This is a genomic window from Micromonospora globbae (genome assembly GCF_036184225.1).
In the GTDB taxonomy this organism is placed as follows: Bacteria; Actinomycetota; Actinomycetes; order Mycobacteriales; family Micromonosporaceae; genus Micromonospora; species Micromonospora globbae.
The window spans coordinates 6173316-6229336 of record NZ_CP108084.1 but is presented as its reverse complement, the minus strand read 5'-3'; the positions used below and the strand labels follow the sequence as shown (position 1 = coordinate 6229336).

The following is a 56021-nucleotide window of genomic DNA, read 5'->3' as shown; positions in this document are numbered from 1 at the left end:
ACGGAGGACGGCTCGCTGGACATCCGGCTCATCGTGGTCGGCGCGGTCGCCGACAACACCGACCTGCTCTACGTGCTCGACCCGAAGACCGGCGAGATCCTCCAGTTCGACCTGGAGGAGCAGGACATCCAGGCGGTGAACAGCAACTTCCGCACGTTCGTCGAGTTCCTCTACCAGTTCGCGCTCTTCGTGGAGGCCGACGAGGGCAAGGCCGGGCGGGCCGAACGCGCGGAGAGCCTGCGTACGGTGCTGGAGAGCATCGACCCGCCCGCGTTCGCGCCGGACGCCTGGTGGCCGCTGGTGATCAACCAGCTGCGCTGACGGGCGCCCCGGGCCCGTCCGTCGTCGGGGGCGGGACCACGACGGCCGGCGGTGGCGGGGGCGCCACGGCGGCCGGCGGGGGCGCCACGGCAGCCGGCGGAGGCACCACGGCGGCCGGCGGCGCCACCCGCGTGGGAAGGCAGGCGCGCAGCGCCCGCAGCGTCGTGTGCACGTCGAACTGGTGCCCGTCGTCGCTGTCCCAGCCGCCGTCGCTGCGCTGCGTCTCGGCGAGCCGGCGGCGGGCCGCGACCAGCAGCCACTGTTCCTCGCCCACCTCCGCCCGGTGCAGCGTCGCGGCGAGCCACGCCGCGTCGGCCGCGGACAGCCGCGGGATCCGCTCCGCCAGCACCGCCTGGATCCGGGCCGACTCGTCGTACATGCCCTGGCGGTGCAGCACGGCCGCGGCCAGCCAGCCGGCCGGCAGGAACGAGGGCCAGCTGCCGTCCGCGCCGATCCGCTCCGCGACGGCCTGCGCCGCCGCGTGCACGACCCCGGCGTACGCCCCGCCCACGCGGTGGTCGAGCGGGCCGGCGGCCCGGGCGTCGAGACCCGCGACGGTCAGCCAGAAGCCGGCGTTCGCGGTGAGGTAGAAGCGGGCTTCCGGGTCACCCGGACGGGCCCACTCCGGCGCGAGGTCGGCCAGCGCCGGGTCCTCGTCCCAGCCGCCGTCGGGCAGTTGCCGGGCGGCGAGCCAGTCGAGTGCCCGCCGGGCGGCCGGACGGCCCAGCGCGGCGAGGTCGTCCAGCTCGGCCAGGCGGAAGCAGGTGGCGTCGACGGAGCCAACGGCGCCGTCGAGAGTGGCCGGCCAGCCGCCGTCGGGCGCCTGCCCGGCCTCGGCCCGCTCCATCAGCTCGGGCGGCACGGCGGCGCCGGTGCGCAACCGGGACAGGCGGGCACGCTCCACCGCGTCCCCGTGAGCCACGACGAAGCCGATCGCGGCGTCCAAATCGACCACGGCGGTCACGCTACCTGCGCAAAGGCGATTCCGCCTCGGAGAATCGGCCGAGGCCGGGGCGGGCTGCACGCCCGTCCCGGCCCCGCCCGGTCGGTCAGTACGCCGGCAGCGACGGATCGATCTGCTTGATCCAGGAGAGCACGCCGCCCTGCACGTGCACCGCGTCGCGGAACCCGGCGGCCTTCAGCGCGGCGAGCGCCTCGGCCGAGCGGACGCCGGACTTGCAGTGCAGCACGATCTGCTTGTCCTGCGGGAACTGGGCGAGCGCCTCGCCGGAGAGGATCTCGCCCTTGGGGATCAGCGTGGCGCCGGGGATGCGGACGATCTCGTACTCGGCCGGCTCCCGGACGTCGACCAGGAAGATGTCCTTGCCGGCGTCCTGCCACTCCTTGAGCTCCAGCGCCGTGATGGTCGAGTCGACCACCGCCTCCTGCGCCTCCACCGAGACCGCGCCGCAGAAGTCCTCGTAGTCCTCCAGCAGGTCGGTGACCGTGGGGTTCTCGCCGCAGAGCGCGCAGTTCGGGTCCTTCCGGACCTTGATCTTGCGGTACGACATCTCCAGGGCGTCGTAGACCATCAGACCGCCGACCAGCGGCTCCCCGACGCCCGTGATGAGCTTGATCGCCTCGGTGACCTGGATCGAGCCGACCGACGCGCAGAGGACGCCGAGCACGCCGCCCTCGGCGCAGGACGGGACCATGCCGGGCGGCGGGGGCTCCGGGTAGAGGCAGCGGTAGCAGGGGCCGTGCTCGGCCCAGAACACCGACGCCTGGCCGTCGAACCGGTAGATCGACCCCCAGACGTACGGCTTGCCGAGCAGCACGGCGGCGTCGTTGACCATGTAGCGGGTCGCGAAGTTGTCGGTCCCGTCGACGATCAGGTCGTACTGGGCGAAGATCTCGCGGACGTTGTCGCGGTCGAGCGCGGTGTCGTGGATCTCGACGTTGACCAGCGGGTTGATCTCGCGGATGGTCGCCGCGGCGGACTCGGCCTTCGACCGGCCGACGTCGGAGACGCCGTGGATGACCTGGCGCTGGAGGTTCGACTCGTCGACGGTGTCGAAGTCGATGATGCCGAGCGTGCCGACGCCGGCGGCGGCGAGGTACATGAGGGCCGGCGAGCCGAGGCCGCCGGCGCCCACGCAGAGCACCCGGGCGTTCTTCAGCCGCTTCTGCCCCTCGACCCCGACGTCGGGGATGATCAGGTGGCGCGAGTAGCGGCGGATCTCGTCAACGGACAGCTCGGCGGCGGGCTCGACGAGCGGGGGCAACGACACGGTGGACTCCCCGGGATCGGCGGTGCGAACCGGGCCATTGTCGCTCGGCGGAGGGCCGATCAGCCATGAGGCAGGACACGCCGCCCGGCATTCGGGAACGGGAATAAAGCCGACCTCCGATGCGACGGCGGGCGGGACGACGGCGTCGCGGCGTCGGGCCGGCCGCCCGGCGCGGCCCGTCGTCAGGGGATGACGTCGCCGGCGTACCGGCGGCCGTCGAGGTAGGGCCAGGCGTTCGCGAGGCAGCCCTCCAGGCCGTACGTCTGCTGCTGCATGACCGGTGCCGGCTGGCCCGGGCCCGGGCACGCCTCGTGCAGTTCGCCGAACTCGTGCCCGACCTCGTGGTTGATGACGTACGTGCGGTACACGTCGAGCGGAGCGCCGTAGTCGGGCACGGCCTCCGTCCAGCGGGCCAGGTTGATGATCACCTGACCGGGCAGCCGGCAGGAGGTGTAGCCCTCGGTCCGGAGCCCGCCCTCGGCGCACATCCGCTCCGAGGTGACCGGGGTGGCGAGGTAGATGGTGAAGTCGGCCGCCGCCGCCTCGGCCACCCGCTGCACCCGCAGCTCGCCCGAGGCGATCCAGCTGCGCGGGTCGCCGAGCGTCCCGTCCACGCTCGCGGCGAACTCGTCCGGGTCCTGTCCGGTGCCCTGCTCGACCACGACCCGGTAGCGGTGCAGCGGGCCGTCCACCCCCTGGACGGGGGTACCGCCGGAGGCGGCCACGAACCGGCCGGCACCGACGGACGGGACCGGACGCGGCTTGTCCGGCACGGGCGCGTGCGCCCCGACCCCGCCGCCCTCGGGAAGCTGACCGGCCACCGACCGTGGCGTCGCCGGGTCGTCCGGGCGGGCCAGGACGAACCCGACCCCGGCCGCGACGACCAGGGTCAACCCGAGCAGGACGGCGGCCCGGCGACGGCGGTACACCCGGGGCGGGACGGGGCGGCGACGCCCGGACGACCGGGGAGCGGGAGCAGGCGGGTCGTAAGGGGACGACTGCGTCATGCCTCCCAGAGTGCCAGAGCAAGGCCGCATTCTTCCCGATTAACGCTAATGCCGCTATAGATCCATCCAGGGCTTTATTCGCAATTCGCCCTAATTCCCCACAAAATGGAATTTCCGCCGCTCATCCCGTCACAGTGGCGGCCCGGCGTATCGGCGGCCGTCGAGGTACGGCCACGGATTGGCCACGCAGCCGTTCAGGAAGAGCGTCTGCTGCATCATGACCGGCGCTGGCCGGCCCTTCCCCGGGCAGCGCTCGTGGCGGTGCCCCAACTGGTGTCCCACCTCGTGGTTGACCACGTACGTCCGGTAGACCGACAGCGGCACCTTCGCGCTCACGAAGTGCGGCACCGACAGGCGCCACCGGTCCAGGTTGATGATGACCTTGCCGGGCGCCCGGCACGACGTGTAGGGCCGCCCGTCGATCCGGATGTCGACGCCGCCCTGAGCGCACATCCGCCCCGCCGTGCGGGCCGTCGCCAGGTAGACGGTGAAGTGCGCGTCGGCCTGGCCGGGCACCTGCCGCAACCGCAGCCGGCCGCTGTCCACCCAGCTGCCCGGCCCGGTGAGCGCGACCTGCACGAGCCGGGCGAACTCGCCCGCGTCCTCACCGCTGCCCGACTCGACGGCGACGCGGTAACGCTGCACCGTGCCGGCCCGACCCAGCACCGGCCCGGTGCGGTCGTCGTGCGCGAACCGTCCGGAGCCGGTCGAGGGCACCGGCCCGGGCAGCCGGAGCACGACCGGCGGCGGCGACGAGGGCGACGGTGACACGCTGGGCGGCGACGACGGGGTGGGCGGCGGCTCCGCCACCACGGGCGAGGCCGCGGCCGCCGCCGACCCGGCGGACCCGGGCGCGGGATCCTGGTGCCGCGCGATCACGGTGACCGCCGCACCGATCGCCAGCAGCACCGCCGACAGCTGGGCGACCGCCTGCGACCGGCGGCCGAGCCGGAGTCGCGGCCCACCGGACGGATGCGGCCCGCCGGACGGGCGCGACGCCCCCGGCCCGCCGGACGCCGGGCGGGGCGCGGGCACCGACGGACCGACCGGGCGCCGAGCCGCCACCACGGGCGGATCGTGCGGGCGGTACGGCGCTGAGCTGGGCATCCGGCTCAGCCTGCCAGATCGTGCCGGCGCGCACCCTCCCCCGTTTCGGCGAGCAGCCCGAACACCGCCCGGGCCACGAGGCGGGGCACCTCGAGCTGCGCCACGTGGCCGACACCGTCCAGCATGAGCAGCCGGCTGTCCGGGATCACCCGGGCGGCCTGCGGCGCCACCCGCACGTCCACCAGCCGGTCCTGACGGCCGCCGATCACGAGGGTGGGCGCCCGCACCTTCCGCGCCAGCCGCCACAGCGAGTCGGAACCCGGCAGGTACGACCGCAGGAAGCTGGACACCAGTCCGCGGAACGTCCGGACGTACGCGGAGGCGTAGTGCTCGGCCTGGTAGCGGACCCGGATCTCCTCCAGCGCCTCGCGGCGCCGTTGCTCGCAGATCCGGGTCAGGTCGGCGACGCACGCCTCCATCACCTGCTGGGCCATCACCTCGGGCGCGATCCGGGCCAGTTGCCGGGCGGCCAGCCGCTCGGCGCGGGGCAGGGCGAGCAGCGGCAGCATCCTGCCCTGCACCGAGCGCCGGAAGTCGAGGAAGGGCAACGCCGGCGAGATCAGCGTCAGCGTCCGTACGAGGTCGGGGCGGAGCGCCGCGACCCGTACGGAGATCGCGCCGCCCAGCGAGTTGCCGAACAGGTGCACGGGCCCCCGCCCGGAGTGCTCGATCCACCGCACCACCCGGTCGGCGAAGGCCGGCACGGTGTAGCGGGCGCCGGGCTCGCTGCGGCCGAAGCCGGGCAGGTCGATCGCCTGCCCGTCGAGCCGGGCGGCGAGCAGGCCGGCCAGGTCGGTCCAGTTCTGCGACGAGCCGCCCAGGCCGTGCACGTACAGGGCCGGCTCCGCGCCGGGCGCCGTGGCCGGGGTCTCCCGGACGTACGTGACGGTGCCGTCGAGGCGTACCTCCCGGCCCGGCCAGGGCGGCGGCACCCCGTGCTCGGGAAGCCGGTCCTCCGGCCAGAGGGTGACGCGCTTCATCGCTCCAGTCTGCCCCGGACCGCGCCGCCCGGCAGGGTGTCGGGCGTCCGTCGCGGGGTCAGGCCAGCAGCGCTTCGAGCCGGCGGTTCACCGCGGCCAGGGTGGCCCGGACGACGGCCTGCCGCGGGTCGCCCGCGACCAGGGCCGACCCGGCGAGCTGCTCGACCCAGCCGTCACACACCAGCAGCACCACCACGGTGGCCACCTCGCAGTTGCCGAACGGCACCACGGCGGCGTGCTCGACGAAGCAGCGTCCGCGCTCGGCGTGGTCGGGGCGGCGCAGCAGCTCGTCCACGGCCGCGGCGGCGGCCACCGCGCAGAGCCGCAGGACGTACCCGTCGACGGCGGGCCCGGTGGCGTAGCCGGTGGCGGTCTCGTCGGCGGCGATGAGGCGGACCTCCACGGTGGCGTCGAGGCCGAACGTGCTCACCTGGACGTGGTCGATCACCACCCGGGGGCCGGGGACGCCGCCGGTGTCCAGCGGGCGCGACGGGGCGCTCTCCGTCGTGGTGAGCTGGGCACCGGAGTACGACGCCCCGAGGGTCGCCGGGCTGCCGGTGGCACCCGCCGGGGTGGCCTCGTCCACACTGGCGCGTCCCCGCTGCGGCGCGGCCTGCCGGCGCCGGCGCGGCGGCTCCGTCTGGGGCTGCGGCGGCCGGGCGGGCTCGGTGCGGCTCCCACCGGCGGCGCGTGTCTCGGCGCCGGCTGTGCGCGCCTCGGGCACGCGGGCGGTGCCCCGGCGGCGTACGGGCGGCGGGGGCGCGGCCGGCACGTCGGGCACGTTCTGGGGCGCGGCGGCGAGACCCATCCGCTCCTGGAGCAGGCGGGCGACCTGGCGGCTCACCTCGGCGGGATCGGCGCCGTCGGCCAGGTCGAGGCGGAGGCTGTGCGCTCCGGCGGGCGTACGCCGCAGCGACGCGTCACGGACCCCCGGCACCTCGCGTACCGCGCCGAGGATCGCGTTGACGTCGAACCCCTCGGGCCGCTCCTGGGGCGGCGCGGGCTCGTCGTCGCGGCGCAGGTGGGTGGCGATGCGGGCGAGTTCCGGGGTTTCGGCGGGTGGCTCCACGGCTGGCGGCTCCGGCACGACGGGCACGTCCGGCTCGGCGGGGACGCGCTGCGGCAGCACCGCCGCCGGCGCGTCCGGCCGTCGGCCGGCGGCCTGGTCGGCCGCGGGTGCCGGGTCGTGGGCGGATCGGCGGGCCGCGTAGGAGGAAGCGCTCGTCGGTGCGGGCGCGGCGGGGGTGCGGTCGTGGCGACCGGCTCCGCTCGTGACGGAGGCCGGGGCGGGACCCGTCGGGGTGGTTGGCTCGTCGGTGGTGTCCGCGCCCGGGACGGCGGCCCGACGACCACCGGCGGTCGGCCGGCTCTCGGCCTCCCGCTCCGGCGTCTCGGGGCGGAGGCGGAACGGCTGGGCCGTGGGGCGGGCCGCGACGTCCGGGTCGTCGGTCGTCGCGTCCGGCAGGGCGGACGGGGCGCCCGTCGGGCCAGCGGAGGCCCAGGACGGGCGGTCGGAGGCGGTGGGACGGGACCCGTCCGGGTCGCCGGCCGTCGGGTCCGGGACGCCGGAGGCCCAGGACGGGCGGTCCGACGCGGCCGGACGAGGGTGGCCGGCCGCCGCGCCCGGGTCACCGGAGGCCCAGGAGGGACGGTCCGGTCCGGCGGACTGGCCCCGGCTCGGGCCCCCGGCCCAGGACGGACGGTCCCCGCCGGGAACCGGCACGGGTCGACCGCCGCCCGGCGTGGACGCACCGCCTGGTGCGGTCGGCTCGGCGCCGGTCGCGCCACGGTTCGCCCAGGAGGGCCGCTCGGGTTGGCCCGCGGCGTCCGGCGTTCCCGGAGCCCGAAAGGGCCGCTCGGCCTGCCCCGGGCCGTCCGACGCGCCCGACGCCGCCCAGGACGGTCGCTCGGGCTGCGCTCCGGTGCCCTCGGACGTGCGCCGCTCGGCGGCCCAGGACGGCCGCTCGACGGGGACGGGCGAGGGGGTCGGCTCCGGCCCGCCGGCTGGCAGGAGCGGCGGGCCGCCGGCCGCCCAGGCGTGTCGATCACCCGTCGCCGGGCCCTCCGCCTCGGCGGCTGGCTCCGGCTCGGCGCGCCGGACCTCGTAGGCCCGGCCCGGCTCGGCGCGGACCGGCTCGTACGGGTGGCTCGGCTCCGCGCGGACCGGCTCGTACGGCCGCTGCGGCTCGGCAGCCCAGGCGGGCGTGCCCTCGCCTCGCGCGCGGCGCCCGGCCGGCTCCTCCGTCTCGCGCGACCGGCGGCCCACCGGCTCGTCGGCCTCGTCGGCGTGCGGCGGCTCCTCGCCGTCCCGGAAGCGGCGGCCGGGGGGTGGGTCACTCTCGCGGGACCGGCGACCGGCCGGCTCCTCGCCGGGCCGGGACCAGGGCGGCGCCCACGCGTTGCCCCAGCTCGGCCGGTTCCAGCTCGGCCCGGACCAGTCGGGCTCGGACGGCGGCTCGCCGGACGCGGCCGGCTCGGCGGGCCCCCACGGCTGCGCGGGCCCGGGTTCGCCGGCCGGCGGGGACGCCTCGGCCCAGCCGCGCGGCTCGGCCGGCTGCTCTCCCGGGCCGGACCGGTCGACGATCGGCGCGTGGAAACCCGGCGGCACCTCGAACCCGGACGGCGACGTGCCGACCGGCGGGATCTGGACGGCGGGCGGCGCGGAGGTCGGCGGGCGCGGGTCGGACCAGCTGGGCGCCCCGGCCGGTGGCTCGTCGGACGCGTGCCGGGCGGGGTCGGGCTCGGCCCCGCCGCGCGTCTGCTCGACGGCCGGGGCGGGCCGCTGCGCGGGAACCGCCAACCGCTCGCCGCCGCGCTCGCGGCGCTCGTCGCCGGAGAGGTCGGGTGGGGCGCTCACGGGCGACAACCGGCCGGCGGACGGCTCCTCCGCGGGGTGGTTCACACCGTTGGCGTGGTGCCCGTTGACCCGGGCCGGGGGCTCCGGATCGCCGGTCAGGCCGGGGACGGGCGCGGGCAGGTCTCCGTGGCGGGGAGAGGAGGCGGCCCAGCCGGAGGCCGGGTCGGGCGGCCAGTGCGTCGCCGGCTGCCTGCCGGCCGGATCGCCGGGGCGGGGCCAGCCGGCCGCCGGGGGCGCCCACTCGTCGGCGGGGCGGCTCAGGTCGTCCTGCTGACCCGGCCCGTCGCCGTGCTCTCCCGGGGTGGCGGCACCGGGTTGCCCTGCTTCACTCACCGCGCGCTCCTTGGTCGCCCCCCGCTGAGGCTACCGTGTGGTGGCAGTGGCGATAAGTTACAGCGGCGGGCCAATTCCGCGACGGGTCATCGCGCCCCGACCGGTTCGGGCTGAAAGTGCCGGCTCGTACGACGAAATTCGGAGGTTCCCATGACCGCTGTGGGGAACGGGGCGCAGACCGCCGGTCGGCCGACACGCCTGCCGCGTTCCGCGCGCCGCAAGCAACTGCTCGCCGCGGCGCAGGAGGTGTTCGTCGCCCACGGGTACCACGCCGCGGCGATGGACGACATCGCCGAGCGGGCCGGGGTCTCCAAGCCGGTGCTCTACCAGCACTTCCCCGGCAAGATGGAGCTCTACCTCGCCCTGCTCGACACCCACTGCGACGCGATCGTCGCGAAGGTCCAGGACGCGATGCGCGGCACGAGCGACAACAAGGAGCGGGTCAGCGCCTCGGTGCGCGCGTACTTCGACTTCGTGGACCACGAGAGCGAGGCGTTCCGCCTGGTCTTCGAGTCGGACCTGCGCAACGACCCGGCGGTGCGGCAACGCGTCGAGCGGGTCGAGCAGGGCTGCATAGCGGCCATCACCGACACGATCATCTCGGACACCGGCGTGAGCCGGGAGCACGCCGAGCTGCTCGCCTCGGGTCTCGTCGGCGCGGCCGAGACCGCGGCGCAGTTCTGGCTGGCCGGCGGCCGGCAGGTGCCGAAGGCCGAGGCCGAGGCGCTCGTGGCGGCGCTGTCGTGGCGCGGGATCGCCAGCTTCCCGCTGCAAGGTGAGTCAGCCTGACCGTGCCGGCCGTGATCGGATAGCCTTCCCACGGCGGCTCTTTCGCCCCAGTTGAGGAGGCACCGTGGAGGTCAAGATCGGCGTGCAGTACGCGCCGCGCGAGCTGGTTCTGGAGAGCGCGCAGACGCCGGCCGAGATCGAGCAGATCGTGACCGACGCCATCGCGAAGAACAGCGGCACGCTGTCCCTGACCGACGAGAAGGGCCGGCGGGTCGTCGTCCCGGTGGACAAGGTCGCCTACGTCGAGATCGCGGAGGCGTCCCCCCGCGCGGTCGGCTTCACCGTCCGCTAGTCGTCCACGGCGTCCGCGCCGGGCCCTCCGTCGCGGACGCCGGGCTCGCGGGTCCGCCCGTCGGCGAGACGGGATCCGCCCCCGACGTCGGGCCCGCGGGCCCCGTCGTGGACACCGTCACGAGCCCCGGACCGATTGGTCCGGGGCTCAGTTGTTCAGTCCGGCGGCGAGCATCCGCTGCGTGTGCGCGGCGGTCAACTGCCGGAACAGCGCCTGCACGTCCACCCGCTCCCCCTGCGCGATCAACGCCGTCAGCGCACCCCGGTCGGCGGCCGCCACACGGTTGGCCTGGGACAGCGCCTCACCCACGAGCCGCCGGGCCCACATCGACAGCCGGTGCGCCACCCGCGGATCGGCGTCGACGGCCGACCGGATCTCGGCGGCGGCGAACTCGGCGTACCGGGACTCGTGCAGCACGTCGAGGACGAGGCACCGGTCCGGCTCGTCCAGGGCGGTCGTGATCGCCCGCAGGAAGTCGTCGGTGATCGCGTCCCCGACGTACGCCTTCGTCACGGCCTCCGCCCAGTCCCGTGGCTGGGTCGAGTCGTGGTACGCCTGCAACGCCTCGACGTACGGGGCCATGGCGTCCTCGGGGCGTACGCCGAGCGCGGTGAGCCGGTCCGCGAGGCGCCGGTAGCTGGCGATCTCGGCGGCGGCCATCTCGCCGAGCGCGGCCCGGCGGCGCAGGTCGGGCGCGAGCCGGGCGTCGGCGGCCATCCGCTCGAAGGCCAGCAGCTCACCGAGCGCGACCAGCCCGAGCAGGTCGGCGACGGCGGAGCCGGGGGTGGTCGGGGCGGACACGAGCGCAGGCTACCGCTCCGGGGCACACGCGCGGGGCCCCCGCCGGGCGGTACGGGAACGCCCCGCCCGGCGGGGCAACGGCCGCGGCCCGCGCCGTCAGAGCCGTACGAAGTCCTCGCCCAGCCCGGGCATGCCCTCGACGCGGGCCGCGGTCGGACTCGTACCTGACACGACCGGTTGGACCACCGGTTCGGTGACACGTACGAACGGATCGCGCATGTGGGAGGCCCCGCCGACGTGTGACCCGGCGCACAGATCATCCGGGCGGTCGACCGGCCCCGATCCGGAATCAGGACGCCATGCTGCCGGTTCAGGTAGTATGGAACAGTTGCCGTGGGCGCCGATCTGATCGAAGTTCTGATCGAAGTCAGGCCCCCGGCGCGCGTGCGGCCCGGTCCGGCTCGGCGATCCGCCCCCGACCGTGTGGCCCGCGCCATACCGAACGCGCCCTGCGGACATGATGGGGCGCACCCACGAGAGGGCACCCCCACATCCAGATGACCGAGTTGACGCAAGGCAACACGGGGGGCCGCGACCAGGCCCCCACCACACCCGTACGAACGGGCGCACCGACCTTCGCCGAGCTGGGCGCGCGTCAGGAGACCGTCGACGCGCTGGCCGCGGCCGGCATCACGCACGCCTTCGCCATCCAGGAGTACGCGCTCCCGATCGCGATGCGCGGCACCGACCTGATCGGCCAGGCGCCCACCGGCACCGGCAAGACCCTCGGCTTCGGCGTACCGCTGCTCGAACGGGTCTTCGCACCGGCCGAGGGCGGCGACGGCCTGCCGCAGGCGCTGATCGTCGTCCCCACCCGTGAGCTGGGCCTCCAGGTCGCGAAGGACCTGGCCACCGCCGGCAGCACCCGGGGCGTCCGGGTCCTGCCGATCTACGGCGGCGTGGCGTACGAGCCGCAGATCGAGGCGCTCCGCAAGGGCGTCGAGATCCTCGTCGGCACGCCGGGCCGCCTGCTGGACCTCGCCAAGCAGAAGCACCTGCGGCTCGACCGGGTGCACGCGCTCGTCCTCGACGAGGCCGACCGCATGCTCGACCTGGGCTTCCTCGACGACGTCGAGAAGATCCTGTCGATGCTCCCCGAGGACCGGCAGACGATGCTCTTCTCGGCCACGATGCCGGACCCGATCGTCACGCTGTCCCGGCGCTTCCTGCGCCACCCCGTGACGATCCACGCCGGGCACACCGCCGAGACGGGCCCGTCGCCGCAGACCGAGCAGCTGGTCTACCGCACCCACTCCCTCAACAAGATCGAGATTGTGGCGCGGATCCTCCAGGCGGAGGGGCGTGGGCTCACCATGATCTTCACCCGGACCAAGCGGGCCGCCGACCGGGTGGCCGAGGAACTCGACTTCCGCGGCTTCGCGGTGGCCGCCGTGCACGGCGACCTCGGGCAGGGCGCGCGCGAGCGGGCACTGCGCGCGTTCCGGGCCGGCAAGATCGACACGCTGGTCGCCACCGACGTGGCGGCGCGGGGCATCGACGTCAGCGGCGTCACCCACGTCATCAACTACGACTGCCCGGAAGACCAGGACACCTACACCCACCGGATCGGCCGTACCGGCCGGGCCGGGGCCAGCGGCGTCGCGGTGACCTTCGTCGACTGGGACGACATGCCCCGCTGGCGGATCATCGACAAGACGCTCGGGCTGGAGATGCCCGAGCCGCCGGAGACGTACCACACCTCTCCGCACCTCTACACCGACCTGCACATCTCGCCCGACGTGAGCGGCACGCTGCCGACCGCCGAGCGGACCCGGGCGGGGCTCTCGGCCGAGGTCGAGGAGGACCTCGGCGGTGGCCGCCGCCGCGGTGACGGCGGAGGCCGTCGCAGCGGGGGCCGGCGACGCGGCCGGGGCGAGCCCGCCCCGGACACCGCCGCGCCCGCCGAGGGCAGCGGCGGGGAGGAAACGGGCACTCCGCGCCGCCGGCGTCGCCGCCGGGCCGGTGAGGTGGTCGCGGGCGGCGAGACCGGGGTGACCGCCGAGGGCGGCACCTCCGCCCCGGTCGCCGCGAGCGCCACCGCCGAGGGTGAGGCGGCTCCGAAGCCTCGCCGCCGTCGGCGCCGCCGTGGCGGCGGTGCCGGGGGCGCCGCGGCGCCCGCCGAGGCGAGCGCCGCGAGCGACTGACCCGAGAAGACGCCCACAGGTCCCCCGCGCCCACCCGGGCCGGGGGACCTGCGCTGTCCACGCCCCACCACGCGGCCGGGTCTCGGGCGGTGGTCGCGGGCGAGGGAGGATGAGGACATGCCGGAACCGCTGGACGCCGCGCTGAACGAGGTGCGGAACCTGCTGCTCGACCCCGCGCTGACCCGCGCGGTCGCCGCCGGGCGACGCCGTGGGCAGCGCCCCTCGGTCGTACGCGCCGAGCTGCGCCCGGTCACGCTCAAGGCCGGGCCCCGGCTGCAGATCGCCACCTCCGACGGCGCCCGCCCGTACACCCGCAACGTCGCACCCGGCCCCGAGGCGGACGCCGCGGTGGACGCGCTGCTGGCCGAGCCGTTCGGCAACTGGCACGTGGAGACCGCCGACACGACGCTCCAACTGCGGGTGACCAAGTCCGGGGAGGCCCAGGTGCACCGGGCGGCGACCGCCCGCCCCGCCACGGCCCCGGCCGGCCACGACCGGGAGAAGGAGTACCTGCTGGACCCGGGCGACCCGCTGTTCGCCGAGATCGGCGGATCGGCGGCGAAGCGCCGGCAGGTCGACGCCTTCCTCCGGGCGCTCGCCGCGACCCTGCCCGAGGACCTCACCGGCCCGCTGCGGGTGGTGGACCTGGGCTGCGGCAACGCGTACCTGACGTTCGCGGCGTACCGGTACCTCTCCGGGCGGGGACTCGACGTGCGGCTCACCGGCGTGGACGTCCGGGAGGACCAGCGGCACCGCAACACCGAGCTGGCCGAGCGGCTGGGCTGGGGCGACCGGGTCCGTTTCGTGGCCGGCACGATCGCCGACGCCGTGGTCGAACCGGCGCCGGACCTGGTGCTGGCCCTGCACGCGTGCGACACCGCCACGGACGAGGCGCTGGCGCGGGCCGTCCGGTGGGACGCCCGGTGGGTGCTCGCCGCGCCCTGCTGCCACCACGACATCGCGGCCCAGTTGCGCTCGCGTCCGGCGCCCGCGCCGTACGAGCTGCTGACCCGCCAGGGCATCCTGCGGGAGCGGTTCGCGGACGTGCTCACCGACGCGCTGCGTGCCGGGCTGCTCCGGCTGCACGGCTACCGCGCGGAGGTCGTCGAGTTCGTCGACTCCCGGCACACCCCGCGCAACCTGCTCGTCCGCGCCCGGCGCACCGGTGCGCCACCGACCGCCGAGCAGCGCCGGGACTACCGCGAACTGGTCGACCAGTGGCAGGTCACCCCGCGACTGGAGACGCTCCTGGGGGCCGACACCACGGCCGCGGGGCCGCTGACCGCGCGGATTGATTGAGCGACGACAACCATTGCCGTCAAAGGTCCACTTTGCCCGGGTACCGCCACGAAACTGGTCCCGTACACGGGACCTTTTGTGCGGTCAGTCAATTGTTTCCGGCCGGTCCGGTACTACGCTCGGAGGCGACATCGTCCCGGTGTTCGCCTCGAGGGGGAAGAGCCGCAGGGATGCGTTCGGCAGAGGTTTCGCCACAGATGGCGTTCGCGCGGTTCGTCCGGCGCGCCATCGACGACGCCCGCGAGGAGCGGGGCTGGACGGTCACCGACCTGGCGGCCCACACCGGCGTCGGCCGGTCCACCGTCTTCCGCTGGCTCGCCGGCGACTGGCAGGACTACCCCGAACTCGCCAAGGTCCGTGGCTTCTGCTCCGCTCTGGACCTTCCGGTCGCCGCGGCGTTCCGCGCGCTCGGCCTGCCGGACGCCGGGCCCGCACCCCGGCGTCGCAGCGAGGAGGGACCCGTCGAGGCAGACGTCCGCGTGATCCTCGACCGGCTCGCCGACCCGACCGTGCCGCTGGAGGAGAAGCACCACATCCGCGACCTGCTGCGCTACCTCGCCCGGCGGCCCATCCGGCGCGCCGGCTGAGGGCCGCGCGACGCGGACGTCACGGCACCGTGACGGTGAACTCCGCCGTGCGCACCTCACCCGCCACCTGGAAGTCCAGGTAGAGCCGGTACCGGCCCGGCCCCGGCGTGGTCAGCCAGAACCGCACCGCGCCGTCGACCAGTTGCGGCTCCGGGTGCACGTGCAGGTAGCCGAGATCCCCCTCACGGAGGGCCACCAGGTGGCCGTACGCCCCGAGGTAGCGCTCCAGCGTCGCGGTGGTCCCGCCGGTGGCGATCCGGAAGGTCAGGGGCACCGTGGCGCCCACCTGCGGCGTGCCCTCGTACGCCACCGTGAATCCGTCGACCGCGGTCGAGGTGGTCGCGGCCGGCAGGGGACGCGGGTCGTAGCGGCCCGGCACGGTCAGGTCGACGCCGAGGGTCAGGGCCGTCTGGCTGCCGTCGTCCGCCACCACCGTGAAGTCGGCGTACGCCCGCCAGGTGCCGCCCTGCGACAGGGTGAGCGGCACCGACCAGGTGCCGTCCGGAGCCATCGTGGGGTGCAGGTGCTGGTAGCCGGTGAGGTCCCGGCGCACCACGATGAGGTGCATCGGCTTGTCGTGGACGACGGCGAAGCGGGTCACCGGACGGCGCCGCGCGTCGTGGATCTGGAACCGGAACTCGCCGGCCTTCCCGGGCGTGAACGCCGCGGCCAGCGGGGCGAGCGTGTAACCGGCCTGGCTGACCGAGAGCCCACCGGCGGTCTCCGCCGGCTGGTCCGTACCCGTGCCGTGGTCGTGCTGCGCGGTGCCCGGCGGATGGGTGTGGTCGGCGGTCTCCAGCCCCACAGCGGCGGGATCGCCGCCGGCGTTCATCCGGCCCAGACCGAAGCCGAGCAGCACGGCGAGCACCAGCCCGCCGACCGACAGGGCCAGCCGGAGCGTGCCGCGGTCGGGGGCGGCGGACACCTGCTCAGGCACCGCCGGGGCCCAGCTCGTAGCCGGCCTCGTCGACGGCCGCCCGCACCGCCTCGTCGGGCAGCGGCGCGTCGCTGGTCACCGTGGCCGTGCCGGCGGCCAGGTCGACCCGGACGTCCCGGACGCCGGGCAGCGCGACCAGCTCGTCGGTGACCGCCCGGACGCAGTGCTGGCAGGTCATGCCGGTTACGGCGTACGTGCGGGTGACGGCCTGCTGATCCATGCCGCCCACGGTACCGCCGCGCCCGGCCCCGGCCTGTCCGTGTCACGACGGCGTGGCAACGGTCGCACCTCGACGGGGCCGGGAACTTTTCCCGCCGCGCGGGCGACGCGGCTCAGCCGGCCAGCGCGAGCGCGAGGGGCAGCACGTCGGGGGCGCCCGCGCGGCGCAGGGCCCGGGCGAGCAGCGTCATCGTCCAACCCGAGTCCACCAGGTCGTCGACGAGGAGCACCGGCCCGTCCAGCCCGGCCAGCGTCGCGGCCAGCCCGTCCGGCACGGTGAACGCGTCGTGCAGCGCGCGGACCCGCTGGGCGCTGTTGCCCCGGGCGCCGCCACCCGCCACGGCGGGCGGAAGCTGGCCGAGCAGCGGCAACCGGCCGACCGCGGCGATCCGCTCGGCCAGCGAGCCGACCAGCCGGGGATGCCGCCGCGACCCGGCCGCCACCACGGCCACCGGCCGGCGCGGCCACGGGTCGTCGCCGTGCGCCCACGCCTTCAGCACCTCGACCACGGCGGCCGTCACGTCCTCCGGCACCGCGACGTCCGGCGCGTCGGGGCCGACCAGCTCACGCAGCCGGCCGCCCCAGCCCAGGTCGGAGAGGCGCCCCACGGCCCGGCCGGGCAGCGCCTGCTCCGCGGGGACGATGCGCCCCTTCAGCGGTACGCCGACCGCCTCCATCCCCGTGGGCCAGAGCTTCTTCGGCGGGATCTCCACACCCGGCCGGCCGAGGAAGGTCTGCGCGGCGGTCAGCGCCGCGGCCGACACGTCCGCGGTGAACAGCGGCCCGGCGCACCGGTCGCACCGGCCGCAGTCCGTCGCACCGGCGTCGTCCAGGCACTCCCGCAGGTAGCGCATCCGGCAGCCGGACGTGGCCGCGTACTCCCGCATGGCCTGCTGCTCGGCGGTGCGGGCGGCGGCGACGCGCCGCAACCGGGCCTCGTCGTAGGTCCAGGGCTCGCCCGTGGCGAGCCAGCCGCCGCGGACCCGGCGCACCGCCCCGTCCACGTCGAGCACCTTGAGCATCAGCTCCAGCCGGGCCCGCCGCAGGTCGACCAGGGGTTCCAGGGCCTGGGTGGAGAGGGGGCGGTCGGTGTGCAGGGCGGCCAGCACGGCGCGCACCTGCTCCTCCGGCGGGAAGGCCAGCGAGGCGAAGTAGCGCCAGATGGCGGCGTCCTCCGCGCCGGGAAGCAGCAGCACCTCGGCGTGCTCCACGGCGCGGCCGGCGCGCCCGACCTGCTGGTAGTACGCGATCGGCGAGGGCGGCGCCCCGAGGTGCACCACGAACCCGAGATCCGGCTTGTCGAAGCCCATGCCCAACGCGCTCGTGGCCACCAGCGCCTTGATCTTGTTGTCCAGCAGGTCCTGCTCGGCGGCCCGGCGGTCGGCGTCGTCGGCCTGCCCCGTGTACGCGGCCACCGCGTACCCGCGGGACCGCAGGAACTCGGCGGTCTCCCCCGCCGCCGCCACGGTGAGCGTGTAGACGATCCCGGAGCCGGGCAGCCGGTCGAGATGGTCGGCGAGCCAGGCCAGCCGGTGCGCGGGGCTCGGCAGGTCGAGGACGCCGAGGCGCAGCGACTCCCGGTCGAGGGAGCCCCGCAGCACGAGGACGTCGGCGCGCCGCCCGTGGCCGGTCCGGGCATGCTCTCCCTCGCCGAGGTCGGTGGGACCGGCCAGGGCGTGCTCTCCCCCGCCCAGGCCGGTGGGACGGGCCAGGGCGTGCTCTCCCTCGCCCAGGCCGGCGGGACCGGCCAGCTCGGTGCCGAGCTGCTCGGCGACGTCCTCGGTCACCCGGGCGTTGGCCGTGGCGGTCGTGGCGAGCACGGGCGTACCCGCCGGCAGGTTGCCAAGGAACGTCCGCAGCCGCCGGTAGTCCGGCCGGAAATCGTGCCCCCAGTCGGAGACGCAGTGCGCCTCGTCCACCACCAGCAGGCCGGTGGTGGCGGCCAACTTCGGCAGCACCCCGTCCCGGAAGTCGGGGTTGTTGAGCCGCTCCGGGCTGATGAGGAGCACGTCGACCGCGCCGGCGTGGATTTCGGCGGTGATCGCGTCCCACTCCTCCAGGTTGGCGGAGTTGATGGTGCGGGCGCGGATGCCGGCCCGCGCGGCGGACTCCACCTGGTTGCGCATGAGCGCCAGCAGCGGCGAGACGATGACGGTGGGGCCGACGGAGTCGCCCGGAAGGGCGTCGTCGGTGCCGGCGGTGGTGCTGCCAGCCAGGGTGCCGGCGGCGGGGGCGCCGGTGGCCGCGGTGCCGGTGGCCGGGATGCCTGCGGCGGGGGTGCTCGCGGCCGACGGGGCGCCGGTGGCGGGGATGCTGCGAGCGGGGCCGGTGCCGGCGGTCGGGGTGCTCGCCGTGGGGGTGCTCTCGGCCGACGGGGCGTCGTCCACCGTCGTGGTCGCCCCGAGCGGGCGGTCACGGTCGCGCAGGAGCGCCGTGGCCACGAAGTAGACGGCCGACTTGCCCCACCCGGTGCGCTGCACGCACAGCACCCGGCGCCGGTCGACCACCAGGGCCTCGATGGCCCGCCACTGGTCCTCACGCAGCCGGGCGTGCTCGCCGGCCAACCGCCGCAGCACCGCCTCGGCCCGCTCCCGTACCGCCGCCCGATCCTGGCTCATCCGGCATTTCTACCAGCCCGCAGCGACACCCCCGCGAGTCACGCCACCGCCCCCTCCCCGCCGATCTTGCAGTTTGTGCCCCCAAGTTGCGGAGCTTGTCCACATTTGTCGGGGCACAAAGTGCAAGATCGCGGAGGAAGGGCGGGGGCGGGGAGGGAGGGAGGGCGGGGGCGGGGAGGGAGGGCGGGCGGGGGCGGTCAGCGGCCTAGTACGGAGCCGCCGTTGACGCCCAGGATCTGGCCGGTGACGTAGCCGGCCGCGGGGCTCGCCAGGTAGCGGACCGCCTCGGCGATCTCGGCCGGCTCGCCGGCCCGCCCCACGAGCGTGGCCGCGACCCGTCGGGCGTGGCCCTCGGGCGTCATCCTGTCGCCGAAGAACTCGGTGTCCGTGACGTAGCCGGGGCTCACCACGTTGACCGTGATCTGTTCCGGGCCGAGTTCCGCCGCCAGGTCGTACGCCCAGCCGTGCAGCGCCGCCTTCGCCGCCGAGTACGGCCCTCCGCCGCCCCGCTGGGCCGCGATCGAGCTGACGAGGATGACCCGCCGCCGGGCCGGCGCAGGGACGGACGCAGTGCCTCGGTGAGCAGCACGGCGGTGAGCACGTTGGCGTCCAGGTTGGCCCGCCAGCACGCGGCGGTGCCGGCGAGCGTGCCGGTGTCCCCGGCGAGGTACCCGCCGGCGTTGTTGACCACCACGTCGACGGGGCGGCCGTCGAGGGCGTCGAGGACCCGGTCGAGCTGGTCCGGGTCGGTGAGGTCGGCGCCGACCGCGCGGACCGCGCCGGTCCGCCCGCACTCGGCGTCCACCCGGGCGGCGGTGGCGTCGAGGACGTCCGTCCGCCGCCCCACGATCACCACGTCGTACCCGTCGACGGCGAACGTCCGGGCGATCGCCGCTCCGATTCCCGTCCCGCCGCCGCTGACCACCGCAAGCCGCTCGCCCATCGTGCGCTCCCTCCCCGCGGATCTCCTGTCGATCATGAAGTTATCGCCTGCCACCACGGCGTGTCGCGGCAATAACCTCATGATCGACAGGAAGCCGGGCAGGAAGCGGGGCAGGAAGCGGCGCGGGAAGCGGCACGGGCGGGGGTCAGGGGCGGGAGGAGGGGAGGCGGAGGGCTCGGCGGAGGGGAGTCAGGCGGGAGGTCAGGCTGGCCAGGCCGCCCGGGAAGAAGTAGACGGCCAGGATGAAGATCGTCCCGAGGACGAAGAGCGGCTGGGACAGTGGGCGGCTGAGCACCGCGGGCAGCGCGTCGACCGCGTCGGAGGTGCCGAACGCGGTGAGCCGGTGGTCCAGGTACATGTAGAGGATGCCGCCGAGCACCGGCCCCCACCGCGTGCCCGGCCCGCCGAGCACCACCATGACCAGCAGCGACAGGGTCAGCTCCGACGAGGTGATGTGCGGCGACGCGCCGCCGACGATCAGGCAGTAGACCACCCCGCCCGCCGAGGCGAGCCCGCCGGCCAGCGTGAACGCCACCAGCTTGTAGCGGTACGGGTCGAGCCCGAGCACGCCGATCCGCCGCTCGTCGTCGCGCAGCCCCGCGAGCACCCGCCCGGTCGGCGAGCCGCTCACCCGGTGCACCACGAGGACGACGAGGGCCAGGTACGCCAGCGCCAGCCAGTAGAGGTTCACCGTGTTGGCGACGCCCACCAGCGCGTCCGGCAGGCCGGAGACGTCCAGCGGCAGACCCTCCTCACCGCCGGTGAGGCCGCCGAAGTCGCGGGCCACGAGAATCGCCGCGACCTGCGCGAACGCCAGCGTCACCATGGCGAACGCGATGCCGACCGTCCGCAGCGCCACCGCGCCGAGCAGCGCGGCGAGGACGGTCCCGCCGGTGACCGTGAGCAGCGCGGCCTGCCACAGCGGCAGCCCCGCCTTCGTGACGAGGATGTCGGTGCCGTACACGCCCGCGGCGAAGTAGAGCGCGTGCCCGAACGAGAGCATCCCGGTCCGCCCGAAGAGCAGGTCGTAACCGGCGGCCAGCCCGCCGAAGATCAGGCAGACGGCGAGCAGTTGCAGGGTGCCGGGCGAGTTCAGCGGTCCCTCGAAGACCCCGGGCAGCTGCACCGTCGAGTACGGCAGGATCGCCGCGACGACCAGCGCGACCAGCGGCAGGAACGGGCGTACGCGCTGCCACCCGCCCCGCTCCGGCGCCAGCTCGGCGGGCACCGCGGCGGGCGGCGCGGGTACCTCCGGGCTCTTCACCTCGGTCATGCCGTTGCCACCTTTCCGGCGATGCCCTGCGGGCGGAGCAGCAGCACCACGGCCAGCAGCCCGACCACGCAGATGTCGCCCAGGCCGGACGTGCCGTAGTAGTTGACGAACTGTTGCAGCAGGCCGACCGCGACCGCCGCGTACGCGGACCCGAGCACCGAGCCCATCCCGCCGATCACCACCACGATGAACGCGAAGATCAGCAGGGAGCTGCCCTGCCCGGGCGAGACGGTGCCGAAGTAGACCCCGCCGAGCGCCCCGGCCAGCGCGGCGGCGGCCCCGCCGATCGCGAAGACGAGCGTGAACGACTTCCGGACGTCGATGCCGAGCGCGGTCACCATCTCCCGGTTCTCCACCCCGGCGCGGATCACCAGGCCGTAGCGGGTCCACTGGAGGAACGCGAGCAGCGCGCCGAGCACCAGCACCGCCGCGACGATCAGCAGCAGCCCACCGTTGGGTACCTGCGCGCCGAGGATCCCGGTCACCCCGCGTGTCCACTCCGGACGCGGGAACGGCCGGGCGTCCGCGCCCCAGGTGGCCTGGAGCAGCGCCACCCCGGCCAGCGACAGGCCGACCGTGACGAGCACCTGCTCGATGGTCCGGGAGTAGAGCGGGCGGATCAGCACCAGCTCGACGAGCACGGCCACCAGCGTGCCGGCGGCGACACCGAAGGCCACCGCGAGCACGAAGCCGAACCCGTCCGGTCCGGCGCCGGGCAGGTTCCCGGCCGCCCACCAGGTCGCGTACGCGCCCACGCCGAGGAACAGCCCGTGCGCGAAGTTGAGCACGTCGGCCAGACCGAACACGAGGGAGAGCCCGGAGGCCACCAGGAAGTAGAGCGCCGCCAGGCCCAGCCCGGTCAGCGCCAACAGGATCACGGTGCCCATCAGTGCGCGTCCTTCCCCGCCGCGGCGGCCCGGCCCGGCCCGTGGTGCGAATCGCCGCTGCCCACGCCGAGCAGGGACTTCGTGAGCGCCGTCTCCAGCAGCAGTTCCTGCGCGTCACCGGTCCAGGCGACCTGCCCGGCGGCCAGCACCACCGCGTCCCGGGCGAGCCGCCGGACCACCGCGAGGTTCTGCTCGACCAGCAGCACCGGCACGGATTCCGCGACCCGTTCCAGCACCTCGGTCACCTCGGTGACCACCTTCGGCGCCAGTCCCTTGGTCGGCTCGTCGACGAGCAGCAGCCGGTTGTCGTTGAGCAGCACCCGGCCGATGGCGAGCATCTGCTGCTGCCCGCCGGACAGCGAGCCGGCGCGCTGCCGCGCCCGCCGCTGCAGCTCCGGGAAGAGCGCGAAGACCTTGTCGTACGCCGGGGTGGCGCCCCGCCGTTCGGCGAGCCGCAGGTTCTCCGCGACGGTGAGGCCGGCGAACACGCACCGGTCCTCCGGCACGTAGCCGAGCCCGCCGCGGACCAGCCGGTAGGTGGGGCGGGCGAGCAGGCTCTGCGCGCCCATACGGATCGTCCCGCGCACCTCGCCGCCCCGCGGCGTCAGCCCGACGATCGCGCGCAGCGTGGTCGTCTTGCCGACGCCGTTGCGCCCGAGCAGCACGGTCACGCCCGTCGGGGCGACGGTGAACGACACCCCCTGGAGGATGTGCAGACCGGCGATCCGGACCGACAGACCCTCGACGCTGAGAACGGGTTCCAACAGCGAGCCGCCTTCCGTTCGCGACCGCGGGACTCGCGAACCCGGCTCGTTCCCCGCGCTCACAGCGACTCCCCCAGGTATGCCTCCTGCACGGTGGCGTTGGCCATCACCGTCTCCGGGGTGTCGCAGGCGAGCAGCGCGCCGTGGTGCATCACGGCGATGCGGTCGGCCAGCTCCAGGATCACGTCCATGTGGTGCTCCACCATGAGCACCGTCCGCCCGCTCTCCCCGGTCAGCGAGCGGATCACCGTCACCAGTTCCGGCACGTCCTCGGCGCTGACCCCGGCCATCGGCTCGTCGAGCAGCATCACCCGCGGTTCGCCGGCGAGCAGCAGGGCGATCTCCAGCTTGCGCTTCTCGCCGTGGGCCAGGGTGCCGGCGAGCGCCGTACCCCGGTGGGAGAGGCCGACCCGGTCGAGCGCCGCGTCGGCGGCGGCGGCCACCTCCCGGTCGGCCGCCGCCCGCCGCCACAGCTTCATCGAGCCCCCGCGGTGCGCCTGTACGGCCAGCCGGACGTTCTCCCGCACGCTGAGCGAGCCGAAGACCGACGACGCCTGGAAGGTGCGGCCGAGCCCGAGCCGGGCCCGCCGGTGCGGCGGCAGGGAGGTGATGTCCTCCCCGTCGAGGAGGATCCGGCCCTCCGTGGCCCGGCGCAGGCCGGTGATCAGGTTGAACAGCGAGGTCTTGCCGGCGCCGTTCGGCCCGATCACGCCGAGGAACTCCCCGGGCTCCAGGTCGAGGTAGACGCCGTCGACGATGGCGACCTCACCGATCCGCCAGGTCAGACCGCGGGTGGCGAGCACGGGTCAGCCCTTCATCGCCACGACCGGCGGCGCGGTCTCGTCGCCGGTGAGGCTCTTCTGGGCGGTGGCCGTGAAGTCGGTGCCGCTGCCGCTCAGCTTGGCCTGGTACATCGGCTGGAGCAGGGCGTGGTCCTCCGCGCGGACGGTCATCGGGCCCTTGACCCCGTCGAAGCTCCAGCCCTCCAGGGCAGTGACCATCTTGTCGACGTCGTCCCCGCCCTCCTGCGCGGCCCGGACCACCATCTGGGCGGCCGCGAAACCGTCCGGGTGGAACAGGTCGACGGTGCCGACCTTCGCCTTCAGCGCCTTGGCGGCCTCGGTGTCGCTGGCCCCGTCGAAGTAGTGCGACAGGAACGAGATCTTGTTGCCGGCCGCGCCGAAGGTGGGCCAGGAGGCGCGGATGTCCAGGCCGGTGACGACCGTGGTGGACGAGAGCACGCCCTGCTGGTCGAGCGTCTGCCACATGGCCGGGGCGGTGGTGCCGGCCCAGGCGACGAAGAGCAGGTCCGGCTTCGCGGCCTTGATCTGGCTCGCGAACGGCGTGAACTCGGTGGCGCTGGCCGGGGCACGGACGCTGCTGACGGTCGCGCCGGCGCCGCCGATGACGGTCTTCACGGCCGCCTCGTTGGCGTCGCCGAAGGCGCCGTCCTGGGCGAACACCACGACCTTCTTGCCGGACGGGTCGCCGATGAACGACCGAGCGGTCACCACGTCCTGGTACGACTGCCGGCCGGACCGGAACGTGTACTTGTTCGCGCCGGTCACCGCGTCGGTCGCGGCGGGCCCGGAGATGAAGAGGACCTTGTTCTGCGCCGCGATCGGGGCGACCTGGAGCGCCACACCAGAGGCCGTGGAGCCCGCGAGGATCTTGACGCCCTTGCCGATGAGGTCCTTGGCCGCGGAGACCGCCTTCGCCGGGTCGCCGGCGTCGTCGACCTCGGTGATCTCGATCGTCCGGTCGCCGACCTTGTTGGTGCCCTTGGTCGCGTACTCGAGACCGGCCCTGAAGCCCTCGATGTACTGCTTCCCGTAGCTGGCGAGGGCACCCGACTGGGAGTACACCAGGCCAACCTTGACCGGGGCGGCGCTGTCGCCGCCACCGGAGGCGGTGTCCTGCGGGCTGCCACAGGCCATGGCGGCCAGGGCCGCGGCCATCATCGTGGCGGCGGAGAGGAACACCCGCCGCGTCGTCCGGACCGTCATTGCGACTCCACGTGAGGACTCGGAGGGAGGGAACTCATTGTCGGCTCACGCTAGAAGTGACGTCACCCACGGGCTATGTGGCCGAAACACACAAGTAACCGAGGTGGGGTGGCCTGCCCGTACAGCGACCTGCCCATAGCCGCCGGTGCGTCGCGCCGCGATAGGCGAGATCGACACAACTTCGGCGAAGTTGTGGCATCAGACCACCCGGGAGGCCACTACTACCTGGGAACTGCGCGACTACTTCCTGGAAGTTGCGCGACTCCCCCACGCGCCGCCCGGACACGGCACCGTCCGGATTGGCCGTTCAGCCGCCCGGGAAGCACCGGAAAAGGAAGATTGTCTGGTGCGCCGGTTTCTCCGTCACCCCGTACGCCTGGTGCCACTGGGCTTCCTGGCGGCGATCCTGCTGGGGACCGGCCTGCTGATGCTGCCCTGGGCGACCAGCGAACACCGGATCACCCCGTTCGTCACGGCGCTGTTCACGGCGACCTCCGCCGTGTCGGTGACCGGCATGGCGGTGGTCGACACGCCGAACTACTGGAACACGTTCGGACTCGTCATGATCACCGTGCTGACCCAGATCGGCGGGATTGGCATCGTCACCGGGGCCACCCTGGTCATCCTGCTGGTGGCCCGGCAGCTCGGGCTGCGCAACCGGCTGCTCGTGCAGGCGGAGACCCAGGAGTTCGGCATCGGGGACGTACGCCGGCTGCTGCTGCGGATCGCCGCCACCGCGCTGGTGTGCGAGGCGGTGATCACCGCGATCCTCGCCGTCCGGCTGGCGGTCTCGTACGACTATCCGCCGGGCCGGGCGCTCTGGCACGGCGTCTTCCACGCGGTGCAGGGCTTCAACAACGGCGGCTTCGCCCTCTACTCCGACAACCTGGCCGGCTTCGCCCGCGACGGCTGGGTGACCCTGCCGCTGGCCTTCGGCGCGATCATCGGCGGCATCGGGTTCCCCGCCCTGTTCGAGGCCGTCCGGGAGTGGCGCCAACCCGGCCACTGGGCGGTCGCCACCAAGCTCACCGTCTGGGGCAGCCTGGCGCTGCTGCTCGCCGGATTCCTCGTCCTGCTGACGGCCGAGTGGTCCAACCCCCGCACCCTCGGCTCCTTCGGCTGGCCGGGCAAGGTGCTCGCCGCGTTCACGCAGGACGCGTTCATCCGCACCGGCGGGTTCAACGTGATCGACATCGAGGCCCTCGACGAGGAGACCTACCCCGTGATGATCGCGCTGATGTTCATCGGTGGGGGGAGCGCGAGCACCGCCGGTGGCATCAAGGTCGCCACGTTCTTCCTGCTGGCGTTCGTCATCTGGGCCGAGCTGCGGGGCCAGCCGGACGTGACGATCGGCCGACGCCGGGTGGCCAACGCGAGCCAGCGGCAGGCCATCACCCTGGCGCTCCTGAGCGTCGCGCTGGTCGTCGTCGGCACGGTGGCGCTGATCCTCATGACCGAGGGCACCCGCTACTTCCAGGCGCTGTTCGAGGTCACCTCGGCGTTCAGCACCACGGGCCTCTCCGTCGGCGTCGCGCCCACGCTGCCGGAGAGCGGCCAGCTCGCGCTCATCCTGCTCATGTACATCGGCCGGGTCGGGCCGCTCACCCTCGGGTCGGCGATCGCCCTGAACACCCGGCGACCGCGCTACCGATACCCACAGGAGCAACCCATTGTCGGATAGAGACAACGAGCCGGGCGGCATCGTGGTCGTCGGGCTGGGCCGGTTCGGCGGCCACCTGGCCGGAGCGCTGATCCGGCTCGACCACGAGGTGCTGGCCATCGACCGCAACGCCGACCTCGTCCAGCGGTGGTCGGACCAGCTCGACCGGGTGGCACAGGCCGACGCGACCGACGAGGACACGCTGCGCCAGCTCGGCGTGGCCGAGTTCCGGCGGGCCGTTGTCGCCATCGGCGCGTCCGTCGAGGCCAGCGTGCTCACCGTGCTGGCCCTCGTCGAACTCGGCGTGCCCCAGGTCTGGGCGCGGGCCACCTCGGCGAAGCACGCCAAGATCCTCGCGTCGGTCGGGGCCCACCACGTGATCTTCCCCGAGGCGGAGACCGGCGAACACGTGGCGCACCTGATCGTCACGCGGATGCTCAACTTCATCGAGTTCGGTGACGACTTCGCCCTCGCCAAGGTCCGGGTGCCGCGGGCCCTCGTGGGCAAGCCGCTGGCCCAGGTGCGGCCGGTCGACCGCTACGGGGTGCGGGTGCTCGGCGCCAAGCTGCCGGGCGAGCCGTTCGAGTACGCCTCGGACACCACGGTGCTCAGCCCGGACAGCATCCTCGTGGTCGAGGGCAGCCTCGAACAGGTGCAGCGCTTCGCGGCGCTGACCTGAGCGACGCGCTCGCGGCCCCCGCCCTGGTCGGCCACCGCTCACCGCCGGCCGTGGCCGCCACCTCCCCCGTGGCCCTTACCCCGCTTCACCCTTTTCCCGGACCGCCGCCCTTGCCCTTACCCTTGCCCTTCCCCGGGTTGTCGGGCTTGGCAGCCTTGCCCGCCTTGGGCTTCGCGGCGCCCGAGCCGCCGGAGCCGCCCCCGCGCGCGGCGGTCGCCGGGGCCGTGGCCGGCGCCTTCGTGGGTGCGGGCGCCCGCCCGGCGACCCCGGACACCTGCACGTCGCACCGCTCGCCTCCGACGTGGAACGTGACCGGCAACGGGTTGGCGCCGGAGTAGCGGCCGGTGAGGCTGACCTTCTCGGCGGCGCCCGGTGCCAGGGCCGTCCGCCCGGCCGCGGGGCGCACCACCACCACCTTCCCCTGCTGGCTCGCCACCGCCGGGGTCGCCCGGGTCACCGTCTGCTGCCCCGGGAAGGTGAACCTCATCGCCCAGTCGCGCAGCTCCCGCTCGCCCGTGTTGGTGAGGGTCAGTTCGGCGGCGAAGTCCTTGCCCGTGTCGCTGCGCAGCGCGTACGTCACCTGGCAGGAGGGCGTCGCCGGCAACCCCATCCGCGCCTCGGTCGGCGGCTCCACGCCGCCGCCCGCCGGGCTGTGACTCGTGAGCCCCCAGACCGCGGCGGTCACGGCCACCAGGCCGGCGGCGGCCACCCCGGCCTCCACCCGCCGGCGCCGGGTCGCCGCCCGCTGCCGCCGCGTACGGGAGAACGGCAGCACGTCGGTCTCGGTGGAGCGGGGCAGGATCGTGGTGCCGGCCTCCGCCAGGGTGACCGGAGCCATCGGGCCGCCGGCCGGCGACACCGGTGCGGCGGCGAACATGCCCGCGGCGTCGGCGAGGGCACGGGCGAGGTCGGCCGTCGGCGGGCGCTCCTCGGGGCGCTTGGCCAGGCACCGCCGTACGAGATCCGCCACACCGTCGGGCAGGCCCGGCACCGGCGGCATCGGTTCCGGGTCGGCGTACATGTGCGCCCGCAGCATCTCGGTGCTGGTGCTCGCCTGCCACGGCAGCCGCCCGGTGAGCATCCGGTGGAGCAGCACGCCCACGGCGTACACGTCGGTCGCGGGCGACACCTGGCCGTTGTCCAGCCGCTCCGGCGCCAGGTACGCGGGCGTGCCGAGCAGCGTGCCGTCGGCACCCTTCTCGCTCTCCCCGACCAGCGCCGAGATGCCGAAGTCGACGACCTTCACCCCGGTGGGCGTCAGCATCACGTTGCCCGGGGTGACGTCCCGGTGCACGAGCCCGCGGGCGTGCGCCGTGGCCAGCGCGGAGGCGATCTCGGCGGCGACGGTGAGCGCCTCCCGCCACGGCAACCGGCCCTCGCGGCGCAGGCGGCTGCCGAGCGAGCTGCCGTCGATCAGCTCCATCACCACGTACGGCACGGTCACCCCGGCCTGCTCGGCCTCGCCGTAGTCGTACACGTTCGTGATGTTCGGGTGGCAGAGCCGCGCGGCGGCCTGCGCCTCGATCCGGATCCGGTGCCGGAAGGCCCGGTCGCTGGCCAGCCGGGACGCCAGCACCTTGACCGCCACCTGCCGGCCCAGCACCTCGTCGTAGCCGCGCCACACCACCGACATTCCGCCCGCGCCGAGCTGCTCGATCAGCCGGTACCGCTCACCGAGCAGCCGTACGCCGATCTGGTCCCCACCGCCCATGGTCGGGGTTGTTGCCCCAGCGCGCCCCGGCTACACCTCGGGCGTCGAAATCGGTCCGGAAGTCACCCGTTCAGGCGGTGGCGAGCAGCTGGTCCACCGGCGCGTAGTCGTCGGTCAGCACGAGCGCGTCGCCCACGAAGTCGCTCAGCTCGTCGTCGGCGATCAGGGTCGCGCCCGCGTCCACCTCGGCGAGCCGGTCGTGGACCGCGTCCAGCGGCAGCGGCGCGTCCGAGGCGAGCAGGACGAAGTTGGAGCCCGTCTCGCCGCTGACCGCCTCGGGCGGCGCGATCAGCGCCACGTGCCGGAACTCGGCGGCCACCGTGGCCAGCTCGCTCCGGATGAACCGCAGCGGCGGGTAGTCGATGACGTTCTGCACGTACACGCCACCGGGTCGGGTCACGCGGCGGATCTCCGCGACCATCTCCCGGGTGGCCAGGTGCCACGGCACGACCAGGTGCCCGAACGCGTCGCCCACCACCAGGTCACGGCTGTCCGTCGGCTCGGCGGCCACCAGCAGACGCGCGTCGCCCGCCACCGCCGTGAGGTCCGGCCCCTGGCGTACGCCGAGTTCGCGCTCGCCCAGCTCGATGAGCCCTCGGTCGATCTCGAAGACGAGGTTGTCGGTGCCCGGCCGGGTCGCCGTGAGATAGCGGGGCACCGTGAAGCCGCCCCCGCCCAGGTGCAGGGCGTCCAGCCGACGCCCGGCCGGCGCCGTCACGTCGGCGACCGCGCCGAACCACTTCGTGTACGCGTACTCCAGGTGGCGCGGGTCGGCGAGGTCCACGTACGAGTGCTGCGCCGAGTTCAGCAGCAGCGTGCGCCCGGTCGGCCGGTCCGGGTCGGCCTCCACCTTCGCGCAGTGGTACGCCGTCTCGATGTCGCACGGGTTCGGCGCCACCGTGGTCAGGCCCGCGCCCACCAGGCCGAGCACGGCCAGCGCCGCCTTGGCCCGGCCCGGTCCGGGCAGGTCCGCGGCACCCCGCCGGTGCAGGTACCAGCCGAGGACGAGCCCCGCGACGCCGAGGGCCACCGCGAGCGCCAGCAGGATCACCGTGCTGGGCAGCGCGGCGACCAGCACGAAGCCCGTGAGCAGGGTGGCCGTGATGCCGCCCAGCGTGCCGATGCTGGACAGGCGGCCCACCACCTGGCCGGTGCGCCGCAGGTCGGCGAGCTGGAGTTTCACCACGAGCGGGGTGACGGCGGAGAGCAGCAGCGCCGGCACGAAGACGGCCAGCGCCACGAGCAGCAGGATCGCGCTCGCCGCGCCGCCGCGCAGCACCTCACCGGCGTACCGCACCACGGGCAGGGTGACGGCCGTGGCGATGCCGGCGAGCACCAGCGCGGGCGCCAGCAGCGGGCGCGGGTCGCGCCGGTCGGCCAGCCGGCCGCCGGTCCACGCCCCGTACGCGATGGCGGCCAGCGCGATACCGATCACCGAGCTGGTCACCTGGAGGGTGACCCCGACGTACGGGCCCACGAGGCGCAGGGCCACCGTTTCGAGCACCAGGACGGCGCCGCTGGAGAAGAAGACGAGGAACGCGGCGAGCCCGTTGGGCAGGGCCCGCCCGGTGACGGGAACGGGGGGCGCGGGCGGGTCCGCGACGCCGGACGGTGGGAGATTCATCGTCGCGATGGTACGCAGCCCACCTGTCCCCGCGGGTCAGTACATCGAGAGATGAACATGGTTCGTGTGGCTCGCCGCCGGGCTGCCACTGCCGCTGTAGGAGCGCCACCCGGTGCCGGGGTGCCAGATCTGCCGGTACCAGATCACGTAGAGCACGCCGAGCCGGTCGGCGTTGCGGACGTGCCAGGCGGCCAGGCTGTCGCCGTACGCCTTGTCGCCACCCGTCGCGTTCTCGTCCTTGAAGCCGCTGGCGGCCGCGGAGAAGTCGCAGGCCCGCCCCTTGGGGTGCTCGCCGTCGCCGCCGCTGCGGTAGCAGGAGACGTACCGCTTGTAGCCGGCCGCCTTGGTCTGCTGCAAGGCGTTGAGGGTGCGCGGCGTGATGCATCCGGAGGTCGTGGGGTCGTCGACCGAGCAGGACTCCGACGGCCACGAGCCGTCCGAATTGCGGGGCGCCGGCTTCGCCGAGGTCGAGCTGCCGCCGCTGAACCCACCGCTGCCGCCCGAGCTGACCTCGGCCAGCGCCGCCTCGGCCTCCTTCTTCTTCTTCGCCATCACCGCGAGCTGCTTCTGCTGCTGCCGCACCTCGGCGTCGATGGCGAGCTTGGCCTGCTGCGCCTGCTCCCGCGCCTCGGTGAGCTCGCGCAGCCGCTTGCCGTCACGCTGCGCCATCAGGTCGAGGTTGGCGGCCCGCTCCAGGAAGACCTCCGGGGACGCGCTGTTGAGCAGCATCGACGTGGGCGTGAGCCGGCCGACCCGGTAGGAGCGGTCGGCGACCTCGCCGACCTGCCGGGCCAGGTTGTCGACGCGGATCTGCGCGGTGGCCAGCGCGGTGGTGAGCTGCTTCTGCCGTTGCTTCGAGGTGTTCAGCTTCTGCTTGGCCTCGATGTGCGCCCGGGCGGTGGCCTCCAGCGCGTCCCGCAGCTTCTTGGTGCCGCCCTCGTTCGGCTCCGCGTACGCGGGCACCCCGCCCGTGCCCAGCAGCAGCGCGACGGCGGCGAGCAGAGCGATCAGCGGGCCGCGCGCGCGGCCCCGGCAGACCATGGTCCTGGGCACGACAGCGTCCTTCCGTCGACCGCCGGCCCCGTCCTGCGCGGCGGCGGCCCCGCCGGCGCCGGTCGGCGGCCTCGGGCGGTGACCGCGGGTCACGATACCGGACTCACCGACGCGCGCCAGCCCCGCGAACGCGGGTCGCACAGATGATCGACCCAGCGTGTCGGCGCCGTCGCCGAGCGCGCCGTCAGCCGTCGAGAAGCGCCTCGCGCACCTCTGTCCAGACCTGTTCGTTCACCGCCACCAGGAGGCCGTGCCCCTCGTCGGCGGGGTGGTACTCGCTGCCGTCGAAGCGGCGGGCCACACCGCCCGCGGCGCGGATCAGCAACGCGCCCGGGGCGTGGTCCCAGGGCAGGGTCCGCCAGAAGAGCGCGAACTGCTGGCGACCGACGAGCATGTCCAGGTACTCCCGGCCGGCGCAGTGCTGCCCGGGCAGCAGCTCGCCGATCCGCTGCTCGCCGGCGCGGACCCGGTCCCGCGAGGCCGGCGGCAGGAACCGCGTCATGGCGACGCCGCGCAGCTCGCCTGCGGCGGGCACGCCCTCGCTGGTGCGTACGGGCCGGCCGTCCAGGTACGTCCCCTCGCCGACGCGGGCCGTGGCCAGGTTGCCGGCGAGCGGGTCGAGCACCCACGCGGCGACCGGCTCGCCCCCGTCGAGCAGGGCGGCCATCAGCGCGAACGGCTGCCGGCCGGCGGCGAAGTTGGCGGTGCCGTCGACGGGGTCGACGAGCCAGACCTCCCCGGTGCCGCGCAGGTGCCGCAGCAGCCCCTCGTCCTCGGCCACCGCCTCCTCGCCGACCACCACCGAGTTGGGGCGCAGCCGCCGCAGGCCCGCCGAGATGAACTGCTCGGCGCGGCGGTCGGCGACCGTCACGAGGTCTCCGGGCGCCTTCTCGGCCACGTCGGCGTCGCCGAGCTTGCGGAACAGGGGAAGCACGGCCTGGTCGGCCGCCTCGCGCAGCAGCCCACCGACGTCGTCCAGCAGTGTGTCAGCCACGCGGCGGCAGCTTGACCACGCTGACGAAGAACTCGTCGATCTGGCGGACCACGGAGATGAAGCGGTCGAAGTCCACCGGCTTGGTCACGTAGGCGTTGGCGTGCAGCTGGTAGCTGCGGAGGATGTCCTCGTCGGCCTGCGAGGTGGTGAGGACGACGACCGGGATCCGGCAGAGCTGCTCGTCCTTCTTGATCTCCGCGAGCACCTCACGCCCGTCCCGCCGGGGCAGGTTCAGGTCGAGCAGGATCAGGTCCGGGGTCACGGCCTCGGCGTACTGGCCCTCGCGGCGCAGGTAGGCCAGCGCCTCGGCGCCGTCGGAGACGACGGTCAGCCGGTTGCGTACCTTGTGCTCCTCGAACGCCTCCTGCGTCATCAACACGTCGCCCGGGTCGTCCTCCACGAGCAGGACCTCGATCGGGCTCTTGCCGTCTGCCGGCGCGGTCATCCCACCGTCTCCCTCATGCCACCCGTCCTACCGCCTTCCGGCGCTTCCTCCGCGCGGTCCGCCCCGTCCGGCTGCGCCGGTGGCCCGCTCGTCCCGCCCGCGGTCTGGTCGGCGTCGGCGTCCGCCGTCCCGTCCGGCCCGTCGGCCTCCTCCGGCGCCTGCGCGTCCCCGGCCGATCCGGCGGCCGCCGCCTCGACGTCCTCGGGCGTCGCCGGCAGGGTGAAACGGATCGCCGTGCCCTCGGCGACGTCGGTGTCCACCCAGACCCGGCCGCCGTGGTACTCGACGATCTTCTTGACGATGGCCAGCCCGATCCCGGTGCCCGGGTACGCGTCCTTCGAGTGCAGCCGCTGGAAGATGACGAAGATCTTGTCGGCGAACTCCGGCTCGATGCCGATGCCGTTGTCGCGACAGGTGATCTCCCACTCCTCGCCCACGAGCCGGGCGGAGACGTGCACCTTCGGCGGCACGTCGGGCCGTCGGAACTTGACGGAGTTGCTCACGAGGTTCGCCAGCAGGTTGGTGAGCAGCGGCTCCTCGCCCCGGATCACCGGCAGCTCCGACCAGGTCAGCTCCGCGTCGGCGTACTGCCGGGCCGACTCGGTCTGTGCGGCCACGTCGCCCATCACCTTGTTGAGGTCGACCTCGGTGAAGCCGGAGGTGAGCCGCCCGATCCGGGAGAACGCCAGCAGGTCGTTGATGAGGCGCTGCATCCGCTGGGCGCCGTCCACCGCGAACGCGATGTACTGGTCGGCCCGCTCGTCCAGCCGCCCGGCGTAGCGGCGCTGGAGCAGCTGGCAGAAGCTCGCCACCTTGCGCAGCGGCTCCTGGAGGTCGTGCGAGGCCACGTACGCGAACTGCTCCAGGTCGCGGTTGGACCGGGTCAGCTCCTCGGCCTGCTGCTGGAGCTGGCTGTTGACCCACTCGATCCGCTCGCGGGCCTCCCGCACCTCGGCCAGGTCGGCGGCGATCCGTCGACGCATCGCGTCCACGTCCTCGGCGAGCCGCATGAACTCCGGCGGCCCGGAACCCGAGATCTCGTGGTGGAAGTCGCCCTCGGCGACCTCCCGGACCTGGTCGGCGAGGCCGGTGAGCGGGCGCACCACCATCCGGTCCAGGGAGAGCAGCAGCAGCGAGCCGGCGATCACCACGACCAGGGCGGCGACGATCAGCAGGACGGCCAGCAGGTTGCCGGTGCTGCGGACCTCCCGCGCGTTGCTCTCCCGGGCGTTGAGGATCTCGGCCTGGAGGTCCTCCACGGCGGCCCGGACGTCGTCGAACTGCTGGCGGGCGTCCTCGGTGATCAGGGCCTGACCGGCGGCGGTGCCGCGCTGCGCGGTCGTCGTGACGACCGGTTGCGCCACCGACTGCCGCCACTGCTCGGCCCGGGCCTCGACGATCCTCAGGTCGTCGTCGATCCGCGGGTAGTCGGCGAGCAGCGCCCGCATCGACGTGACGACGTCCCGCTCCTGCCGCACCCCGGCGTCGTACGGGGCGAGGTCCGCCCGGTCGCCGCTCACCGCGTAGCCCCGGACCGCCGTCTCCTGGTCGAGCAGGGCGTTGAGCAGTTCCTGCGACTGCACCCGCAGCGGGCCGGTCTTGTTCAGCAACGCGTCGACCTGCGTGCGGTTCCGAGCGGCCATGACACCCTCGACCGCCGCCAGCCCCACCAGGAGGATGCCGACCACGGCGAGCAGCGCGATCACCCGCTGGCGCAGACTCCAGCCACGCATGCTCACCGGCCACCGCCCCGGCTCACCAGCAGCATGGCCACGTCGTCGGCGAGCGGGCCGCCGTTGATCTGCTCGGCCCGGCCGACGAGCCAGGCCGGCAGCTCCGGCAGCGGCACGGCGCGGCTGTCCGGTTCGTCCAGCAGATCACTCAGACCGGGCACGTCGAGCCGCTCGTCGCTGTCGCCCACGCGCCCCTCGATCAGACCGTCGGTGTACATGAGAAGCGACCAGTCATCGGTGTCGAACTCCAGATCGTAGGCGACCGGCGGGCGGGGCCGGACGCCGAGCAGCAGACCACCGGGAGCCGGCACGGGCTCCACTCCACCCCCGGCGAGCAGCAGCGGCGGCGGATGCCCCGCCAGCCGTACCGTGGCGCGGTTGGCGTCCAGGTCGAGCCGGACGGTCGCCACGGTCGCGAAGATCTCCTGGAGCCGGCGCTCGCTCATCAGCACCTGCTCCAACGCGGGCAGCACCTCGTCGTCGGGCACACCCGCGAGCACCAGGGCCCGCCAGGCGACCCGCAGCTCCACGCCGAGCGCCGCCTCGTCGACCCCGTGCCCGCAGACGTCGCCGACGATGAGGTCCACCCGGTCGGGGCGGGTCTGCACCACGTCGTAGAAGTCACCGCCTATCAGCGCGGCGTGCCGGCCCGGCCGGTAGAAGGTGTTCACCGTCACCTGGTCGGTCGACATGAGCGGCTGCGGGAGCAGGCCCCGTTCGAGGCGGGCCGACTCGGCCTGGCGCAGCTCGACCTCACGCAGCCGGCGGGCGTTCTCGTCGGCGCGCTTGCGCTCGACCGCGTACCGCAGCGCCCGGGTCAGGAGGACGCCGTCGACCTGCCCCTTGACGAGGTAGTCCTGGGCGCCCTCGGCCACGGCCACGATGCCCAGGTGCTCGTCGGTGCGCCCGGTCAGCACGCACACCGCCGCGCCGCTCGCCATCTCCAGCACGCGGCGCAGCCCGTCGAGCCCCTGCGCGTCGGGGAGGCCGAGATCGAGCAGGACGCAGTCCACGCCCGTCACCCGCTGGCGGGCCTCGCTGAGGCTCGTGGCCACCACCAGGTCGATCATCGAGTTGGTCTCGGCCAGCAGTTCACCGACGAGGAACGCGTCCCCCTCGTCGTCCTCCACCAGCAGCACGCGGAGCCGCTCACCGGGCGGGACCTGAGGGTGGTACCCGAGGTCGCCGGGCGCCCGGGGCACGACGGAGGGGCCGGTCAGACCGGCCCCCCGGTACGGCCGGGTCACCGCCGCGAGACGCGGGAGTTCGCTGGTGATGTCGGGCTCCTTCCGAGTGCCCTGCCGATCCTGTATTAGACAACGGTGGCACACAAAACGACGAACTCGAGGCGGCCGGGCATGTGCCTGATCACTACACGCTAAGGGACAAAGCGGCTGGCCGCCGACCGGGGCGTCCCGATCCGGACCGGCGCGCGGCAGGATGGTGCCCACCCTGCCCGTACCCCTGAGGAGTCCCCGTGGGCGCACCCCCCACCCCGGCCCCGGACCGCGCATCCGCCCACCCGCGCCCGAGCGTGCCGGGCGCCGACCGGGCGCTCGCGCGACCGCGACGGCGGCTCGCCGCGGCCGTCGCGGCGCTCGTCGCGCTGGTGGCCGTCGGCGCCGTGAGCCTCGTCGACCTGCGTCCCCCGGCGCCGCGACCGGCCGACGCGCCGCCCACCGAGTTCAGCGCCGCCCGGGCGTACCGCCACGTCGAGGTCGTCGCGGCCCGCCCGCACCCCGCCGGCAGCGCCGCCAACGACGAGGTACGCGCCCACGTCGAGCAAACACTGCGCGGGCTGGGCCTGGAGACGCAGGTCCAGGACACCGTGGCGCCCGAGGCCGGGCAGCTCAGCGGCGCGGCCGGTGGCGCGACCCTCGCCCGGGTCCGCAACGTGGTGGCCCGCCTGCCCGGGACCGACCCGACCGGCCGGGTCTTCCTGGTCGCCCACTACGACTCGGTGCAGACCGGTCCGGGCGGCAACGACGACGCCGCCGGCACCTCCGCGCTCCTGGAGGTGGCCCGCGCGCTGGCCGCCGGCCCGCGCCCCCGCAACGACATCGTCCTCGTCCTCACCGACGCCGAGGAGGCGTGCCTCTGCGGGGCGTCCGCGTTCGCCTCCAGCCACCCGCTCGCCGCCGACGGCGGGGTGGTGCTCAACCTGGAGGCGCGCGGCTCCACCGGGCCGGTGATCATGTTCGAGACGTCCCGGCGCAACGCGAAACTCGTGGACGTCTTCGGCCGGGCCGCGCCGCACGCCGTCGGCACCTCGTTCGCCGTGGAGATCTACCGGGCGCTGCCCAACGACACCGACTTCACGGCGTTCCTCGCCGAGGGCTTCACGGGCCTCAACTCCGCGTACATCGACGGTGGCGCCATCTACCACACCCCGCTGGACACGGCGGCGGCGCTGGACCGGGCGAGCCTCCAGCAGCACGGCGACAACGCGCTCGGGCTGGCCCGGGAGTTCGGCCGGATCGACCTCACCGACCTGCGTGCCGGCGGCGACGCCACCTACTTCCCGGTGCCCGGCGGCCTGGTCCGCTACCCGGGCTGGCTGACCCTTCCGCTCGCGCTGATCGCGCTGGCCGCCGTGGCCGCCCTCGGCTGGCTGGTCCGCCGGCGCGGCCGCACCACGGGACGACGGCTGGCGGCCGGCTTCGGGCTGGCGCTCGTGCCGATCGTGGCCGCCCCGCTCGCCGCGCAGGCGCTCTGGGCCGCGGTCACGGCCATCCGGCCCGGCTACGCCGAACTCCTCGACCCGTACCGGCCGACCTGGTACCGGCTCGCCGTGCTGGCGGTCGCCGCGGCCGTCGTCCTCGCCTGGTACGCCCTGACCCGGCGCTGGATCGGCCCGGGCGCCCTGGCGGTCGGCGGGCTGGCCTGGCTCGCCCTGCTCGGGGTGCTCCTGGCCGTGGCGGTGCCCGGCGGCGCGTACCTCACCGCCCTGCCGGCCCTGGCCGGCGCGCTCGGCGGCCTGGTGGCGCTCGCCACCCGCATCGACGGCCCGTGGCCGGTGGTCGCGGTGACCGTGAGCGGCGCGGTGGCCGTGCTCATCCTGCTCCCGACCGTGGTGCTGCTCTTCCCGGCGCTCGGCATGGCGATGGCCGGGGTCGCGGCGCTGGTGGCCGTGCTGCTCGGGCTCGCCGTACTGCCCGTGCTGGACCTGCTGCACCCGCAGGCCGGCGGCCAGCGGGGCCTGGTGGCGCTGCGGGCCCGCCGGCTCGGCGCGCTGCCCGCCCTCGCGGCCGCCGTCGCGGCGGTGGTCTGCGCCGGGGTCGGGCTCCGCGTCGACCGGTTCGACGCCGCGCACCCCGCGCCGACCCACCTGATGTACGCGCTGGACGCCGGCACCGGCGAGGCGCACTGGCTGAGCCGCGAGACCGACCCGCAGCCCTGGACCGGCCGGTACGTGCGCGACCGGACGGCCACGGACGACTTCCCGGCCCTCGGCGACGGCACCTTCCTCGGCGGCCCGGCCCAGGCGGCGAACCTGCCCGCCCCGAAGCTGGACGTGCTCGCCGACAGCACCGCCGGCGGCGAGCGCACCCTGCGGCTGCGGCTCACCCCGCGGCGCCCCGTACGCCTCGCGAGCCTGCACGTCGACACGACGACCGCCACCGTGCTGCGCGCCGAGGTGGCGGGCCGCTCGGTGCCCGTCGAGGCGCACGACGGGAAGTGGGGATTCGGGGTGGTCTTCCACGCGCCCCCGGCCGAGGGCATCGAGGTGACGCTCACCGTCACGCCGAAGGCGGACCGGGTGGGCCTGCGCGCCATGGATGCCAGCGACGGGCTGGACGGGCTGCCCGGCTTCCAGCCCCGCCCGGCGGACGTGGGGGTGGTCGGCTCGCACAGCTCGGAGATGCTCGCCGTGGCGCGCACCTATCCGGTCTGAGCCCTACTTCCAGCGGAAGCGCACGAACCGGAGGGGAGCAACACTTTGACCTGCGGCGCAACGCCGACCCGAGATCGCGGGAACAGATTGGGCACAACTGGACCCATCACCGGGCAACCGCCAACCGAGTGCCGGATAGCGCCGCGTCGACCAGGTTCCGCGTCCGGTCGACCGCTTCTGGCCACTCCCCCGCGTACGTGTTCAGCGTGATCGTCGGCGTGGCGTGTCCCAACGCCATCTGAACCGTCTTCACGCTCGCCCCGCCGTGGATCAACAGCGTTGCGAAGTAGTGGCGCAATCCGTGATAGCCGAATCCCTCAGGTACTCCGTCGACCGCTTCCACGGCCTTCTTCCAGGGGTACGTCCACCCGGTTCGCTGGATCGGGTTACCTCGGCCGCTCGTGAACAACAGCTTGGCCGTGCGAGTCACCGGCTTACGGGGGTTTGTCTCGTCGAGGATCTCCACGTCGACCGGCGGGAAGAGTTCGATGTGCCGGGCGAGCGCGTCGGCGACCACCTGGCCCATCTCCACGGTGCGCCGACTGGTAGCAGTCTTCGGCGGTGCGAGCCGTGGGGACTTGCCGGGCGGGGTGACAACCTGCTGAACAACACGAATTTCTCGGCGCAGGAAGTCGACGTGCTCCAGCTCTAGGCCCCAAGCCTCGCCCTGACGCAAGCCGGCACCGGCAGCCAGGTACACGAGCGCCCGATAACGCTCCCGGCTCGGCTTGCCGGGTTCCGGCTTGACGCTGAACGCATTAGCGAGTGCATGCACCTGGCCGGGTGTGGGAATGAATCTCTCTGTCCGCTCGATCTCCGGTAGCCGGATGCCGATGCATGGACTACGGCCGATCATCCGGTCACGGGCCGCCGCGTCGAACATGCCAACGAGCACGTGGTACACGACTCTCAGCGAGGACGGCGCAAGCACCTTCGCCCTATCCTTCACCCATGCCTGAATGTGCGACGGGCGGACCTGCGCTAGCTGCATCCGACCGAGGATCGGCTCAACGTGCACGCGCAGGGTCATCTCGATACGGGCGGCAGTGGCGTCGCGGTGCAGCTGGTGTTTGCGCCACTGTTCGCCGTAGGCGGTCACGGTAACTCTGCCTGCGGCGGGGTCGACGTACTGGCCCCGGGAGACATCTGCCCGCGTGTTCACGTCGAACTGGTCCGCGTCGGCCCTGCGCTCGAACAGCTTTTGCTTGGGCTGGCCGGTGTCGTCGACGTATCGCACCCGCCAGCGTTTCCCCCGGCCGTTCCGCTTGGAGGGCAGCCGCTTCCCGTCCGGGCCACGCTTGTTCAGGTACCACAGATCATCGACGGGCATGTCAGGCCGCCTGCCTCTCGATGAGCCAGGCCCGTACGTCGGCCGGGTCGTAGCGCAGGTGCCGACCGACGCGAGATGCCCTTGGGCCAACGCGACGGTGGCGCCACTGGTAGAGCGTGGCGACGGGTACGCCGAGGTAGGCCGATACTTCCTCGACGGTCCAGAGCGGTTCGATGGTGCGCCTTGCCATTGGTCTTGTACTCCTCACTCATTCGTCTGCTTACGCGGCTACCGGCGTGCTGCCGGCGAGGGTGGATCCGGTCTCGTGGGCAAGTTCTTCGCGGCCGACGCTTCGTCGTTCGCGGGCGAGGGCGGCGGCGGTGTTAGCGAGCAGTGCGTCTCCGGTGGTGTGCCAGCCGACGCCGGCGAAGGTGAGGGTGCCGACGATGAGGGTGGTGTCGTCGTCGAGGTGGTCGACGACGCGAAGCTCGCTGCTCTTGTGCTCGTCGCCCTGGTCCTGGTGGTGTTCGTGTCGGCGGTAGGCGACGCGGGTGTCGCGCAGGAGTTGGAAGGTGATTGAGTAGCGGCGCGCTTTGGTGAGGAAGTGGCCGCCGTAGCCGAGCATGTGCGCCCATCGACGTAGCCGGGCGTAAGGGCTGGCGCTGGTCGGGTTCGCCGGTTGGGCGTCAAGGGCGGCTTGACGCTGGGCGACGCAGGTGGGGCAGGCGGCGTAGCGAGTACGGGTGCCGCAGTCGGGGCACTCCCAGCGGTCGACGAAGCCGGGCGTGGGATGGTGGTCGCGGGGCCGCTCGGACAGCGGCACGGGCGTTCCGGTGGGTCGGCCGATGCGCCAGCAGGCGTCGATGAGGCGGGCGGTGTGGTCGCCGTCGGGGTCGGCGTAGTCCGCGACCGAATCGGCGGTCAGGCGGGTGGAGGTGTGCCCGGTGGCCTCGGTGCTCTTGGTGGCGTATTTGGCAAGGTAGCCGGCGACCATGCCGTCGGTGACCTCCCCGTCCCCGCCGGTCGTAATCGGCCGTAGGTCGACCTGCTCGCCCCAGCCAATCCGCCAGCCGTCGGGCCGGTCGGGGTGGGACGGGGTGTGGAAGGTGATGTGGGCGGCGGCGTGCCGTAGCGCGTCGACGAGGTCGTCGACGGTGAACCCGGCCGGCGGGGGCACGATCGCTTCGGGGTCCTGGCCGTCGACGCCGTCGAGGCGGGCGATGGCGTGGAAGTGGACCGCTCCCCGGGCTTGGAGTTCGGCGACCTTGCCGGGCGAGAGCCGCACCGGGGCGACCTTGCGCGTCTTGCCGGAGGCGGTGACGACCTCGACGCGGGGGATGCCGCGGCGTCGGGCGAGTTTGGCGAGCCAGCGTTCCGCGGCTTGTTTGGTGCGGTGCCACAGCTCGCCGGAGAACAGGTTCCAGACGACCTGGTGGTCGTGGTCGTAGCAGTCCAGGCAGAGTGGCCGGCCGAGCACCGCGTCTCCCGGCTCATGCCTGGCCCAGCACACGGCCGGGCGGCCGTGGGGACACAGGCCGGCCGCGTCGGTGGTGCGGCGGGCGTGGCACGGTTCGGCGCGGCAGTCGCAGCGCTTCCGGTTGGTGCAGGTGTGCCGCTTCACGACCCGGTTGTGGACCGGCCCGAAGGAGGGGGCGGTGAAGGTGGCGAACACCGCCGGATGCCGGGACACGGTTTCGGGGACGCCTTTGCCGCCGACGAGACCGGCGCGCAGGAGCTGGTAGGCGTCTTGCTGGTAGGTGCGGGCGCACGACGGGCAGACGGTTGCGCGGCGGTTGCCGCAGGCGGTGTAGATCGCGGCGTCGGGCATGCCGTCGGTGTGCCGCTGATCCAGCACGCGGCCGGTGGAGGCGTCCACCGTCAGGATCTGCCCGGCGAGGCGGATCGGGCGGGTGCAGCCGGCGGCGGCGCGCACGTGGTCGAGCCAGCCGAAGTAGTCCGGGCGGGTGGCGCGCAGGAGCGCGGACCCGGCGGCGGTGTAGTCGTACACCGGCATGGTGTCGGCGTTCGAGCCCACACCCCGGGCCGTGGGGGTCCGGGGTGTGAGGTCCAGCGTCGACGCCATCAAGCCGCCACCCCAGGGTTGGTGTGGGGGCGGGTGGTGATGGTGTTTTCGCGCACGATGACCCGGCAGGCGCCGCACTGGCGCTTGGCCGGCTCATGCCGGTGACAGGGAATCTCGGTGACGGTGGTGCCGCAGCGGATGGTGACCGGTGCGCGGCACGGGCCGCCGGGGATGACGTCGAGGACGGTCCGGCGGGTGTCGTAGGGGTGCGGGTCCGGCTGTGCCGGGCAGGTGTGGGTGACGTGTTCGACGTCGATGAGGTAGATGGTCACCGTCCGCTCCCGTTGTGGTGGTGGCCGTTGAGGGTCGGAGTGGTGATGGCGGCCAGGAGGTGCCCGGCGACGGCCGGGGTGACGTCGAGCCGGTCGGCCAGCTCGACCGGAGTGATGGGCTGCCCGGTGGTTTGTTCGTGCTGCACGGCCGCGAACCGGGCCATCGGCAGCAGGTGCAGGGGAACCGGGGCCGGCTCAGGTGCGGGCGCGATCGCGGGAACCGGGTCCGATGCCGGCGGGTTGTCGACGACCGGCGTGGGGGCCGGGGCGTCGGTCGACGCGGTGTCACCCGTCGCGGTGTCACCGCTGGTGGTGTCGGTGGTGTCGGTGTTCTTGGCCGCGAGGTCGCGGGCGGCGGTTAGGAGGGCGGCGGCTTCGGCTTCGATGGCGGCGAAGTCGGGTCGGATGCGTCCGGCGACGAGTTCGACGCCGATGACGAGGACGACGACCAGGGCGAAGACCAGGCGCAGTCCGAGGCTGCCGGGGGAGGCGAAGTTGATGGTGGCCGACAGCAGGCCGCAGGCGGCGAACACGACCAGTGCGCCCCGCTTGGCGTCGCGGGCGATACCCGCGGTGCGGACGACGGTGAGCATGGACACCATGGCCGCGTCGAAGATCAGCGGCACCAGGTAGGCGAAGTAGCCGGCCTTCTGCGTCCACAGGTAGTGGGCTTGGTGCAGGTAGCTGGTCGCCAGCGCGCCGAGCAGGACGAACCGGTTGTATCGCTTGATCGAGGCGATGGCCTTGAGCATGTTCGGGACCGCGTTGCGGGCGTACTCGGTGGCGAACTCCTGGGTGAACGCGCTCGGGTCAGTGCTCGACATGGGGAGTCACCTCCGGAGCCGGGATCGAATCAAGGGGGATGAGGTCGACGACGCCGGAGCAGTGGGCGCACATGATCGGTGCCAACCCTCGGGCGGCGAGTTGCTGGCGGAAGCAGGGCAGGCAGGTGAAGTCGGCCGGGAACAGGCCCTCGCCCTCACACAGTGCGCAGCGGCCGAGGCAGACGGGGCAGGGCTTGTAGACGGGTCCGAGGACGTCGTGGACACCGGCCGGGCTGCTGCCCTCGATGCACCACAGGCACGGGTCGGTCAGGTGGAAGTTCACGACGGGTTCCCTTCGTGGCAGTCGAAGCAGCAGCCGTAGCGGCGGGGGATGTAGTAGGGCTTCACCTGCCCGCAGGTGCGGCAGGTGCGGCGAGCCCGAAGCGCTTTGGCGATGGCCTCGCGTTGGGCGGGGGTGGCGGTGCGTTTGGGTGCGGCGAGGTCGAGGCGGTAGAGGTAGGCGACCCGCTTGCCCCGTCGCCAGAGGATCTGGGCGACCGGGTCGTGTCCGCCGGGGCGAAGGCCGGCGGCGCGCAGCTGCCGGCGGGTGGCCAGCCCGTCAGGGGCCAGCCGGTAGGGGTAGGTGGCGAACTCGGTCGGGTCGTAGACGGTGGTCATTGCTGGCCTCCCCAGCGCTGCTGGGCGGCCTGCTTGGAGATGCCGAGCCGGGCGCCGATCTCGGCCCAGGAGTAGCCGAAGGCCCGCAGGCCGATGACGGCCTGGCCGATGGCGTCGTCAATTGCCGCCGACAGGGCGGTCAGGTCGCGGAGGGCTTCCACGTCCCCGGCGGCGACACGGCGGCCGTGAGCACGGATGATCCGGCGGGCGAACGCCGCGAACTCGTCGTTCTCGACGACCTCACGCCGCTTGCGTCGGGACGGGGTGTGCGTCAAGGACGCCTTGACGGTGAACATCACTGCTCGCCTCCCTCGGTGTGGAGGCGGTCCCACTCGTCGGCAGCCGCTTCGAGGGCGGTGATGACCTGATCGGCGGTCCGGTTCGGGTCGTCGTTCCACGCGTAGGGCTGGGCCTGTTGGTCGATGACGAAGCCGTCTTCGTCGATGTGAAAGACCGGCTCGTGGACGTCGAGGTAGTCGACGAATGCCGCCTGGGCGTCGAGGTAGAGGCGGCGGTCGTCAGCGTCGATGTCGAGGAAGTGGTCGACCGTGCGTCCGGCGCAAGCCATGCTGATCGCTCCAGCGGCGCAGGCCGGCGGGGTGGGGGTGTTGATCGGGGCGTAGTACGTGCCCTGGTGCCAGCCGTGCCGGCGCAGGTAGAGGGCGGCCATCCGCAGCAGGTCAGCGGGCGTGACCTGGACGTCGGTGGGCGGGTTGTGGGTAGCCTTCATGGCAGCCACGTCCTTTCGGTAAGGGCTTGGTGGGAGGTCGGCAGGACCGGCGAGCTTGCGAGGCAGATCCGGTCCTGTCGGCCGTGTTATCGGGTGCGCAGCCGCAGGTAGCGGCGGTGACGGGTGTCATCGCCGCCCATCTGGTGCGGGGCGGAGACGAAGACGAGCCGCCCGGTTTGGCTGGCGGCGTGGATCATCACGGCCAGGTCTTCCGGGGTGCCGACGATCCACATTTCGGTGTACTGGTTTGCGCGCTGGTTGCTGGCCTTGGCGTAGGCGCGTTCGCGGGTGGTCATGCCACGGCCTCCCATTCGCTCGGGGTGCCGGCCGGGGTGGCGGTGGCGGGTCGGCGGATCCAGGCGGCGTAGTCGGCGATCCCAGAGATTTGGGCGTCGGTGAGGTAGGCGACCTTGATGCGGCGGGGCACGCCGCCTTCGGCGATGAGGTAGGCCGCGCCCTGGTTGGTGGGCGAGATGTCCGTAGCGGAGTAGCCCTGCTCGGCCCAGCCGTGGCCGAGGACGATGTTCGAGCTGTTGGGGGTGGTGCAGCGGAACGCGGCCCGGTAGCCGAACAGGTCCCGCAGCGACGTGGGGATGATGTCGAACGATGGCCGCTGGGTGGCGGCCACGACGGGGATGCCGGCGGCGCGGCCCCGGGCGACGAGGTCGCGTAGGAGGGCGACGAATTCTTCCTGTTCCTGCTTGCTGCCGACGGTCGCGCTGTAGAAGGCGATTTCGTCGACCAGGACGGTGATGACCGAGAGGCGGTCGGCGGCGGTGAGTTTGCGGCGCCCGTGGGCGCGGAGCCAGGCGTAGCGGTTGTTCATCACGATCTGGAGCCGCCGCAGGACGGCGAGGGCGTCTTCGATGTTGGGGCCGATGAAGGCGTCGGCGCAGTCTTCCCACTGGCCGAGTTCGACGAGCTTGCCGTCCAGCAGCACCAGGCGGCTGTCGACGGAGAGGGCGGCGTGGGCGGCGATGGTGTTCAGGAGGCCGGATTTGCCGCCGCCGGGTTCTCCGCCGGCGAGGAGGTTGCGGTAGGCGAGGGTGATGTAGACGGGCTGGCCGAACTCGTCGATCCCGATGAAGATCGGGTCGAACATCGACAGGCCAGGACCAACCGGCACCCCATCGGTGGGGGCGGGTGTCGTGGTGGTCATGGGTGCGCTCCTTTGGTGGGCGCGGAACCCCCTGAGGGAGAGTTGCGCGCCCGTCGTAGTGGCGATCAGTCGTTGGGCTGGCAGGTGTGCTCGCGCTGCGAGCCGTGGCAGCCGCAGGCGAGGTAGCCGCTCACGTCGAGCAGGGGAAGATCGGTGCCGGTGTCACACCGGCCGTTGATCAGGTCGGACGAGTTGTGTTCGCGCACGTCCACCCCGCAGCCGCGCGGGCAGGACGTGTACTCGGATTGCTTCATCAGGGGTCCTCCCGTCAGATCCAGTCGGAGACGTCGTCGACGTCGGCCGAGGACGCCGCGGGCTTGTTGCCGTTGGCGGAGGTGGAGGTAGCCGGCTTTCTGCCGGCGGGCTTGCCCTGGGTGGGCAGGGTGATGGTGGGTGCGTCGACGTCCGGCAGGTCGAGTGCCGTGGGCACGGCCGGTGACGGCCGATCGGTGGCGGTCGGGGTGTCGGTGGTGATGACGTCGACCAGGGGCGAGGAGACGTTGGCGTTGAGCACCTCGCGGCGCTTGATGTCGAACCGCACGTAGGCGGCGGTGCGCTCGGAGGCGCGCTCAACGAGCACCGTGGAGGCGTGGCAGGCCACGGCGATCTTGTCGAGCCGGGCTTCCAGGTCCTTGGCCGACAGGCCGGGCCGCAGATATACCCAGACCCGCTCCCCGACCGGTGTCGGGCGGGCCCAGAGGATGAGCGGCAGTGAACCGGACTGGTTGGCGATGATGAACTGCGCGAAGCACACGCGCAGCCGGTGCCGCACGAACAGGCACATGCCCCAGGCCAGGACGAACCGGCGAGACGCCGGGATCGCGGCCGGGACGCCGACGACCAGGGCGACCACCACAGCGGTCACCGGGCCGGTGGTGTGGTTGGCCAACTTCGTCCACCCGACACCGAGCAGGACGGTGGCCCCGATCTCGGGCAGCCACCACCACAGCAGCCGCAGCACCGGCCAGATCCGCACGAGCACCCACACGATGCCGCCGGTCGGGACACCGATCAGCCCGCCGACAATCAACGCGAGGATGGGGTGCATGTAGGAGGCGGCCACCACGGCCGCGAGCAGGCCGACGATGACCGCCGTCAGGATGAACGCCAGGCGAGCATTCCTGGCTGAGGAGCGGTGGACCCTGGCCTCGATGACCGTCACCGTTCCGGTGGACTTCCCGCCGAAGGGGCGGCGGGGGCTAGACTTGGACACGACGAGTCCTCCCAGGTGATGGGTGGGATGAGTTGGAGGGCACGGGGTCGGCAGGTTTGGACGCCAGTACCGACCCCGCGCCAGCTCTTGCGGGATGTGACCACCGATCGTGGTCACCAGGCCGAGGACGTTGGACGCCAGAGCCGCCCTCGGACTGCCTCTTTCAGTTGGATCGATCAGCGGACCATCGGCCGCTGGCGGGTGCCACGGACACCTGTGGCAGAGATTCAGCCTGGTGCGCGAGGGACCTACTTCGCCGCCGAGGTGCCAGCCTTCGGCTTCAGCGACACGGCACGGAACGCCACGCCGTTACGCCCGTTGGTCGCCCACGGAATGGCCTCCAACTGCTCGACCTCGATGAGCTGCCCCACCATCACGTTCGGCTTCTCACCCGCCGTCGTGATCGTGATGACCTCACCGCCCGTCTCGTCGAGAACGAAGACCTGGGTCGACCACATGAGCCGGCCCGTTCCCTTCTCCGACCGCTGATTGCCGTTCTGGTCGTTCTTCGGCTCCGGGTCCTTCGACACCGTCACCTGCTTCGCCTTGGTGTCCACGTACAGCTTCACAACAGACCTCCTGTGTCTCGGGTCAGATTGAGCAAGTCCCCTGTGGACTTGTGCTCGCGACCTCTGCCAAGAAGGCTCCCGCACGAGGCGGGACGAGCCACCCGACACCGTGGACAACTAAAGGGTGTCTCGTAATTCGGTGAAGGCGTTGCCTGCCAACGATGTCGGCGTCACCCGGCGAGGATGATGTTGTGGAGATGGGCGATGCCGGAAGCGGTGTCGGTCAGTGTTTTGGCGGCGCGGCGGTAGTCGCGCAGGATCTTGAAGGTCTTCATGCGGGCGAGGGCGTGTTCGACCTGCGCTCGGACGGTGCGGTGCTGCTTGTTCAGGTCGGCCTTCCAGTCGGGTAGTTCGCTGCCGTCGGTGGGTTTGCGGTAGGGGATGATCACGTCGGGGTTGCCGCGGTAGGCGCCGTCGGCCATGACGGGCCGTCCGGCCAGCTTCTGGTCGATGCCGCTGGTGCGGTAGACGATGGTGTCGTTGCGGTTGCCGGGTTGCGGGTCGCCGAGGGCGACGACGAGGTGGGTGTGGGCGTCGATGGCGACCTGCAGGTTTGTGCTGTAGCGGTAGTTCTTGCTCGGGGCGGCCAGGCGGTGGTCCCGGGTCGGGATGAGGGTGCCGTCGACGATGGTGATCTGGTCGACCCGGCGCCGCCGTACTGGTGCCAGGGCGAGCAGTGGGCCGAGGGTGTCGATGACCCGGTGCGCGGCGGAGTGCGACGCCCCGAACAGCGGGCCGATCTGCCGCATGGTCAGGTTCGTGCGCCAGTACGCGGCCACCAGCAACACCCGGTCGGCGAGGTCAAGCGACCATGGCCGGCCCGGTCGGCCATCGGCGATCGTGTCACCGCCACGCTCGGCGACCAGCCGGACCAGCCTGCGGAACTGGGCGGGCTGCAGTCCGGTGAACGGGAAGATCCACTCCGGGCGGGCGGCTGAGATCACCTGCACCCCGACATGATCCACCATGGACCGCCCCTCGAATTACGAGACGTCCCTTAGGGACGTCTTCGTTATCTTGAATGCGTCCTAGTCGTCCCTTGGAGGCTGCGATGCCTAACGACCGACTGCGCGATGCCATCCTCCGCAACGGCATGACTCCGGTTGGGATAGCAGAGAAGATCGGGGTTGACCCGAAAACGGTGGAGCGATGGATCACCCAGGACCGGACTCCGTACCCCCGTCACCGCCACGCCATCGCCGCTCTTGTCCGAGAGAGCGAGTCGTATCTGTGGCCGAACGCGGTAACTCCCGAGAAGGCGTCACGCCTGGGCCAGAACGAGGTCATCCAGGTCTACTCGCGGCGATCGTCGGTTCCCTATGAAGTGTGGCGGCGACTCATTGACAGAGCCGAAGAGCACATCGACATCCTCGCGTACGCGGGACTCTTCCTCGTCGAGCAGGATCCAGGTCTTATCGACACCCTCCGACAGAAGGCGCAAGACGGAGTGTCGGTGAAAATTCTGCTTGGTGATCCCACAAGGCCAGCCATCGAGCGACGGAGTGTCGAGGAGGGCGCGCCGGGTGTCATGGCTGCCAAGATTCGGCAGGTCATGCAGTACTACAACCGCCTCGGCGACACATCAGACGTGGAGGTGAGGTACCACGAAACCACCCTCTACAACTCGATCTACCGGTTCGATGACGAGATGTTGGTCAACATGCACGTCCTCGGGATCCCGGCGCCACATGCCCCGGTGATGCACCTGCGCAGGTTGTCTGGCGGCGACCTGTTCAGGACCTACGCTGACAGCTTCGACCGAGTCTTGTTGTCCTCCTACAAGCTTGAACGAACCGAGGTGGCACCCTAGATCCTGTGGCGAGGATTGAGCACTACCACGACCCGAACGCGCCTAAGGCCAACAGCATTGTCGTGGCCGTCTCCGTGTTCGTGCAGGACGACCGCGGCCGAGTGCTGCTCATTCAGCGCACGGATAACGGCTTGTGGTCCCTCCCAGGCGGCGGGCAGGAGATCGGAGAGACCGTGGCGCAGACAGCGGTCAGAGAGACCCGAGAGGAAACCGGTATCGAGGTCGAGGTGACCGGGCTTGTCGGCGTCTACTCCGATCCAGGCCACGTCATCGAATACTCCGACGGCGAGGTGCGCCAGCAGTTCTCGCTCTGCTTCCGTGCGGAGCCTCGCGGGGGCGTACTCGCGATCAGTGAAGAGTCATCCGACGTGCGGTGGCTGAGTCGCGACGAGCTGCCGGACCTGGCGATTCACCCGTCGACGCTGCTGCGCATCGGGCACGGTTACGAGGACAGGCCGCAGCCCTACATCGGTTGAGGTACCCGGCCGCTGAGACGGGACTGCGTCCGCTGCACTGCCGCCACCATCGCCGGCTCCGCACGGATGATGAAGCGCGTGACGAGGTGATCTGGGCCGTAGCGGGACCGGATTTCCGCGAGCCTCTCCAGGACCTCGAAGTCTTGACCATCGGGCCCGGTGGTCATGTCGGAGAAGCAGAGGGCGTCCGCGACCGCCGATTCCTCGCGGGGAAACTCGTCGGCCAAGGCCGCATCGAGCCCGCGTTCCTCGGCTTCCAGCCACGCGCAAGAGTGGTGTGCCACCAGAGCGGCGATCCGATCGTCAAACCGCTGCCGCCTCAGCCACCGTCCGCCATCGAGCGAGTGGAAGCCGGTATCGACCAGGTCTGGGCTGTAGCCGACGTCGTGCAACCACGCCGCAGCTACCAACACGTCCCGGTCTTCGTCGGGTACGGCCGCAGCGACGCTCCGAGCCTTGGCAGCCACCGCCTGAACGTGACTCCATCGACGGGGCAACACCGCCTCTAGCTTGCCGCGTGCGATATCCCGGGCAGTGTCGGTAAGGGCGGACATGCGGTCAGCCTACGGATGGACCCTGACCTCTGCACTCCGCTAACAGGCCGGACATCCGCAGCGAGCGCGAATCGTACGTATGTACGATCAGCCGGCGGCACGGGAACTGGTCGGGCGCTGGTGGAACGGGGTGTGGGGGCGGCTGACCCGTCGTGACGTGTGGCTCGCCCGCGAGGTCCGCTGGTTTGTCGTGGCCAGAGCCGGCGACTCGGAGACGGGCAAGGTGCTTCGGTGGGAGTTCGACACGGAGGATGAAGCCCGCGCGATGGTCCGGCGCCTCGTCCAGGCCGACGGCGGCCAGTGGCGCGAGCAGACGGGCGACGCAGCCACGCAGCCACCGAGGTGAGGCCGGCCGGCTGCCGGCGATGCCTGGTCTCGCGTGATGGTTGACGGAACGGCGTCGCAGGATGCTTGACGCCAGGTCGTGATCGAATAGGTCTGGTGCTTCGGTCGATGGTAAGGGTGTCGGGCTTCTGAGTGGTCATGGTCCGGTCAGCCGTCGCGCCCGTAGGATCTGCTGATGATCGAACCGTCGCCGGTCACCCGGTCGTCGTTGCGGCAGGTGTTTCCGATCGTGGCACCGATGCCGATGGCCGAGCTGCCGACCCGCATGTGGTCCGACGAGCAGTGGGAACGGATCAAGCTCGGTTACGAGGCTCGCGACATGGACGAGAAGTGGAACGTGTTCGTTGAGGACCAGGTCGCGTTCCTGCATCGCAGCTGGACCGGCAACGGGGTCTTCGAAGCGTCGTTTGCGCCCGTTGGTGGCGGTGGTTGGCGGATTTCAGCGGCGACGGTGGAGTCCGACCCGTCGCGTTACCGTCGCAGCTCCGAACGATACGACCGAGTGATGGTCGAGCTTGTGCTCAGCGCGATCGTGCTCGGTGAGCCTGCCCTGGCACTGCGCGCCGAGCTGGTCGCGCTGACATCGCAGGAGTCTGGACGCACCGACCTCCCTGCGGGCGTCATCGAACACAGTGCGCTCGGGCTGAGGTCAGCCCCCTAGCCGATGACAAGATGCCAGATCACGCCCGAAGGCGAGGCTGCCGAGCCCGACCCGGGATGGTGATCTGGTGTTTGGCTCTGGTGCGGTTCAGATCGGTGGTGCTGCGGCGGGGAACGGCCGCGATCGGGGTGCCGGCGTCGAAGACGGTGACGGTGTGCTCGTCGAGGGCGACGGTGACGAGTTTGCGGGCGTGGACCTTCCCGACTTGGATCTTCTGTCCGGCGACCTGGAAGCTGCCGTTGATCGACACAACCCGCTCGACGGTCGGGGCGGTGGCCGGTGGTGGGACTGGGGAGGCCGAGCGGGCGTCGCGGATACGGCCAAGCGCGGTGGGCGGGAGCGGGCAGCGCAGGGTGCGGCGCAGCTGCCCGGCGTCGTCGATGACGTGCAGGAGGATGCCGTCGAGGCGGATCCGGATGCGCTGGCCGGCAAGGGGCATGCCGACGCTGATTTGGCGGCCGGCGATGCTGATGCCGCCGCAGGCGTTGACGATGCGGTCGACTTCGACGGCGGTGGTCTGCGGCTCAGGTTGGGGTAGTGGGGGCGGTCCGGCGGGTGCGGCGCCGTCGGTCAGTAGGCGGGCCAGGTCGCGTTGGGACAGCCTTGATGGGCTGGACTTGATGCGGGCGCCGTCGGCGGTCAGGACGTGCAGCCGGTCGGTGTCGACCCAGATCGTGACTGGGGTGCCGGCGAGGGCGGGGCCGAGCCACAACTGCTGCTGGGCGACGGTCAGATTGCCCGACGGTGGCACCACCCGGAGGAGCTGCACCGGCTGCGGTCGGCCGGTGGACACGGTCAGCGACGTGTCGATCTCGACGGCGGGTGGCTTCCTCGGGGCCGGTGGTGCGGTGGGCAGCAGCCCGGACGGCAGGCGCAGCGGCAGGGCCTCCGCTGCGGACCGGTCGCGTCCGGGGGCGGTGCGGAAGCGGTCGGCGGGGAAGGCGTCGTCGATGCCCTGGTGGGGCCGGTCGTGGTTGTATTCGGCGACGAAGGCATCCACCGCGGCCTGGGCCTGCTCGACGGTGGCGAACACCCGGCCGTCCAGGCATTCACCCTGCAGGCTCTGGTGGAACCGTTCCACCTTTCCGGTGGTGGTCGGGGTGCGGGGTTTGGTGTTGCGGGCCACGATGCCGTTCTCCCGGCAGATCCGCTCGAACAACACCTCACCTGGGCGGGGCTTGGTGAACCGGCCGGTGAACTGCTTGCCGTTGTCCGTCAGAACCTCACCCGGCACCCCGAACCGGGTCAGGGCGGCGGCGAACGCGGCGCAGACGGCCCGGCCGGTGGCCCGGCGCACCACCGTGGCGATGACGCAGTAGCGGGAGTGATCGTCCAAGCCGGTAACGACCTTCGCTTCGGTGCCGTCAGTGAGGAGGACACCGCCGACGATGTCCATCTGCCACAGCTCCATCGGCTCCGGGCGTTCCCACCGCCGGTAGTCCTCCCGCCGGCGCTTCCGAGGCGTCGCCGGGACGAGGTTGTTGCGCCGCAGGATCCGATACACCGTCGCCCGAGCCGGGGCAGGAGTCACCCCGCGACGGCCTGCCTCGAACCGCAGCCGGCGCGGACCCCACCGCGGATGGTCCCGGCGCAGCTCACACACCAACGCCTCCGTCGACGCGTCAACCCGGTGCGGGCAGACATGCGGACGATGCGAGCGGTCCTCCAAGCCCTTGACGCCCTCGGCGGCATACCGGGCCAGCCAGTTGTGGATCGTCTGCCGCGACACCCCATACCGGGCGGCGACCTCGGTCTTCGGAGTCCCACCGAGGCATTCCATGACGGCGTGAAACCGCTGCTCCATGACGCTCAACTCCGCGAGTCCCACCCGGTGCTCCTCCCGCCTGAGTTACAGGCGCAACGAGCACCAGGCCGACCAGGTGTCAAACATCAACCGAGGCCGCAGTGTCAACCATCAACCGGCGCAGGACAGCCGGCTGCCGGCGAAGTGGTTCAAAGTTTCTGTACGTCTTCAAGGCGGCCCGCAACGGGCCGCACGCGCCGCCGCCAGGGCGCGCGGCCCGGCCCCTCTGCGTTGCGCCAGGGCCGGGACCACGCCGAACGCCCGGCGGCTGGCGCGGACAGCGGGAAGCCCGGAGGGCCGCCGCAGAATGACAGGAGCGTTGACCGGGTGTGGCGGGCCGGCAGCCGGCCGGGCCGCGCGGCCACGAGCCCGCGCGGCGTAGGGAAGCGCACGCCGGCCCCGTTGGCGAGCTGGCGGCGGTCGCGGGGTTGCGGTCACTGCGCCTCCGGCGGGGGCGCTCCGGCTCCAGGATGGCCGAAGATCGTCGGCAGCCGCCGGGCCTGTGGGTGGTTGCGGTAGGCCATCCCGCCTGCCATCGACCCGGGCAAGCCGAGCAGACCCCCGCCCGACCCGCCAGCGCCCGTACGAGCCGTCACGGTCCGTCCGTCATGGCGGGCCGGGCGGCGGCCCGCTCCCCCGAAGGGCGGGTCGACGGCACACGGGATGGATCGTAGGCACGCTAAGATACTTCGATTCGTCTGGTCGAGTGAGGGAATCGGATGACTATGGGTTCGGAACTTCGGGACCAGTATCGCGATAGGTTGCCGACGTTCAAAAGGCTTGAAGAAGAGGTCCGATTCTCGGTCGAGGCTGCACTTAGAAATAGGCATATCAAGGTGCATGCCATTCAGTCCCGCGTCAAGACGCTAGATAGCTTTATTGAGAAGGTCGAACGCAAAGAATACGCTGACGCGTTTAATGACGTTCCTGATATCGTCGGGATTAGAATCGTCTGCCTCTTCCTTTCGGATCTTCGAAAGATTGGCGACGCCCTCCGGGACGTCTTTGAAGTAACCTCAGAAGAGAACAAAATAGAAAACGAGGACGTCGCTTCGTTCGGATATATGTCCATCCATTATATTTGCCAGCTGGGTGATGCGAACTCCGGGCCACGGTACAACTCGATTAAGGACCTGCAATTCGAGGTGCAGGTTCGAACGATTGTAATGGATGCGTGGGCGAATGTCTCGCACCACCTAGACTACAAAGGTGAAGCAAGCATCCCCCGTCAATTGCGCCGGGATTTCCACGCTTTGAGCGGCCTATTCTATGTAGCTGATCAACATTTCGAGCTATTCGTGCGCGAGGCTGCCGACGCTGAGCGTGACGCAATTAGAGACGTTGCTAACGAAAATCTAGACGATGTTGATTTGAATGTGGAAACTCTCACGGCATACCTGCGAGCCCGGTATCCAGACAGAAACAGCACCACGAAGATGGTGATGTCAGAATTTGTTGAAGCCCTCGCGTTGACGGGCTTTAAAACTATCGGATCACTTGATGCTGCGATGAGGGAGGCGGAACCAATCTCGCTTGCCTTCGAGAAGGACAGGTCCGAACGAAATAAAAATTATCGACTGACGGCCGTCGGAATGGTTAATGTCGGCATCCGTCAGCTCTACCCGGAATACTCAGAAAATAGACGAAGAATTCAGTCGGAGCGGGTGGGGCGCGATAAGCACGATCAGTAATTTCTGGCCGTTGTCCAAGTAACGACTACGGCTCTTCCGGACGACACCATGGCAGCAGCAGCGACCTGGGTGACTAACCGAGTGACGCCCGGTGGGACGCCAACGGCCAGAACTTGGCCCGAAGAGGCCGTCCGGCCGATCAGGCACGGACGGTTGCAAGGGTTCCAGCGACGCCGTCAGCGGGGCGCGCAACGTGCCCGGCCCGTGCCCGACCCAGAGGTCAACACCGGCCAACAGCAGACGTTGGACGGCAGCAACATGGACGGCTAGGCACGCCCCGACTCCCGAGATGGCTGGTCAGCACGTCGGCCAAACCGTTCTTCAGAGCGATGCAAGGCACCTTCCAAACCGACCGTGCGAGGATGAGTAACCATGAGCCCCGATGCCTGGAGCTTGCTCGACGGCAGAGCTGAGCGAGCAAAGCGCTCGTGGCCAGAGACCACGGCGGTACTGCCTGTCGGTGAACGAGTCCGGGCGAGTGTGCTGGCTACGATGCCGTTCGGCGTCTTCGTCGAGATCGATGGTCAGCCGGATGCGCTGGGCTTGGTGGAGATAACCACGTTGCCGCGCGGCAGCGCGCTTCCATCTGTTGGCGTCTACCTCAATGCGGTCGTCGTCGGCCATGCCGCTCACAACTGGCAGGTGAGACTACGGCCAGCCGACGCCGAAGTCAGCGGCTGAGTGACCAACTGGGTGACGACCGAGGCGACCGACGCTGGACGCCCACGGACGATGCTGGACTGTTCCGGCAACTCAAACCAGCTATGCGCCCAGCTGATCGGCGGCTGATCATTCTTTCGGGACGAAGCAGTCGGGCGACGGCGTAGCCCACGCTGAACGCACCCAGCCCGGCCGGTAGCTGCGCGTTCTCGCAGAGCCCCGTTGGAGCGGTTGACATGGGAGGCGGCAGCGCCACGAGCGTGCTGTCGTCCACCTGACAGAAGGTCGGCCCGCTGGAAGGTACCTCGGATCTACGCCAGTGGATCATAATAACCCCATGACATCGACCGCTCACTATAGGTGAACTAGTGGGCAGGGGAGCCAAGTGGGGGATGCGCGTGGGTTTCTTCGAAGGCAAAAAGCCGGCGGCGATCTTGAAACACGCCATCATCGACAAGTACATCAGCCCGTTCGTTGGGAAAACCGGCCTGTACTCCCCTGATCACAGGGTCGCGGTTGTCGACGGGTACGCGGGGGAGGGTAGGTACGACAACGGAGACGAGGCGTCTCCTGCACTCTTGCTGCGGAAGGCGCGCGAGCTTCAGGCGATCAACCGGCAGTTGGAGGGCTACTTCGTCGAGAGTGACCCGGAGTCGCTGGCGAAGCTTCGACAGGTGGTTGCGACAGAGGGGGCAGGTCTGCGAATGCAGGTCTTCTCCGGCAACATCGAGGATCACCTCGATGAACTGTTGACCCTGGTGAAGGGCATTCCCGCCCTGGTTTACCTCGACCCGTTCGGGGTCATGATTCCGTTCGCGAAGACGGCGCAAGTGTTCGCGCAGCGGCCAGCGCACCCACCGGCCACCGAGCTGTTGATCAACTTCAGCGCCGTTGGCCTACGTCGGGTGGCCGGGCTTCTCACGAGCACCAAAGAAAACCCCGGAAAGCCAGCGACCCTCGCTCGGATGGACGCTGCATGCGGCGGGGACTGGTGGCAGAAGGTCTGGCTCGATCACGGAGCCGACAAGGAGCACGCCGAGATGACTGTGGTCGTCGAGTACACGCGCCGGCTAGCTGCCAATCAACGATGCAG

At 72.3% G+C, this 56021-nt stretch carries 53 protein-coding genes and 3 pseudogenes (2 of these 56 cut by a window edge); 16 read left to right on the top strand and 40 right to left on the bottom strand.

Features of this window, described 5'->3' with window-relative positions:
• Positions 1-321: the 3' portion of an SUKH-4 family immunity protein gene (locus tag OG994_RS28485; RefSeq protein WP_120330703.1), read on the top strand. Its footprint begins 195 nt before the window's first position; only the last 321 of its 516 coding nucleotides appear in the window; its start codon lies off the left edge, out of view; the stop codon is at positions 319-321.
• Positions 322-460: 139 nt separating this feature from the next.
• Here the strand turns inward: OG994_RS28485 and OG994_RS28480 are convergent.
• The 6 genes and pseudogenes from OG994_RS28480 to OG994_RS31650 all read right to left on the bottom strand — a co-directional run.
• Positions 461-1345: pseudogene (locus tag OG994_RS28480) on the bottom strand (hypothetical protein); the annotation flags it as partial.
• A 25-nt stretch (positions 1346-1370) separates the two neighbouring features.
• A complete protein-coding gene (moeZ, locus tag OG994_RS28475; protein ID WP_328851547.1) occupies positions 1371-2552 on the bottom strand; it encodes an adenylyltransferase/sulfurtransferase MoeZ in 1182 nt (393 codons plus the stop codon).
• Positions 2553-2734: 182 nt separating this feature from the next.
• A complete protein-coding gene (locus OG994_RS28470) occupies positions 2735-3559 on the bottom strand; it encodes a DUF3152 domain-containing protein (RefSeq protein ID WP_328851546.1) in 825 nt (274 codons plus the stop codon).
• A gap of 129 nt (positions 3560-3688) precedes the next feature.
• Positions 3689-4666: a DUF3152 domain-containing protein gene (locus OG994_RS28465; RefSeq protein ID WP_328851545.1), complete on the bottom strand. Its 978-nt coding sequence runs from the start codon at positions 4664-4666 to the stop codon at positions 3689-3691.
• A gap of 5 nt (positions 4667-4671) precedes the next feature.
• Complete coding sequence (locus tag OG994_RS28460; RefSeq protein WP_120330708.1) at positions 4672-5646, bottom strand: alpha/beta fold hydrolase; 975 nt, start codon at positions 5644-5646, stop codon at positions 4672-4674.
• Positions 5647-5704: 58 nt separating this feature from the next.
• A pseudogene (locus tag OG994_RS31650) lies at positions 5705-7411 on the bottom strand (hypothetical protein); the annotation flags it as partial.
• A 1575-nt stretch (positions 7412-8986) separates the two neighbouring features.
• Here OG994_RS31650 and OG994_RS28450 point away from each other — a divergent pair.
• Both OG994_RS28450 and OG994_RS28445 read left to right on the top strand, forming a co-directional pair.
• Positions 8987-9625, top strand: coding sequence for a TetR/AcrR family transcriptional regulator (locus OG994_RS28450; RefSeq protein ID WP_120330710.1), 639 nt, complete (start codon positions 8987-8989; stop codon positions 9623-9625).
• 64 nt (positions 9626-9689) lie between these two features.
• The gene (locus tag OG994_RS28445; RefSeq protein WP_120330711.1) at positions 9690-9917 is read left to right on the top strand and encodes a DUF3107 domain-containing protein; all 228 of its coding nucleotides are present in this window, start codon (positions 9690-9692) and stop codon (positions 9915-9917) included.
• A gap of 147 nt (positions 9918-10064) precedes the next feature.
• On the opposite strand, the gene OG994_RS28440 is transcribed toward OG994_RS28445, so the two are convergent.
• Positions 10065-10718, bottom strand: coding sequence for a ferritin-like fold-containing protein (locus OG994_RS28440; protein ID WP_328851543.1), 654 nt, complete (start codon positions 10716-10718; stop codon positions 10065-10067).
• 497 nt (positions 10719-11215) lie between these two features.
• Here OG994_RS28440 and OG994_RS28435 point away from each other — a divergent pair, with 497 nt between their 5' ends.
• The 3 genes from OG994_RS28435 to OG994_RS28425 all read left to right on the top strand — a co-directional run bounded on the left by OG994_RS28435 (position 11216) and on the right by OG994_RS28425 (position 14748).
• Positions 11216-12862, top strand: coding sequence for a DEAD/DEAH box helicase (locus OG994_RS28435; RefSeq protein WP_328851542.1), 1647 nt, complete (start codon positions 11216-11218; stop codon positions 12860-12862).
• Between the two features lie 117 nt (positions 12863-12979).
• A complete protein-coding gene (locus OG994_RS28430) occupies positions 12980-14161 on the top strand; it encodes a class I SAM-dependent methyltransferase (RefSeq protein ID WP_328851541.1) in 1182 nt (393 codons plus the stop codon).
• A gap of 170 nt (positions 14162-14331) precedes the next feature.
• Entirely contained in the window at positions 14332-14748 is a 417-nt protein-coding gene (locus tag OG994_RS28425; protein WP_120330715.1) for a helix-turn-helix domain-containing protein, read from the top strand.
• Positions 14749-14767: 19 nt separating this feature from the next.
• Here the strand turns inward: OG994_RS28425 and OG994_RS28420 are convergent, their stop codons facing one another.
• The 9 genes and pseudogenes from OG994_RS28420 to OG994_RS28380 all read right to left on the bottom strand — a co-directional run bounded on the left by OG994_RS28420 (position 14768) and on the right by OG994_RS28380 (position 24395).
• Positions 14768-15685, bottom strand: a complete 918-nt coding sequence (locus OG994_RS28420; protein WP_328851540.1) for a hypothetical protein — start codon at positions 15683-15685, stop codon at positions 14768-14770.
• Complete coding sequence (locus OG994_RS28415) at positions 15678-15905, bottom strand: heavy-metal-associated domain-containing protein (protein ID WP_328851539.1); 228 nt, start codon at positions 15903-15905, stop codon at positions 15678-15680. Before OG994_RS28415 ends, OG994_RS28420 begins: the two co-directional genes overlap by 8 nt.
• A 112-nt stretch (positions 15906-16017) precedes the next feature.
• Positions 16018-18522, bottom strand: coding sequence for a RecQ family ATP-dependent DNA helicase (locus tag OG994_RS28410; RefSeq protein ID WP_407942553.1), 2505 nt, complete (start codon positions 18520-18522; stop codon positions 16018-16020).
• A gap of 197 nt (positions 18523-18719) precedes the next feature.
• A pseudogene (locus OG994_RS28405) lies at positions 18720-19465 on the bottom strand (SDR family NAD(P)-dependent oxidoreductase).
• Between the two features lie 145 nt (positions 19466-19610).
• Complete coding sequence (locus OG994_RS28400; protein ID WP_120329740.1) at positions 19611-20738, bottom strand: branched-chain amino acid ABC transporter permease; 1128 nt, start codon at positions 20736-20738, stop codon at positions 19611-19613.
• Positions 20735-21625: a branched-chain amino acid ABC transporter permease gene (locus OG994_RS28395; RefSeq protein WP_120329739.1), complete on the bottom strand. Its 891-nt coding sequence runs from the start codon at positions 21623-21625 to the stop codon at positions 20735-20737. The genes OG994_RS28400 and OG994_RS28395 overlap by 4 nt, the downstream gene beginning before the upstream one ends.
• Positions 21625-22392: an ABC transporter ATP-binding protein gene (locus OG994_RS28390; RefSeq protein ID WP_328853817.1), complete on the bottom strand. Its 768-nt coding sequence runs from the start codon at positions 22390-22392 to the stop codon at positions 21625-21627. The genes OG994_RS28395 and OG994_RS28390 overlap by 1 nt, the downstream gene beginning before the upstream one ends.
• Before the next feature lie 56 nt (positions 22393-22448).
• Entirely contained in the window at positions 22449-23192 is a 744-nt protein-coding gene (locus tag OG994_RS28385; RefSeq protein WP_120329737.1) for an ABC transporter ATP-binding protein, read from the bottom strand.
• 3 nt (positions 23193-23195) lie between these two features.
• A complete protein-coding gene (locus OG994_RS28380) occupies positions 23196-24395 on the bottom strand; it encodes a substrate-binding domain-containing protein (RefSeq protein WP_328851538.1) in 1200 nt (399 codons plus the stop codon).
• Positions 24396-24741: 346 nt separating this feature from the next.
• On the opposite strand from OG994_RS28380, the gene OG994_RS28375 reads away from it, so the two are divergent.
• Positions 24742-26076, top strand: coding sequence for a TrkH family potassium uptake protein (locus OG994_RS28375; protein ID WP_120329733.1), 1335 nt, complete (start codon positions 24742-24744; stop codon positions 26074-26076).
• Positions 26066-26734, top strand: a complete 669-nt coding sequence (locus OG994_RS28370) for a potassium channel family protein (protein ID WP_120329732.1) — start codon at positions 26066-26068, stop codon at positions 26732-26734. Before OG994_RS28375 ends, OG994_RS28370 begins: the two co-directional genes overlap by 11 nt.
• Positions 26735-26819: 85 nt before the next feature.
• Here OG994_RS28370 and OG994_RS28365 read toward each other — a convergent pair whose 3' ends face one another.
• The 7 genes from OG994_RS28365 to OG994_RS28335 form a co-directional block, all read right to left on the bottom strand.
• Positions 26820-28445 (bottom strand): serine/threonine-protein kinase, encoded by a 1626-nt coding sequence (locus tag OG994_RS28365; RefSeq protein ID WP_328851537.1) that lies wholly within the window; start codon positions 28443-28445, stop codon positions 26820-26822.
• Positions 28446-28515: 70 nt separating this feature from the next.
• A complete protein-coding gene (locus tag OG994_RS28360) occupies positions 28516-30069 on the bottom strand; it encodes a fused MFS/spermidine synthase (protein WP_328851536.1) in 1554 nt (517 codons plus the stop codon).
• Positions 30070-30105: 36 nt separating this feature from the next.
• Positions 30106-31110, bottom strand: coding sequence for a coiled-coil domain-containing protein (locus OG994_RS28355; protein WP_120329760.1), 1005 nt, complete (start codon positions 31108-31110; stop codon positions 30106-30108).
• Between the two features lie 196 nt (positions 31111-31306).
• Entirely contained in the window at positions 31307-32116 is an 810-nt protein-coding gene (locus OG994_RS28350; protein WP_120329729.1) for an inositol monophosphatase family protein, read from the bottom strand.
• Positions 32109-32561: a response regulator gene (locus tag OG994_RS28345; RefSeq protein ID WP_120329728.1), complete on the bottom strand. Its 453-nt coding sequence runs from the start codon at positions 32559-32561 to the stop codon at positions 32109-32111. The genes OG994_RS28350 and OG994_RS28345 overlap by 8 nt, the downstream gene beginning before the upstream one ends.
• Positions 32558-34294: a sensor histidine kinase gene (locus tag OG994_RS28340; RefSeq protein WP_120329727.1), complete on the bottom strand. Its 1737-nt coding sequence runs from the start codon at positions 34292-34294 to the stop codon at positions 32558-32560. The genes OG994_RS28345 and OG994_RS28340 overlap by 4 nt, the downstream gene beginning before the upstream one ends.
• Positions 34295-34296: 2 nt before the next feature.
• Positions 34297-35541 (bottom strand): PP2C family protein-serine/threonine phosphatase, encoded by a 1245-nt coding sequence (locus OG994_RS28335; protein WP_240033022.1) that lies wholly within the window; start codon positions 35539-35541, stop codon positions 34297-34299.
• Positions 35542-35771: 230 nt separating this feature from the next.
• On the opposite strand from OG994_RS28335, the gene OG994_RS28330 reads away from it, so the two are divergent.
• Positions 35772-38189 (top strand): M28 family peptidase, encoded by a 2418-nt coding sequence (locus tag OG994_RS28330; protein ID WP_407942552.1) that lies wholly within the window; start codon positions 35772-35774, stop codon positions 38187-38189.
• Positions 38190-38295: 106 nt separating this feature from the next.
• On the opposite strand, the gene OG994_RS28325 is transcribed toward OG994_RS28330, so the two are convergent.
• The 15 genes from OG994_RS28325 to OG994_RS28255 all read right to left on the bottom strand — a co-directional run bounded on the left by OG994_RS28325 (position 38296) and on the right by OG994_RS28255 (position 47877).
• Positions 38296-39519 (bottom strand): tyrosine-type recombinase/integrase, encoded by a 1224-nt coding sequence (locus OG994_RS28325; protein WP_328851535.1) that lies wholly within the window; start codon positions 39517-39519, stop codon positions 38296-38298.
• 1 nt (position 39520) lies between these two features.
• Complete coding sequence (locus OG994_RS28320) at positions 39521-39709, bottom strand: helix-turn-helix transcriptional regulator (protein ID WP_328851534.1); 189 nt, start codon at positions 39707-39709, stop codon at positions 39521-39523.
• 30 nt (positions 39710-39739) lie between these two features.
• Positions 39740-41542 carry a replication initiator gene (locus tag OG994_RS28315; protein WP_328851533.1) on the bottom strand — a complete coding sequence of 601 codons (1803 nt, stop codon included), beginning with the start codon at positions 41540-41542 and terminating at the stop codon, positions 39740-39742.
• Positions 41542-41814: a hypothetical protein gene (locus OG994_RS28310; RefSeq protein WP_328851532.1), complete on the bottom strand. Its 273-nt coding sequence runs from the start codon at positions 41812-41814 to the stop codon at positions 41542-41544. The genes OG994_RS28315 and OG994_RS28310 overlap by 1 nt, the downstream gene beginning before the upstream one ends.
• Positions 41811-42638 carry a DUF2637 domain-containing protein gene (locus OG994_RS28305; RefSeq protein ID WP_328851531.1) on the bottom strand — a complete coding sequence of 276 codons (828 nt, stop codon included), beginning with the start codon at positions 42636-42638 and terminating at the stop codon, positions 41811-41813. The genes OG994_RS28310 and OG994_RS28305 overlap by 4 nt, the downstream gene beginning before the upstream one ends.
• The gene (locus OG994_RS28300; protein ID WP_328851530.1) at positions 42625-42921 is read right to left on the bottom strand and encodes a hypothetical protein; all 297 of its coding nucleotides are present in this window, start codon (positions 42919-42921) and stop codon (positions 42625-42627) included. Before OG994_RS28300 ends, OG994_RS28305 begins: the two co-directional genes overlap by 14 nt.
• Positions 42918-43256, bottom strand: coding sequence for an RRQRL motif-containing zinc-binding protein (locus OG994_RS28295; protein ID WP_328851529.1), 339 nt, complete (start codon positions 43254-43256; stop codon positions 42918-42920). The genes OG994_RS28300 and OG994_RS28295 overlap by 4 nt, the downstream gene beginning before the upstream one ends.
• On the bottom strand, positions 43253-43552 hold the full coding sequence (locus OG994_RS28290; RefSeq protein ID WP_328853815.1) for a hypothetical protein: 300 nt from the start codon (positions 43550-43552) through the stop codon (positions 43253-43255). Before OG994_RS28290 ends, OG994_RS28295 begins: the two co-directional genes overlap by 4 nt.
• Positions 43552-43986 carry a DUF6197 family protein gene (locus OG994_RS28285; RefSeq protein WP_328851528.1) on the bottom strand — a complete coding sequence of 145 codons (435 nt, stop codon included), beginning with the start codon at positions 43984-43986 and terminating at the stop codon, positions 43552-43554. Before OG994_RS28285 ends, OG994_RS28290 begins: the two co-directional genes overlap by 1 nt.
• 86 nt (positions 43987-44072) lie before the next feature.
• The gene (locus OG994_RS28280) at positions 44073-44282 is read right to left on the bottom strand and encodes a hypothetical protein (protein ID WP_328851527.1); all 210 of its coding nucleotides are present in this window, start codon (positions 44280-44282) and stop codon (positions 44073-44075) included.
• Positions 44279-45145: an FtsK/SpoIIIE domain-containing protein gene (locus OG994_RS28275; protein ID WP_328851526.1), complete on the bottom strand. Its 867-nt coding sequence runs from the start codon at positions 45143-45145 to the stop codon at positions 44279-44281. The genes OG994_RS28280 and OG994_RS28275 overlap by 4 nt, the downstream gene beginning before the upstream one ends.
• 65 nt (positions 45146-45210) lie before the next feature.
• Positions 45211-45399 carry a hypothetical protein gene (locus tag OG994_RS28270; RefSeq protein ID WP_328851525.1) on the bottom strand — a complete coding sequence of 63 codons (189 nt, stop codon included), beginning with the start codon at positions 45397-45399 and terminating at the stop codon, positions 45211-45213.
• A gap of 14 nt (positions 45400-45413) precedes the next feature.
• Complete coding sequence (locus OG994_RS28265) at positions 45414-46358, bottom strand: hypothetical protein (RefSeq protein WP_328851524.1); 945 nt, start codon at positions 46356-46358, stop codon at positions 45414-45416.
• A gap of 248 nt (positions 46359-46606) precedes the next feature.
• Complete coding sequence (locus OG994_RS28260) at positions 46607-46927, bottom strand: hypothetical protein (RefSeq protein ID WP_328851523.1); 321 nt, start codon at positions 46925-46927, stop codon at positions 46607-46609.
• Positions 46928-47097: 170 nt separating this feature from the next.
• A complete protein-coding gene (locus OG994_RS28255) occupies positions 47098-47877 on the bottom strand; it encodes a transposase family protein (protein WP_328851247.1) in 780 nt (259 codons plus the stop codon).
• Positions 47878-47978: 101 nt separating this feature from the next.
• Here OG994_RS28255 and OG994_RS28250 point away from each other — a divergent pair, with 101 nt between their 5' ends.
• Together OG994_RS28250 and OG994_RS28245 are read left to right on the top strand one after the other, a co-directional pair.
• Positions 47979-48737, top strand: coding sequence for an XRE family transcriptional regulator (locus OG994_RS28250; protein ID WP_328851522.1), 759 nt, complete (start codon positions 47979-47981; stop codon positions 48735-48737).
• A gap of 5 nt (positions 48738-48742) precedes the next feature.
• On the top strand, positions 48743-49213 hold the full coding sequence (locus OG994_RS28245) for an NUDIX domain-containing protein (RefSeq protein WP_328851521.1): 471 nt from the start codon (positions 48743-48745) through the stop codon (positions 49211-49213).
• Here the strand turns inward: OG994_RS28245 and OG994_RS28240 are convergent.
• Positions 49201-49767, bottom strand: a complete 567-nt coding sequence (locus OG994_RS28240) for an HD domain-containing protein (protein ID WP_328851520.1) — start codon at positions 49765-49767, stop codon at positions 49201-49203. The genes OG994_RS28245 and OG994_RS28240 overlap by 13 nt on opposite strands.
• Positions 49768-49846: 79 nt before the next feature.
• On the opposite strand from OG994_RS28240, the gene OG994_RS28235 reads away from it, so the two are divergent.
• A complete protein-coding gene (locus OG994_RS28235; RefSeq protein WP_328851519.1) occupies positions 49847-50113 on the top strand; it encodes a hypothetical protein in 267 nt (88 codons plus the stop codon).
• Positions 50114-50287: 174 nt separating this feature from the next.
• Complete coding sequence (locus tag OG994_RS28230) at positions 50288-50773, top strand: hypothetical protein (protein WP_328851518.1); 486 nt, start codon at positions 50288-50290, stop codon at positions 50771-50773.
• A 19-nt stretch (positions 50774-50792) separates the two neighbouring features.
• Here the strand turns inward: OG994_RS28230 and OG994_RS28225 are convergent, their stop codons facing one another.
• On the bottom strand, positions 50793-52601 hold the full coding sequence (locus OG994_RS28225) for an IS481 family transposase (protein ID WP_328851517.1): 1809 nt from the start codon (positions 52599-52601) through the stop codon (positions 50793-50795).
• A 695-nt stretch (positions 52602-53296) separates the two neighbouring features.
• On the opposite strand from OG994_RS28225, the gene OG994_RS28220 reads away from it, so the two are divergent.
• From OG994_RS28220 to tcmP, 3 genes are all read left to right on the top strand, one after another.
• The gene (locus OG994_RS28220; protein WP_328851516.1) at positions 53297-54268 is read left to right on the top strand and encodes a GTP pyrophosphokinase; all 972 of its coding nucleotides are present in this window, start codon (positions 53297-53299) and stop codon (positions 54266-54268) included.
• 372 nt (positions 54269-54640) lie between these two features.
• Positions 54641-54949 carry a S1 domain-containing protein gene (locus OG994_RS28215; protein ID WP_328851515.1) on the top strand — a complete coding sequence of 103 codons (309 nt, stop codon included), beginning with the start codon at positions 54641-54643 and terminating at the stop codon, positions 54947-54949.
• A gap of 377 nt (positions 54950-55326) precedes the next feature.
• Positions 55327-56021, top strand: the 5' portion of a protein-coding gene (tcmP, locus tag OG994_RS28210) for a three-Cys-motif partner protein TcmP (protein WP_328851514.1). It continues 433 nt past the right edge of the window; the window shows 695 of its 1128 coding nt (coding positions 1-695); the start codon lies at positions 55327-55329; its stop codon lies off the right edge, out of view.

What these genes read in the sequence shown, in the direction of transcription:
- OG994_RS28470 (WP_328851546.1), bottom strand. Translation starts at nt 3,559, where the DNA reads ATGACGCAGTCGTCCCCTTACGACCCGCCTGCTCCCGCTCCCCGGTCG.
- OG994_RS28465 (WP_328851545.1), bottom strand. Translation starts at nt 4,666, where the DNA reads ATGCCCAGCTCAGCGCCGTACCGCCCGCACGATCCGCCCGTGGTGGCG.
- OG994_RS28460 (WP_120330708.1), bottom strand. Translation starts at nt 5,646, where the DNA reads ATGAAGCGCGTCACCCTCTGGCCGGAGGACCGGCTTCCCGAGCACGGG.
- OG994_RS28450 (WP_120330710.1), top strand. Translation starts at nt 8,987, where the DNA reads ATGACCGCTGTGGGGAACGGGGCGCAGACCGCCGGTCGGCCGACACGC.
- OG994_RS28435 (WP_328851542.1), top strand. Translation starts at nt 11,216, where the DNA reads ATGACCGAGTTGACGCAAGGCAACACGGGGGGCCGCGACCAGGCCCCC.
- OG994_RS28430 (WP_328851541.1), top strand. Translation starts at nt 12,980, where the DNA reads ATGCCGGAACCGCTGGACGCCGCGCTGAACGAGGTGCGGAACCTGCTG.
- OG994_RS28425 (WP_120330715.1), top strand. Translation starts at nt 14,332, where the DNA reads ATGCGTTCGGCAGAGGTTTCGCCACAGATGGCGTTCGCGCGGTTCGTC.
- OG994_RS28415 (WP_328851539.1), bottom strand. Translation starts at nt 15,905, where the DNA reads ATGGATCAGCAGGCCGTCACCCGCACGTACGCCGTAACCGGCATGACC.
- OG994_RS28410 (WP_407942553.1), bottom strand. Translation starts at nt 18,522, where the DNA reads ATGAGCCAGGATCGGGCGGCGGTACGGGAGCGGGCCGAGGCGGTGCTG.
- OG994_RS28400 (WP_120329740.1), bottom strand. Translation starts at nt 20,738, where the DNA reads ATGACCGAGGTGAAGAGCCCGGAGGTACCCGCGCCGCCCGCCGCGGTG.
- OG994_RS28395 (WP_120329739.1), bottom strand. Translation starts at nt 21,625, where the DNA reads ATGGGCACCGTGATCCTGTTGGCGCTGACCGGGCTGGGCCTGGCGGCG.
- OG994_RS28380 (WP_328851538.1), bottom strand. Translation starts at nt 24,395, where the DNA reads ATGACGGTCCGGACGACGCGGCGGGTGTTCCTCTCCGCCGCCACGATG.
- OG994_RS28365 (WP_328851537.1), bottom strand. Translation starts at nt 28,445, where the DNA reads ATGGGCGGTGGGGACCAGATCGGCGTACGGCTGCTCGGTGAGCGGTAC.
- OG994_RS28360 (WP_328851536.1), bottom strand. Translation starts at nt 30,069, where the DNA reads ATGAATCTCCCACCGTCCGGCGTCGCGGACCCGCCCGCGCCCCCCGTT.
- OG994_RS28355 (WP_120329760.1), bottom strand. Translation starts at nt 31,110, where the DNA reads ATGGTCTGCCGGGGCCGCGCGCGCGGCCCGCTGATCGCTCTGCTCGCC.
- OG994_RS28345 (WP_120329728.1), bottom strand. Translation starts at nt 32,561, where the DNA reads ATGACCGCGCCGGCAGACGGCAAGAGCCCGATCGAGGTCCTGCTCGTG.
- OG994_RS28340 (WP_120329727.1), bottom strand. Translation starts at nt 34,294, where the DNA reads ATGCGTGGCTGGAGTCTGCGCCAGCGGGTGATCGCGCTGCTCGCCGTG.
- OG994_RS28325 (WP_328851535.1), bottom strand. Translation starts at nt 39,519, where the DNA reads ATGCCCGTCGATGATCTGTGGTACCTGAACAAGCGTGGCCCGGACGGG.
- OG994_RS28320 (WP_328851534.1), bottom strand. Translation starts at nt 39,709, where the DNA reads ATGGCAAGGCGCACCATCGAACCGCTCTGGACCGTCGAGGAAGTATCG.
- OG994_RS28315 (WP_328851533.1), bottom strand. Translation starts at nt 41,542, where the DNA reads ATGGCGTCGACGCTGGACCTCACACCCCGGACCCCCACGGCCCGGGGT.
- OG994_RS28305 (WP_328851531.1), bottom strand. Translation starts at nt 42,638, where the DNA reads ATGTCGAGCACTGACCCGAGCGCGTTCACCCAGGAGTTCGCCACCGAG.
- OG994_RS28295 (WP_328851529.1), bottom strand. Translation starts at nt 43,256, where the DNA reads ATGACCACCGTCTACGACCCGACCGAGTTCGCCACCTACCCCTACCGG.
- OG994_RS28290 (WP_328853815.1), bottom strand. Translation starts at nt 43,552, where the DNA reads ATGTTCACCGTCAAGGCGTCCTTGACGCACACCCCGTCCCGACGCAAG.
- OG994_RS28285 (WP_328851528.1), bottom strand. Translation starts at nt 43,986, where the DNA reads ATGAAGGCTACCCACAACCCGCCCACCGACGTCCAGGTCACGCCCGCT.
- OG994_RS28280 (WP_328851527.1), bottom strand. Translation starts at nt 44,282, where the DNA reads ATGACCACCCGCGAACGCGCCTACGCCAAGGCCAGCAACCAGCGCGCA.
- OG994_RS28275 (WP_328851526.1), bottom strand. Translation starts at nt 45,145, where the DNA reads ATGACCACCACGACACCCGCCCCCACCGATGGGGTGCCGGTTGGTCCT.
- OG994_RS28270 (WP_328851525.1), bottom strand. Translation starts at nt 45,399, where the DNA reads ATGAAGCAATCCGAGTACACGTCCTGCCCGCGCGGCTGCGGGGTGGAC.
- OG994_RS28250 (WP_328851522.1), top strand. Translation starts at nt 47,979, where the DNA reads ATGCCTAACGACCGACTGCGCGATGCCATCCTCCGCAACGGCATGACT.
- OG994_RS28240 (WP_328851520.1), bottom strand. Translation starts at nt 49,767, where the DNA reads ATGTCCGCCCTTACCGACACTGCCCGGGATATCGCACGCGGCAAGCTA.
- OG994_RS28235 (WP_328851519.1), top strand. Translation starts at nt 49,847, where the DNA reads ATGTACGATCAGCCGGCGGCACGGGAACTGGTCGGGCGCTGGTGGAAC.
- OG994_RS28230 (WP_328851518.1), top strand. Translation starts at nt 50,288, where the DNA reads ATGATCGAACCGTCGCCGGTCACCCGGTCGTCGTTGCGGCAGGTGTTT.
- OG994_RS28220 (WP_328851516.1), top strand. Translation starts at nt 53,297, where the DNA reads ATGACTATGGGTTCGGAACTTCGGGACCAGTATCGCGATAGGTTGCCG.
- OG994_RS28215 (WP_328851515.1), top strand. Translation starts at nt 54,641, where the DNA reads ATGAGCCCCGATGCCTGGAGCTTGCTCGACGGCAGAGCTGAGCGAGCA.